The sequence below is a fragment of the Arthrobacter sp. KBS0703 genome, from assembly GCF_002008315.2.
In the GTDB taxonomy this organism is placed as follows: Bacteria; Actinomycetota; Actinomycetes; order Actinomycetales; family Micrococcaceae; genus Arthrobacter.
This window is the reverse complement of sequence record NZ_MVDG02000001.1, coordinates 4,040,455-4,097,090: the sequence shown is the minus strand read 5'-3', so window position 1 is coordinate 4,097,090 and position 56,636 is coordinate 4,040,455. Positions and strand designations below refer to the sequence as shown.

Annotated in this window: 49 protein-coding genes and 5 pseudogenes (2 of these 54 only partly in view); 22 read left to right on the top strand and 32 right to left on the bottom strand. The window is 68.2% G+C overall.

The features are described 5' to 3' along the window. Positions 1–517 carry the 5' portion of a TetR/AcrR family transcriptional regulator gene (locus B1A87_RS19035; RefSeq protein ID WP_260680966.1) on the bottom strand. It extends 95 nt beyond the left edge of the window, so 517 of the gene's 612 nt are visible here — the first part of the coding sequence; the start codon lies at positions 515–517; the stop codon falls past the left edge of the window. Positions 518–639: 122 nt separating this feature from the next. Here B1A87_RS19035 and B1A87_RS19030 point away from each other — a divergent pair, with 122 nt between their 5' ends. The 3 genes from B1A87_RS19030 to B1A87_RS24250 all read left to right on the top strand — a co-directional run bounded on the left by B1A87_RS19030 (position 640) and on the right by B1A87_RS24250 (position 2,277). Further along, positions 640–1,206, top strand: coding sequence for an NAD(P)H-dependent oxidoreductase (locus B1A87_RS19030; protein WP_078028318.1), 567 nt, complete (start codon positions 640–642; stop codon positions 1,204–1,206). A 190-nt stretch (positions 1,207–1,396) separates the two neighbouring features. Next, positions 1,397–1,531 (top strand): hypothetical protein, encoded by a 135-nt coding sequence (locus B1A87_RS24255; RefSeq protein WP_260680965.1) that lies wholly within the window; start codon positions 1,397–1,399, stop codon positions 1,529–1,531. Then, a complete protein-coding gene (locus B1A87_RS24250; protein ID WP_260680964.1) occupies positions 1,522–2,277 on the top strand; it encodes a GerMN domain-containing protein in 756 nt (251 codons plus the stop codon). Before B1A87_RS24255 ends, B1A87_RS24250 begins: the two co-directional genes overlap by 10 nt. Positions 2,278–2,372: 95 nt before the next feature. Here B1A87_RS24250 and B1A87_RS19020 read toward each other — a convergent pair whose 3' ends face one another. Beyond that, positions 2,373–3,236, bottom strand: a complete 864-nt coding sequence (locus tag B1A87_RS19020) for an isocitrate lyase/phosphoenolpyruvate mutase family protein (protein ID WP_078028319.1) — start codon at positions 3,234–3,236, stop codon at positions 2,373–2,375. A 112-nt stretch (positions 3,237–3,348) separates the two neighbouring features. On the opposite strand from B1A87_RS19020, the gene B1A87_RS19015 reads away from it, so the two are divergent. The 3 genes from B1A87_RS19015 (at position 3,349) to B1A87_RS19005 (ending at position 5,789) form a co-directional block, all read left to right on the top strand. After that, the gene (locus B1A87_RS19015) at positions 3,349–4,644 is read left to right on the top strand and encodes a PLP-dependent aminotransferase family protein (protein WP_078028320.1); all 1,296 of its coding nucleotides are present in this window, start codon (positions 3,349–3,351) and stop codon (positions 4,642–4,644) included. Between the two features lie 133 nt (positions 4,645–4,777). Further along, the gene (locus tag B1A87_RS19010; RefSeq protein WP_078028321.1) at positions 4,778–5,209 is read left to right on the top strand and encodes a universal stress protein; all 432 of its coding nucleotides are present in this window, start codon (positions 4,778–4,780) and stop codon (positions 5,207–5,209) included. Between the two features lie 241 nt (positions 5,210–5,450). Further along, positions 5,451–5,789 (top strand): hypothetical protein, encoded by a 339-nt coding sequence (locus B1A87_RS19005; RefSeq protein ID WP_078028322.1) that lies wholly within the window; start codon positions 5,451–5,453, stop codon positions 5,787–5,789. A gap of 46 nt (positions 5,790–5,835) precedes the next feature. Here the strand turns inward: B1A87_RS19005 and B1A87_RS19000 are convergent, their stop codons facing one another. The 5 genes from B1A87_RS19000 to hisC form a co-directional block, all read right to left on the bottom strand. Further along, the gene (locus tag B1A87_RS19000; RefSeq protein ID WP_078028323.1) at positions 5,836–6,444 is read right to left on the bottom strand and encodes a phosphatase PAP2 family protein; all 609 of its coding nucleotides are present in this window, start codon (positions 6,442–6,444) and stop codon (positions 5,836–5,838) included. Positions 6,445–6,534: 90 nt separating this feature from the next. Next, positions 6,535–8,043 (bottom strand): dihydrolipoamide acetyltransferase family protein, encoded by a 1,509-nt coding sequence (locus tag B1A87_RS18995; RefSeq protein WP_078028324.1) that lies wholly within the window; start codon positions 8,041–8,043, stop codon positions 6,535–6,537. 83 nt (positions 8,044–8,126) lie between these two features. Then, complete coding sequence (locus B1A87_RS18990) at positions 8,127–9,107, bottom strand: alpha-ketoacid dehydrogenase subunit beta (RefSeq protein ID WP_078028325.1); 981 nt, start codon at positions 9,105–9,107, stop codon at positions 8,127–8,129. Continuing rightward, positions 9,107–10,339 carry a pyruvate dehydrogenase (acetyl-transferring) E1 component subunit alpha gene (gene pdhA, locus B1A87_RS18985; RefSeq protein WP_078028326.1) on the bottom strand — a complete coding sequence of 411 codons (1,233 nt, stop codon included), beginning with the start codon at positions 10,337–10,339 and terminating at the stop codon, positions 9,107–9,109. Before pdhA ends, B1A87_RS18990 begins: the two co-directional genes overlap by 1 nt. A 148-nt stretch (positions 10,340–10,487) precedes the next feature. After that, the gene (hisC, locus tag B1A87_RS18980) at positions 10,488–11,606 is read right to left on the bottom strand and encodes a histidinol-phosphate transaminase (protein WP_185982365.1); all 1,119 of its coding nucleotides are present in this window, start codon (positions 11,604–11,606) and stop codon (positions 10,488–10,490) included. 61 nt (positions 11,607–11,667) lie between these two features. Between hisC and B1A87_RS18975 the strand changes: the two genes are divergently transcribed. Continuing rightward, entirely contained in the window at positions 11,668–12,096 is a 429-nt protein-coding gene (locus B1A87_RS18975; protein WP_078028328.1) for a phage holin family protein, read from the top strand. Here B1A87_RS18975 and B1A87_RS18970 read toward each other — a convergent pair. Beyond that, entirely contained in the window at positions 11,979–13,616 is a 1,638-nt protein-coding gene (locus B1A87_RS18970) for a hypothetical protein (RefSeq protein ID WP_144275884.1), read from the bottom strand. The genes B1A87_RS18975 and B1A87_RS18970 overlap by 118 nt on opposite strands. Next, positions 13,616–13,921: a hypothetical protein gene (locus B1A87_RS18965; protein ID WP_078028330.1), complete on the bottom strand. Its 306-nt coding sequence runs from the start codon at positions 13,919–13,921 to the stop codon at positions 13,616–13,618. Before B1A87_RS18965 ends, B1A87_RS18970 begins: the two co-directional genes overlap by 1 nt. Before the next feature lie 198 nt (positions 13,922–14,119). Between B1A87_RS18965 and purB the strand changes: the two genes are divergently transcribed. The 5 genes from purB (at position 14,120) to B1A87_RS18940 (ending at position 22,466) form a co-directional block, all read left to right on the top strand. Next, the gene (purB, locus tag B1A87_RS18960; RefSeq protein WP_078028331.1) at positions 14,120–15,562 is read left to right on the top strand and encodes an adenylosuccinate lyase; all 1,443 of its coding nucleotides are present in this window, start codon (positions 14,120–14,122) and stop codon (positions 15,560–15,562) included. Positions 15,563–15,665: 103 nt separating this feature from the next. After that, positions 15,666–16,331: a histidine phosphatase family protein gene (locus B1A87_RS18955; RefSeq protein ID WP_078028332.1), complete on the top strand. Its 666-nt coding sequence runs from the start codon at positions 15,666–15,668 to the stop codon at positions 16,329–16,331. Between the two features lie 112 nt (positions 16,332–16,443). Then, positions 16,444–21,309, top strand: a complete 4,866-nt coding sequence (locus B1A87_RS18950; protein ID WP_078028333.1) for an NAD-glutamate dehydrogenase — start codon at positions 16,444–16,446, stop codon at positions 21,307–21,309. 120 nt (positions 21,310–21,429) lie between these two features. After that, positions 21,430–21,933: a GNAT family N-acetyltransferase gene (locus tag B1A87_RS18945; protein WP_078028334.1), complete on the top strand. Its 504-nt coding sequence runs from the start codon at positions 21,430–21,432 to the stop codon at positions 21,931–21,933. A 98-nt stretch (positions 21,934–22,031) separates the two neighbouring features. Next, positions 22,032–22,466, top strand: a complete 435-nt coding sequence (locus B1A87_RS18940) for an acyl-CoA thioesterase (protein ID WP_078028335.1) — start codon at positions 22,032–22,034, stop codon at positions 22,464–22,466. Here B1A87_RS18940 and B1A87_RS18935 read toward each other — a convergent pair. Both B1A87_RS18935 and B1A87_RS24755 read right to left on the bottom strand, forming a co-directional pair. Continuing rightward, positions 22,441–22,620 carry a hypothetical protein gene (locus B1A87_RS18935; protein ID WP_144275883.1) on the bottom strand — a complete coding sequence of 60 codons (180 nt, stop codon included), beginning with the start codon at positions 22,618–22,620 and terminating at the stop codon, positions 22,441–22,443. The genes B1A87_RS18940 and B1A87_RS18935 overlap by 26 nt on opposite strands. Positions 22,621–22,673: 53 nt before the next feature. Next, on the bottom strand, positions 22,674–23,012 hold the full coding sequence (locus tag B1A87_RS24755; protein WP_313902497.1) for an FAD-dependent monooxygenase: 339 nt from the start codon (positions 23,010–23,012) through the stop codon (positions 22,674–22,676). Between the two features lie 281 nt (positions 23,013–23,293). Here B1A87_RS24755 and B1A87_RS24750 point away from each other — a divergent pair, with 281 nt between their 5' ends. Next, positions 23,294–23,695, top strand: coding sequence for a hypothetical protein (locus tag B1A87_RS24750; RefSeq protein ID WP_313902496.1), 402 nt, complete (start codon positions 23,294–23,296; stop codon positions 23,693–23,695). 235 nt (positions 23,696–23,930) lie between these two features. Here the strand turns inward: B1A87_RS24750 and B1A87_RS18925 are convergent, their stop codons facing one another. Further along, complete coding sequence (locus B1A87_RS18925; protein WP_144275882.1) at positions 23,931–25,130, bottom strand: 4-hydroxybenzoate 3-monooxygenase; 1,200 nt, start codon at positions 25,128–25,130, stop codon at positions 23,931–23,933. Positions 25,131–25,240: 110 nt separating this feature from the next. After that, entirely contained in the window at positions 25,241–26,017 is a 777-nt protein-coding gene (locus B1A87_RS18920) for an IclR family transcriptional regulator (RefSeq protein ID WP_078028338.1), read from the bottom strand. 196 nt (positions 26,018–26,213) lie between these two features. Here B1A87_RS18920 and B1A87_RS18915 point away from each other — a divergent pair. The 3 genes and pseudogenes from B1A87_RS18915 (at position 26,214) to B1A87_RS18905 (ending at position 30,620) form a co-directional block, all read left to right on the top strand. After that, positions 26,214–27,596 (top strand): annotated as a pseudogene (locus B1A87_RS18915) (MFS transporter). A 134-nt stretch (positions 27,597–27,730) separates the two neighbouring features. Next, positions 27,731–30,162: pseudogene (locus B1A87_RS18910) on the top strand (molybdopterin oxidoreductase family protein). Then, entirely contained in the window at positions 30,159–30,620 is a 462-nt protein-coding gene (locus tag B1A87_RS18905) for a hypothetical protein (RefSeq protein ID WP_078028341.1), read from the top strand. Before B1A87_RS18910 ends, B1A87_RS18905 begins: the two are co-directional and overlap by 4 nt. A gap of 40 nt (positions 30,621–30,660) precedes the next feature. On the opposite strand, the gene B1A87_RS18900 is transcribed toward B1A87_RS18905, so the two are convergent. Together B1A87_RS18900 and B1A87_RS18895 are read right to left on the bottom strand one after the other, a co-directional pair. Beyond that, positions 30,661–31,719, bottom strand: coding sequence for an FUSC family protein (locus B1A87_RS18900; protein WP_078028342.1), 1,059 nt, complete (start codon positions 31,717–31,719; stop codon positions 30,661–30,663). 121 nt (positions 31,720–31,840) lie between these two features. After that, on the bottom strand, positions 31,841–32,794 hold the full coding sequence (locus B1A87_RS18895) for an SMP-30/gluconolactonase/LRE family protein (protein WP_078028343.1): 954 nt from the start codon (positions 32,792–32,794) through the stop codon (positions 31,841–31,843). A 199-nt stretch (positions 32,795–32,993) separates the two neighbouring features. Between B1A87_RS18895 and B1A87_RS18890 the strand changes: the two are divergent. The 6 genes and pseudogenes from B1A87_RS18890 (at position 32,994) to B1A87_RS18865 (ending at position 39,523) form a co-directional block, all read left to right on the top strand. Then, a pseudogene (locus B1A87_RS18890) lies at positions 32,994–33,915 on the top strand (amino acid-binding protein). A 401-nt stretch (positions 33,916–34,316) separates the two neighbouring features. Next, the gene (locus B1A87_RS18885) at positions 34,317–35,678 is read left to right on the top strand and encodes an MFS transporter (RefSeq protein WP_078028345.1); all 1,362 of its coding nucleotides are present in this window, start codon (positions 34,317–34,319) and stop codon (positions 35,676–35,678) included. A 109-nt stretch (positions 35,679–35,787) separates the two neighbouring features. Then, complete coding sequence (locus tag B1A87_RS18880) at positions 35,788–36,471, top strand: GntR family transcriptional regulator (protein ID WP_144275881.1); 684 nt, start codon at positions 35,788–35,790, stop codon at positions 36,469–36,471. Then, positions 36,468–37,241, top strand: a complete 774-nt coding sequence (locus B1A87_RS18875) for an aspartate/glutamate racemase family protein (RefSeq protein WP_144275880.1) — start codon at positions 36,468–36,470, stop codon at positions 37,239–37,241. The genes B1A87_RS18880 and B1A87_RS18875 overlap by 4 nt, the downstream gene beginning before the upstream one ends. Positions 37,242–37,337: 96 nt before the next feature. Then, positions 37,338–38,786 carry an amidohydrolase family protein gene (locus tag B1A87_RS18870; RefSeq protein WP_078028347.1) on the top strand — a complete coding sequence of 483 codons (1,449 nt, stop codon included), beginning with the start codon at positions 37,338–37,340 and terminating at the stop codon, positions 38,784–38,786. 8 nt (positions 38,787–38,794) lie between these two features. Then, on the top strand, positions 38,795–39,523 hold the full coding sequence (locus B1A87_RS18865; RefSeq protein WP_078028348.1) for an aspartate/glutamate racemase family protein: 729 nt from the start codon (positions 38,795–38,797) through the stop codon (positions 39,521–39,523). Positions 39,524–39,653: 130 nt separating this feature from the next. On the opposite strand, the gene B1A87_RS18860 is transcribed toward B1A87_RS18865, so the two are convergent. The 17 genes and pseudogenes from B1A87_RS18860 to B1A87_RS18780 form a co-directional block, all read right to left on the bottom strand. Next, entirely contained in the window at positions 39,654–40,571 is a 918-nt protein-coding gene (locus tag B1A87_RS18860) for a diacylglycerol kinase family protein (RefSeq protein WP_144275879.1), read from the bottom strand. Between the two features lie 114 nt (positions 40,572–40,685). Further along, positions 40,686–42,087 (bottom strand): annotated as a pseudogene (locus tag B1A87_RS18855) (NAD(P)(+) transhydrogenase (Re/Si-specific) subunit beta). After that, entirely contained in the window at positions 42,084–42,476 is a 393-nt protein-coding gene (locus tag B1A87_RS18850) for an NAD(P) transhydrogenase subunit alpha (protein WP_078028350.1), read from the bottom strand. Before B1A87_RS18850 ends, B1A87_RS18855 begins: the two are co-directional and overlap by 4 nt. Further along, positions 42,476–43,708 carry a Re/Si-specific NAD(P)(+) transhydrogenase subunit alpha gene (locus B1A87_RS18845; RefSeq protein WP_144275878.1) on the bottom strand — a complete coding sequence of 411 codons (1,233 nt, stop codon included), beginning with the start codon at positions 43,706–43,708 and terminating at the stop codon, positions 42,476–42,478. Before B1A87_RS18845 ends, B1A87_RS18850 begins: the two co-directional genes overlap by 1 nt. A gap of 106 nt (positions 43,709–43,814) precedes the next feature. Then, positions 43,815–45,593 (bottom strand): diguanylate cyclase, encoded by a 1,779-nt coding sequence (locus B1A87_RS18840; RefSeq protein ID WP_144275877.1) that lies wholly within the window; start codon positions 45,591–45,593, stop codon positions 43,815–43,817. A 78-nt stretch (positions 45,594–45,671) separates the two neighbouring features. Further along, positions 45,672–46,508, bottom strand: a complete 837-nt coding sequence (locus B1A87_RS18835; protein ID WP_078028353.1) for an IclR family transcriptional regulator C-terminal domain-containing protein — start codon at positions 46,506–46,508, stop codon at positions 45,672–45,674. Positions 46,509–46,633: 125 nt separating this feature from the next. Next, entirely contained in the window at positions 46,634–47,317 is a 684-nt protein-coding gene (locus B1A87_RS18830; RefSeq protein ID WP_078028354.1) for a 3-oxoacid CoA-transferase subunit B, read from the bottom strand. Position 47,318: 1 nt separating this feature from the next. After that, entirely contained in the window at positions 47,319–48,008 is a 690-nt protein-coding gene (locus tag B1A87_RS18825) for a 3-oxoacid CoA-transferase subunit A (protein ID WP_078028355.1), read from the bottom strand. A 2-nt stretch (positions 48,009–48,010) separates the two neighbouring features. Beyond that, positions 48,011–49,210 carry a thiolase family protein gene (locus tag B1A87_RS18820; protein ID WP_078028356.1) on the bottom strand — a complete coding sequence of 400 codons (1,200 nt, stop codon included), beginning with the start codon at positions 49,208–49,210 and terminating at the stop codon, positions 48,011–48,013. An 85-nt stretch (positions 49,211–49,295) separates the two neighbouring features. Further along, the gene (pcaC, locus tag B1A87_RS18815) at positions 49,296–49,745 is read right to left on the bottom strand and encodes a 4-carboxymuconolactone decarboxylase (RefSeq protein WP_185982364.1); all 450 of its coding nucleotides are present in this window, start codon (positions 49,743–49,745) and stop codon (positions 49,296–49,298) included. Further along, positions 49,742–50,560 (bottom strand): alpha/beta fold hydrolase, encoded by an 819-nt coding sequence (locus B1A87_RS18810; protein WP_078028357.1) that lies wholly within the window; start codon positions 50,558–50,560, stop codon positions 49,742–49,744. Before B1A87_RS18810 ends, pcaC begins: the two co-directional genes overlap by 4 nt. Then, a pseudogene (locus tag B1A87_RS18805) lies at positions 50,553–52,027 on the bottom strand (lyase family protein). The gene B1A87_RS18810 and the pseudogene B1A87_RS18805 overlap by 8 nt, the downstream one beginning before the upstream one ends. Continuing rightward, entirely contained in the window at positions 52,024–52,605 is a 582-nt protein-coding gene (pcaG, locus tag B1A87_RS18800; RefSeq protein WP_078028359.1) for a protocatechuate 3,4-dioxygenase subunit alpha, read from the bottom strand. Before pcaG ends, B1A87_RS18805 begins: the two are co-directional and overlap by 4 nt. Further along, positions 52,598–53,503 (bottom strand): protocatechuate 3,4-dioxygenase subunit beta, encoded by a 906-nt coding sequence (pcaH, locus tag B1A87_RS18795; RefSeq protein WP_139362821.1) that lies wholly within the window; start codon positions 53,501–53,503, stop codon positions 52,598–52,600. The genes pcaG and pcaH overlap by 8 nt, the downstream gene beginning before the upstream one ends. A 40-nt stretch (positions 53,504–53,543) precedes the next feature. Further along, positions 53,544–55,487: a bifunctional sugar phosphate isomerase/epimerase/4-hydroxyphenylpyruvate dioxygenase family protein gene (locus tag B1A87_RS18790; RefSeq protein ID WP_078028360.1), complete on the bottom strand. Its 1,944-nt coding sequence runs from the start codon at positions 55,485–55,487 to the stop codon at positions 53,544–53,546. Beyond that, positions 55,487–56,368 (bottom strand): shikimate dehydrogenase, encoded by an 882-nt coding sequence (locus B1A87_RS18785; RefSeq protein ID WP_078028361.1) that lies wholly within the window; start codon positions 56,366–56,368, stop codon positions 55,487–55,489. Before B1A87_RS18785 ends, B1A87_RS18790 begins: the two co-directional genes overlap by 1 nt. A 151-nt stretch (positions 56,369–56,519) precedes the next feature. Then, on the bottom strand, positions 56,520–56,636 hold the 3' end of the coding sequence (locus B1A87_RS18780) for an IclR family transcriptional regulator (RefSeq protein ID WP_078028362.1). Its footprint extends 747 nt past the window's final position; only the last 117 of its 864 coding nucleotides appear in the window; the start codon falls outside the window, past its right edge; its stop codon occupies positions 56,520–56,522.

Genomic DNA, 56,636 nt, shown 5'->3' with positions numbered 1-56,636 from the left:
GCCGCTCCGGATCCAGGGTTGCGCTGAGCGACATCGCCATGAGCCAGGGGTCCGCGTCCAGCCGGGCTTCGCGCAGCAGGTGCTCGATGTGCCGGTGCCACAGCACGGCGGCTGGCACCTCGAAGCGGTTTAGGACCGAATGGTCGGCGGCGCGGGCGAGGTCCCCGTATTCCAGGACGTAGCCGATGCGCCCGGCACCGAAGGCGATGAGCCGCTCCAGCGGCGGGGCCCCGGGGCCCAGCGGCGGCGGCCCGAACATGAAACGCCCCTGGAACTCGGCCTCGGAGTCGCTGAGCAGCGTCATCATGAGCCCGGCGCGGCTGCCGAAGCGGCGGAAGACGGTCCCCTTGCCCACGCCTGCGCGCTCGGCCAGCTTGTCCATGGTGAGGGCGTCGGCGCCGCACTCCTCGATCAGCTCCCGGGCCGCGCACAGCAGCAGCTGCCGGTTCCGCGCGGCATCGCTGCGTTCCGGGCCGGAACCGGACGGTGTCCCGGAGCGGATTGGGATGAGGCTCACAAGAAACATTCTAGACCGGGGAATATTATCCGGACCGTAGTCCGTTTGTATGGTGAAGGCATTAAGCGCCTCGACAACCAGCCAGCCGGCGGACCCTCCGCGGCCTGATACAAGGAGTTCAAATGTCCAAGAACACCGTCCTCACCCTGGTCGGCAGCCTCCGCGCCGATTCCACCAACCGCAAGCTCGCCGAGGCCATCCAGCTGAATGCGCCGGAAGACCTTGAAATCGTGATCCACGGGAGCCTGGGGAACATTCCCTTCTACAACGAGGACATCGACGTCGAGGGCCAGGTCCCCGAAGCCGCCGCCGCCCTCCGCGCCGCAGCCAACGCGGCGGATGCCCTGCTCCTGGTCACCCCTGAGCACAACGGCACCATGCCCGCCTCGCTGAAGAACGCCATCGACTGGCTGTCCCGCCCGTTCGGCGCCGGCGCCCTGGCCGGCAAGCCCACCGCGGTCGTCGGCACGGCCTTCGGCCAGTTCGGCGGCGTCTGGGCCCAGGACGAGGCCCGCAAGGCTGCCGGAATCGCCGGCGCCCGCATCCTCGAAGACGTCAAGCTGGCAGTCCCCGGCTCCATGGTCCGGTTCGCCGAGACCCACCCGAAGGACGACGCCGAGGTTGTGGAACAGATCAAGGGCATCTTCGACTCCCTGGCATCCGCCCAGCAGGCCACTGCAGCAGCCTGATCCAGCCTTTTCCACGCACGCCCCCGGCCGCACGACCGCTGCCGGGGGCGTTTGCCACTTAAGCGACAGGCTCCCCCCGGGGGCGCAATCATTCCGTGACTGAGCTGCGGCCGAACTGACACCCGCGGCGACTTCCTCCGCCTTAACGTTGATGTACGGGACGTACCGGGGCAGGGAGTGCGGTGCAGTCATGAGGAAGACCAGCCAGGACAGCAGGACACGGAGGGCGGCGGCTGCCGTCCTCTGCCTGCTGTTTCCGTTGTGGCTGGGCTCCTGCGCGCCCCTGCCTGTGTCCTGTCTCTTATACACATCTAGATGTGTATAAGAGACAGCCGCGGCTCCTGCCGCCGCCCCCGCTCCGCAGCCCCGCCCGGCCCCGCCGGTCAGTCCCCGGAGGAGGGCGCCCCACCTGCGGCCGCCACGGGTCCGGCCGAAGGGTCCGGCTCCGGGTCTGCTGCCGCGTCCGGCCAGGGCGCCGGCATCGGCCCGGGCGCCGCTGACGTCCCGGCTCCGGCCTCCGGGCCGCCGGCCACAGCCGCCGGCCCGGCCATCCAGGATCTGCCGTCTGCCGGCGCGCCGGATGCCCCTGCGTCCGCCGCGGCACCCAAGGCCACCGGGCCCAAGAACACGGCGCCCGGCGCCGGGGCAGATGTGTATAAGAGACAGGCTGCCGCCGGAACCGCGGTCTACTACGTCGCCCTCGACGACGGCGGCACGTCGGGCGTGCGCTTCGGCTGCAACGACAGCCTGGTTGCCGTGCACGACGCCGATCCCTCCATCCGGGAACCGTTGCACGCCGCCATGAGCCGGCTGTTGTCCGGCCCGGGGGCGCCGCCGGCGACCGGCCTCTACAACGCCCTGTCATCATCCACTCTTCAGTACGTTTCCGGGTACCTTGACGGCACCACCGTGGTGGTCAACCTGACCGGTTCGGTGCAGCCGGGCGGGGTCTGCGACATTCCGCGGATTGAAGCGCAGCTCACCCAGACCGCCGTCACCGCCGTGGGCGCAACCCGTGCGGAGATCTACGTCAACGGCGTCAGCCTGGCCGAGGTCCTCAGCCTGCGTTAGGCGCGGCTGCGTTGGATGCGGCGCCTTCGGGCGTGCCCCCTGCTCGCCTCATTCCCGGTGCTTCATTCCTCCGCGTCACGTTCCGCGGTGTCACGTTATGTGTCGCGCGGGGCAAACAGGGCATCCATCTCGGCGTGGCTGCGCGCTCCGGCCAGTTCGGACCAGTTGCCGTCGCCGAGCACGTCGGCAGCCACCCGGGACACCGTTGCATACGCCGCCTTCGCGGTGTTGCCGCCGATGCTGATGCGCCGCACGCCGGCGTCGTGCAGTTCCCCCACGGAGGCGGCCCCGATGCCGGCGAGGGCGTTCAGGGGCGCAGCGACTGTCCGCGCGAGTTCGTGCAAAACGTGGAGGTCCGTCACGCCGGGAACGAAGATGCCGTCGGCCCCCGCTGCCACGTAGGCGGCGGCACGCTGCAGGGTTTCCTCGAAGGCCGATTCCGGAAAGCGGCCTGACAGGTAGGTGTCAGTCCGGGCGTTGATGAAAAGTGCCACGCCGAAGTCTTCGGCCGCGTCCCGGACGACGCCGATCCGGCGCGCCTGTTCGGCCACGGCGGTGAGCGGATCCCCGCCGGAGTCCTCGAGGTTCACGCCCACGGCGCCGGCCTCCAGCACCGCCGTGATGGTCTGCCGGAGCAGGCCGTCATCAAAGGCCCGGTCGGAGCCCGCGTACCCGGTCTCGATGTCCGCCGTCACAGGGAGGGCCGTGGCCGACGCGATCCGCCTGACCGCTTCCACGGCAAGGTCCACAGGCAGGTGGTTGCCGTCCGGAAACCCGAGGCTCCAGGAAACGGCGGAGCTCGAGGTGGCGAGCGCCGTCGCCCCGGCCTCCTCCACGAGCTTCGCCGACGCCGCATCCCACACGTTCACGAGCACCAGCGGCGCCGCCGCGGCCGAGTGAAGCTGGCGGAAGGCGGCTGCCTTGGCTGACTGGGCGCTGGCGGAACGGTGCGGTGTCATGGCTCCATTCCATGCCCTGGGCGGACGGAGGTAAAGACTGCCCCGGGATTCGGGAGTTTCCTTGTCAACAACTGTTGCTTTCCCGGCAACAGCTGACTGTATCCTTGGAAGTGTGACCCACGAAACACTTGATGCCGCGGCAGCAGTGCTGCCGGCCGAAGCCATTGACGCAATCGAACGCGCGGCCACGTCCGCCCACCGCCATGAGGAACTCTTCTCGGAGCGTGCAGCAAACATCAAGCAGTCGGCTGTCCGCGACGTCTTTGACATCTCCATGCGCCCGGGCCTCGTGTCCCTCGCCGGAGGCAGCCCCTACCTGCAGTCCCTGCCCCTGGAAAAACTCGCCCAGACGGCCGCGAGGATCATCGCCGAAGACGGCCTGACGGCACTCCAGTACGGCGGAGGCCAGGGCACGGAGGAACTCCGCACCCAGATCTGCGAGGTGATGGCCGCCGAGGGCATCCTCGATGCCAAGCCGGAAAACGTCGTGATCACCGCGGGTTCGCAGTCGGCCCAGGACGTGGCCACCAAGGTGTTCTGCAACCCCGGCGACGTCGTCCTCGTGGAGGAGCCGACCTATGTGGGCGCCCTGAACACCTTCGAGGCGTACCAGGTGCAGGTTGAGGCGGTGGTGATGGACGACGACGGGCTGGTGCCCGAGCTTCTGGAGGCCAGGATCGCCGCGCTGCAGACCGCCGGAAAGAACATCAAGTTCCTCTACACCATCCCCAACTTCAACAACCCGTCCGGCATCACCCTGGCGAAGGAACGCCGGCAGCAGATCGTGGACATCTGCCGCAACGCCAACATCATTGTCCTGGAGGACAACCCGTACGGCCTGCTGAGGTTTGACGGGCAGCCCCTGGAACCGCTGCGGGCGGCCAACCCGGATGATGTCATCTACATGGGATCCTTCTCCAAGATCTTCGCGCCCGGCCTGCGCATCGGCTGGGCGCTGGTCCCGGCCCACTTGCAGCGCCGCTACTACCTCGCATCCGAAGCCGTCACCCTGTGCCCGCCGACCCTGAACCAGATGCTGGTCTCGGCCTACCTCCGGGACTACGACTGGAAGGGCCAGATCCGCACGTACCGCGGCCTGTACGCCGAACGCTGCCACGCCATGCTGGCCGCACTGGAGGAGCACATGCCGGAGGGGCTTACCTGGACCCGGCCCGAGGGCGGATTCTTCGTGTGGGTGACCCTGCCCGCGGGCGTTGACACTTATCCGCTGCTGCACAAAGCGATCGATGCGGGCGTCGTCTTCATCCCGGGTGCCGCCTTCACCCACTCGGACGAACCGTCCAACAAGCTCCGCCTGGCATTCAGCGCGGTCCCGCCGGAGGCCATTGCCGAAGGTGTGCGACGCCTGGCGCCGGTGCTGCGGGAGGCCATCGACGCACTGGCGTGAGCCGCGCGGTGTCCAATGGCTGGGCCGCACTCCGCAGGGGCGGTAGCCTGAGAACGGCGGCCGGACAGGTGCTGACGCAGAAGGCAATGAGGCACTGCGCACGCAGGGCCGGCGAACGAAGAGGAGCAGGGGCATGGGCGGAATCATTGTTGTAGGCGTGGACAAAAGCGGTACTGCCCGCAAGGCCGCGGAAGCAGCCAGGGACCTTGCCTTGGCGCTCGGCGCGAGGCTGCACGTGGTGTCGGCGTTCGACACCGACCGGACCGAGGTCTACGGCAGCGGCAGTGACAGGTGGATCGTCTCGGATGCGGGCGAAGCCGAAAAGGTGGCCCAGAACGTCGCCACGGATCTGTCGGGCGCTGACCTCACCATCACCTATTCCTCGGCGCGCGGCAAGCCCGCCGAGGCCCTCGTCAGAGAGGCCGAACGGCTCGAGGCCCGAATGATCGTGGTTGGAAACCGCCGCATGCACGGCTTGGGGCGCGTGCTGGGCAGCGTGGCAAACAGCGTTGCGCACAGCGCCTCCTGCGACGTCTACATCGCCAACACGTACGGCGCCGACTAGGAGTTCTGCAGTGCCGCTCCCCTGAGCCGGGGGGCCTGAACACAGCCTGTAAGCAGAGCCTCGCGGCGCCCCCTGCGGTCCGCCGCGTCCGGGGGGAGCCGTCCTGGCTTGACGCGTGTCACCCCTCGTGGTGGGCAGTCTCACCCCGTTTTCCGGCGGGCGGCGACGAACCCGACGGTAAAATTTGAAGTGGCCCCGATGAAGCGGACATCCGAGAATCTACCACTTCAGGGGAAACATTTTGCTTACACTCCAGCGGCGTCAGCTCGTGGGTCACGACATCCTTCTTGCCCGCCACGGCAACCACATCAGCGCCATGCGCGTCGACCGTGCGGCCGGCCGTGTCATCGCCCTGCTGGATGACGGCTCCGTGGACAGCGCGCCCAACCTCATCTCCCCGGACCTGCGGCTGCCCGATACCGTGCAGAGTGTCCTGCGCGATGACTGGAAGTTCCTGGCAGCCGTATCGGGCGCCGTCGCCGCCGTATCCGGCGCGATGATTGCCGCCGCCTTTGGCCTGGCTGGCATGAGTTCCGATCCGGCCCTGGCCCAGATGCTGACCTCTTACGCCGCCTACTGAGGCCCGGCGCTTCCGCGGCTAATCCGGGCGGGGCCGGCCGCGTGCGTCACGCTGGGCGGACCATCAGCTCCAGCAGCAGCCACCACAGCAGCGTGGTGACGCCGCCGCCGACCACCGCGCCGGCCACAACCTGGGCCACCGTGTGCGCGCGGAGCACCACGCGGGACCAGCAGACAGCGGGAACCAGCAGCAGCACCGGACTCCACGGGGCGCCCAGCAGCAGCACGGCGACAGCCGTTGCGAAGGCGATGGACCCCGCATGCCCGCTGATTTTCCAGAAGAGGCTGATGACGGCAAGCACCACCACTCCGCCCACGATCGCGAGCACCATGGCAATCACGCTGCCCGGAGCGTTGATGGCGAGGAGCAGGCATAATCCGGCCAGCAGCGACACCACTGCCATGGCCAGCACGGGGGCGCGCTGCCTGCGGTCGCTGACGTGGTGGTCCGTCACCTTCCCCAGCCGGACCAGCAGCTCGACGGCGGCCAGCGGCAGCAGGCACACAAACAGCACTGCCAGGGCGCCGAACCAGGCCGTGCCCGGGAACCCCGGTTCGACGGCAGGGCTGAACAGCAGCACCAGGGCCATGGTGACGGTTGGCTGAAAGACCTCGGTGATGGCCCTGGCCGCGAGGTTCCTGGCACGAATGCTCATGAAGGGTGCCGTCCTGCCCACAGTCCCGCCTTCCGCTCCCGTGACGCTTGCCTGGGCTCCGGCCCTTGCACTGGCGTCGCACTGACTGAATCAGTCAAGCAGCAGCGCCGGCTCCTCAAGGATGGAGGCGACGTCGGCCATGAAACGGGCGGAGAGGTCGCCGTCCACGACACGGTGGTCGAAGGAGCCTCCCAGCGTGGTGATCCAGCGAGGGATGACCTCCCCGTCCAGGACCCACGGCTTCTGCTTGATGGTGCCGAAGGCCACGATGGCCACCTCGCCGGGATTGATGATGGGCGTGCCGGTATCGATGCCGAGGGCCCCGATGTTGGTGACGGTCAGGGTGCCGCCCTGCATCTGGGACGGCTGGGTCTTGCCGGCACGGGCCGTGGTGGCGAGGTCGTTCAGCGCCAGCGCCAGCTCCTTGAGCGAAAGGTCCTGGGCGTTCTTGATGTTCGGGACCATCAGGCCCCGCGGCGTCGCCGCGGCAATGCCCAGGTTCATGAAGTGCTTGACGTGGATCTCGGCGCCGTCGCTGCCGTCCGGGTTGTCCACCCACGTGGCGTTCACGCTGGGGTTGCGCGCCGCGGCCCAGATGACGGCCTTGGCGAGGATCAGCAGCGGGGAAACCTTGATGCCCTCAAAGTCGCGGGAGGCCTTGAGTCGCTTGACGAACTCCATGGTGCGGCTGGCGTCCACGTCCACGAAGATGCTGACGTGCGGCGCGGAAAACGCCGATTCCACCATGGCCTTCGCGGTGGCCTTGCGGACGCCCTTGACCGGGATCCGTTCGATCCGCTGGTCCTGCGGGCGGCCCGACTTGCCCCAGAATGTATCCGCCTTGTCCAGCTCCGCGTCCCGCTGCGCCTGATAGCTGACCAGGTCCTCCCGGGTCACCTCGCCCCGGGCGCCGGTGGGGACGACGTCTGCCAGGTCAATTCCCAGGTCCCTGGCGATCTTGCGCACCGGGGGTTTGGCCAGGACCTTGTTCACGAGTCCGGTGATGGTGCCGCCGAGCGTGGGCTTTTCAGCGCTGCCGGCCGAATCCGCCGGAACCGCGCCGGTGGTTGAGCCTGTCGGAACCGGGGCCTCGAGAACGTCCCGCGAAGACCGGGGCTGCACAGGCTCGATTTCCGGAGCACCGTGGATTGGGTCCGCCGGAATCTCAGTCCGCGTCTTGCGCGGGCGGCGCTTGACGGCGTCGGCCTTGGGGCCGGAACCCACCAGCGGACCGCCGGCCAGGCCGCCGTCGGCTGCTCCGCCGTCGGACGCCGGCTGGTCATCTGCCGCAAGGTTCCCGTACATCAGTGCCGCCGGCGCCGGCGCCGGCACATCGGCAGGCGTGGGGTCGCCCGAGACGGCGTCGGACACGCTGATGATGGCAGTCCCTACGTCGACCGTCACACCTTCGGGGACCAGCAGCTCCGTGACGGTGCCGGCGAACGGCGACGGCAGCTCCACGAGGGACTTCGCGGTCTCGATTTCGCAGAGGACATCGTTGATGGCCACGGTGTCGCCCGGCTTGACCTTCCAGGAGACGATCTCGGCCTCGGTCAGGCCCTCGCCAACGTCGGGGAGGTTGAACTTGTTAAGCGTCATGGGGTCCTCGGGTTCGAAAGCTCAGGCGATCCGGTCAGTGCACGGCGTCGTCGGTAGGCGAAGGCGACAGTAAGGCTGAGGCGTCAGTACGCGAAGGTACGGTCCAGCGCCTCAAGGATGCGGTCGATGTCCGGCAGGTAGTCCTCTTCGACCTTGGCCACGGGGTACGGCATGTGGAAACCGCCCACGCGGATGACCGGGGCCTCCAGCGAATGGAAGGCCCGTTCGCTGATCCGGGCCGCGATTTCGCCGCCGATGCCGCCGAAGGTGGGCGCCTCGTGGGCCACGATCAGGCGGCCGGTCTTCTTGACCGAAGCTTCGATCGTGTCGAAGTCGATCGGCGAGATGGAACGGAGATCGATGACTTCGACGCTGCGGCCGTCTTCCGCGGCTGCGTTGGCGGCGGCGAGCGCCACGGGTACCAACGGGCCGTAGACCACCACGGTTGCGTCGGTTCCCTCGCGCACGACGTGGGCCTTGAAAGGATTCTCGGCCAGGCCGGCAGCCTCGGTGTCCACCTCTCCCTTGAGCCAGTAACGGCGCTTGGGTTCGAACACGATGACCGGGTCCTGGCAGTCGACAGCCTGCTGGATCATCCAGTAGGCGTCGTGGGGGTTGGACGGGGTGATGATGCGGAGCCCGGCGGTGTGGGCGAAGAGGGCCTCCGGCGATTCGGAGTGGTGCTCGATCGAGCCGATGCCTCCGCCGTACGGGATGCGGATGACCACGGGAACGGTCAGGTTGCCGCTGCTGCGGGAATGCATCTTGGCCAGCTGCGTGGTGATCTGGTTGAAACCCGGGAAGACAAAACCGTCGAACTGGATTTCACAGATGGGCAGGTAGCCGCGCAGGGCCAGGCCGATGGCTGTGCCGACGATCCCGGATTCGGCGAGCGGGGTGTCCACCACGCGGTCCGCGCCGAATTCGGCGATCAGGCCGTCGGTGACACGGTAGACACCGCCGAGCGGCCCGATGTCCTCGCCCATCAGCAGGGACTTCGGGTTGTTGCTGAGGGTGGCGCGCAGGCCCTCGTTGATGGCCTTGGCGATGGTCATGGTGGTCATCAGTTGCCTGCCCCTTCTGCGGTGTCCTCGCCGACGAATCCCGCGCTGTATTCCTCGAACCAGGCCAGCTCCTCGGCCACGAGCGGATGAGCCTCCACGTAGGTGTTGGCGAACGCCGTCCGGATGTCCGGGGTGTCCGATTCATAAGTGGATTTGCGGATGTACGCGGCGAGTTCGTTGCCGTCCGCGGCCACCTGTTCGAAGAAGGCGTCGTCGGCCATGCCCTCGGAGCGGAGGTACTTCTCCAGCCGGTCCAGCGGATCCTTGGCCCGCCAGAGCGCCTCTTCCGAGGACTCGCGGTACTTCGTGGGATCGTCCGCCGTGGTGTGCGCTCCGACCCGGTAGGTGAAGGCCTCGATCAGCACCGGGCCGTTGCCCTGCCGCGCGTGCTCGAGAGCCCACTCGGTGACGGCATGCACGGCGATGACGTCGTTGCCGTCCACCCTGATGCCGGGGAAGCCGTAGCCCTTGGCACGGTTGGACAGCGGAATGCGGGTCTGCACGGCAGTCGGTACGGAAATGGCCCAGTGGTTGTTCTGGCAGAAGAAGACCACGGGCGCGTTGTAGGAGGACGCGAACACCATGGACTCGTGGACGTCGCCCTCGGAGCTGGCGCCGTCGCCGAAGTAGACCATGACGGCGGCCTTCGGTTCCGCCGTTCCGGACTCCGCCAGGCCGTTGGCTTCGGCGAGCCGCTGGTCGCGCTGGATCCCCATGGCGTAACCGACGGCATGGGGCGTCTGGGCAGCCAGTACCAGCGTGTACAGGTGGAAGTTGGTGTCCTTGGGGTTCCAGCCGCCGTTGGAGATGCCGCGGAACTGCCGCAGGAGTTCGGCCAGGTCCACGTTCCGGGTCAGGGCCACGCCGTGCTCGCGGTACGTCGGGAAGATATAATCCTGCGGCTGGCTGGCCCGGCCGGAGCCGATCTGCGCGGCTTCCTGACCGGTCAGCGGAACCCAGAGCGCCAGCTGGCCCTGGCGCTGGAGCGCCGTGGCCTCCTGGTCAAAGCGCCGGATCGCAGCCATGTCGGCATAGAAGCCGCGAAGCTTCTCCGCATCCAGCCGCTCGGCGTACTTGGAAAACACGGAGTCCGTGCCGAGCGTGCCGTCGGGTCCCAGTAACTGGACCATCTCGGCCGCCGGCTCGCCAAGGGCAGCCTCGGCCTCCGCCTCGAGCTGGTCGTCCAGCCCCGTTCCGTCGAACTCGGTGGAGGGCAGATGTGTGGCGCCCATACCGTCTCCTTGCTTGCCGCATCCGGATGCGTTGCAATGTCGCTGGGATATATGCTTCATACGGAATGCATTCCGCATGGGGCATATATTTCTGGCTTACTGTTCCTTACTTTATCCGGCGTAACCACCGGGGCGCGTTTGTTAACCGCTAGGAACGCCGCGGGGGTTTTGTATAGATCGCACAGAGCTCGAGGAAGCGGGTGTTGGCCTCCGGTTCGCCAATGCTGACCCGGACGCCCTCATTGCCGAAGGCACGCACGGACAGGGCGCGTTCGCCTGCCAGCTGGGCGAACTCGGCGCTGTTCTCGCCCAGATTCAGCCACACGAAGTTCCCTTCCGCCTCCGGAACGAACCAGCCCAGTTCCCGGAGACCGGCCGTCACGCGGTCCCGCTCATCCACCAGGCTTTGTACCCTTTCTACAACCTGGTCATAATTCTCCAGGGACACCACGGCGGCCTGCTCGGCGATCTGCGACACCGCGAAGGGTGTGGCCGCCACGCGCAGGTGCTGCGTGAGTTCCGGCTGGGAAATGCTGTAGCCCACGCGAAGGCCGGCCAGGCCGTGTGCCTTGGAGAAGGTCCGGAGCACCACCACGTTCGGGTATTTCCGGTACATCCGGACGCCGTCCACGGCGTCTTCCGCGCGAACGAACTCCTGGTAGGCCTCGTCGATGACCACCACCACATCCGACGGCACCGCGTTGATGAACCGCTCCGTTTCCTCGGCAGTGAGGATCGGGCCGGTGGGGTTGTTCGGTGTGCACAGCAGGATCACCTTGGTGCGCACGGTCACGGCGGCTGCCATGGCGTCGAGATCGTGGCGTCCGTCCGGCGTCAGGGGGATCCGGACGCTCTCGGCTCCGGCCAGCCCGACACAGATGGGATAGGCCTCGAAGGACCGCCAGGCGTAGATCACTTCGTCGGCCTTGCCGTCGTCGTTCTGGCCGGCAAAGGTGGCCAGCAGCTGGTTCAGGGCGCCCAGGCTGCCTGCGCCGGTGACGATGTCCTCGGCGGGCACGTCCAGGAATTTCGCGATCGCCGTCCGCAGCTTGGTGCTCAGCGGATCCGGGTAACGGTTGAAGTCAGTCTGGGCCGCGATGGCCTCGACGACGGCGGGAATCGGCGGCAGCGGGTTTTCGTTGGACGACAGTTTGTAGCTTGCCAGGCCGTCGACGGCGACGGGCGGCTTCCCTGCGGCGTAGCGGGGCAGCCGGTCCACAACCGGTCTCGGCCTGATGCTTCCCGCCGTGGTCTCTGATGAAGTCATGCCAACAAGCCTACTTCGCGGCATCCGGCCATGCCGCCCCGCGATATGACAGCATGGGCGCATGCGGTCTTTCATCGTGCGCGTCATCATCAACGGCCTGGCGCTGTGGGTTGCCAGCTGGATTCTGCCCGGGCTGGACATCTCGACGTCGGCCACCACCGAGGCAGTGGCGAAGTCGGGTGTCAGCCAGGGAACCGATGCCGTCGGCGTCGTCCTGGCCTACCTGTTCATCGGCCTTATTTTCGGCGTGGTGAACGCCTTCGTGCGGCCTGTGGTCAGTTTCCTGTCCCTCCCTATCACCATCCTCACCCTGGGCCTGTTCACCATCGTGATCAACGCGGCCATGCTCTACCTGACCTCCTGGATCAGCAGCTACACGCCGGTGCATTTCACCATCGACTCCTTCTTCTGGACGGCCGTGCTGGCTGCCATCATCATCACCATCATTTCCCTCGTGGCGGACAGGATTCCGGGCGCCCGCCGCCGGTAAGAGCCGCCGCCAAGACAGGTAAGGGGAAGACCGGCATGGCGCCGTTCATCGGCCGCCGGCCGGCCTGATGTCCGCTGGCCTGGCCGGTCGCTGGTCCTCGGACCGCCGCCCGGGTTCCTGCGCCTTCGGTGCGCGAACCAGCTGAAAACGCGTGGCCGTGGCCGCTCCCCGGCGCCCACCACGCCGGCAAGCGCGGCCGTGGACGCGACGAGGGACGGGTCGCCGCTCGCCGAGACGGCCCGGGCCCCGGCTTCATAGTTGGCCAGCCTGTGGCCGGGTCCCAGACCTGGGTCCTGCCCCACTGGCGTCAGCACACGGTTTTGGAGTGTGACTGTGACGCGGTCGCGGGTGTCCGGGCTGGGGACCCCGTCCGCTCCCGGAACCCAGTCCTGACGATGCTCCAGATGCAGGCTGCTGATCCCGGCCCCGGGATTGATGCCGCCCACCGGTGATCCTGCCGTCAGCACATACTTGAGGTCGTATTCCGTGAGGAAAGCCTTGTCCCGGCTCAGGTTCATGGCGTGGATTCCGCCCTGGCTGTAGCCAACCGCCACCACCTGGGCTCCGGCCTCCGCACCGGCCTGCCGCAGCGCCTCCCGGATCGCCGCACCCGTGGATGCGGAGCCGTATCCCAGGCCTTCGGCGATGCCGTATTCATCGAAGGGGTTCGGGCCGCCTGCGTCACCAGGCTGCGTGCCCGGAACGATGACGATGAAAGCCTCCCGGCCGCCGTGTTCCGTCCTGATGACCTCGATCTTGCCGCGGCCGTCGTCGGCCACGGCCTCAGCCCTGGCCAAAAGGCCGGCCGGGGAGGCATCGAGGGTGATCTCCGCACTGGGCGATGCCGTTGCGGTGACTGGGCGGGGCGTGAGTTGCGGCATCACACCGCCGGCAAGCATCCGGATGACATCGGGGACGCCTGAGCCCCTCATCCCGGTGGCCGCCGCCATGGTGACGGCCCCCATGACGGCGGGGGCATTCAGCCCCAGCAGGCCAAGGATGAGCGGGTAGTTGCCCGTCACCTCCTCCATGCTGTCCCGGTTCAGCAGCCTGCTGAAGTCCGCGCGGAGAGGGTCGCCAAGTCCGCCGAGATGCAGATCCATGAGCTGGGCCGGCAGGAGCCTGAGGCCGTCGGTGCCGGAGCGGAGCCCGGCCAGGCTTCGCTGTTCGGCAGCTTCATAGTCCCGCTGGCATGCCTGAACGTGGCTTGCGATGTCCTGCAGTTCCTCACGCACGGCCGCGACCGCACGCCGCCCTTCCCAGACGGACGTGACTGCTTCCGTCCCGCTGGACGGCGGATCGTTCTGGTACGGGCCCAGTTCCGTCCAGACCCTGTGGGCATCAAGCTCGACTGAAGCCAGGTCCCGGACGAGGCCGTCCAGCCCGATGGCTCCCGCCGCGAGCTCCTCCAGCTGGAACGCGATTCCGCCGACACCGCCGCGCACCGAAAGGAATGCGTCCGCGGCCGGCTCGACCGGCCGCAGCGGGCCCCCGCTGCCGGAGGGCGTTAGTTCGGTCATCAGAAACCGCCAGCCGCGGTCCATGGCGGGGACAGAGGCACATTGTTGGCGTGCCGTCGCACGGACCCGGCGGCCGAGTCCATCTGCTCCCCGGCCCGGCGCAGGGCTGCGGCCTGCAGCCCCGCGCTGACCCGGAATGCCCTGCCCGCCGGCGACTGCCAGTCCGCGAGCTGCAACCGCGAGAGCCGTGAAAGCACATCCTCAATCCGTGCCGCGCACGCCTCCACCCGCTCCGCCAACAAATGGACTTCAAACCTGCGTGACGAACACGCCGCGGCGTCAGCCGCGGTGACGCTGGCATTCATCCCGTTACTCCTCTTCTTTCTGCCGCATCCGGCATCCCCCGCTTTTCCCTCCCGCCCACGACGCTACGGATCCCGGCCGCGCTCCGGAACGGCCGCCGTCGGCTATGTGGACAGGTGCTTCCGGCACAGGCTGTTGGGGAGAAGTCACAACCCACCGCGCGCTTCAGCGGTCGCAGGAGTTCATGAAAGAATCAGGGCATGCCTGAAACTGCCGCCACAGCTGATACCCGTACGCCCTCCGGACGCCTGGCCCTCGCCGCGTCGCCGGAAAAGATTGCGCTCGGCCCGCTGGACGGCCGCTACCAGCCAGCCGTCGCGCCCCTCGTGGACTACCTGTCCGAGGCCGCCCTCAACCGGGACCGCGTCGCCGTCGAAGTGGAGTGGCTCATCCACCTGACCAGCAACAACGTTCTCCCCGGCGCCGGCCCGCTCACCCCGGAGCAGCAGGATCAGCTCCGCACGATCGTCACCGAATTCGACGCCGCATCCGTCTCGGAGCTCGCCGAAATCGAGGCCGTGACAGTCCACGACGTGAAGGCCGTGGAGTATTACATCGGCCGCCGGCTGCCGGCGATCGGCATTGAACGCCTGACCGCCATGGTGCACTTTGGCTGCACCTCGGAAGACATCAACAACCTTTCCTACGCCCTGGGTGTCAAGGGTGCTGTGGAGGACGTGTGGCTGCCCGCGGCCAGGGCGCTCGTGGCCCAGATCGGCAAAATGGCCGAGGACAACCGCTCCGTGCCCATGCTCTCCCGCACGCACGGCCAGCCCGCCACGCCCACCACACTGGGCAAGGAACTCGCCGTCATCGCCCACCGCCTCACACGGCAGCTGGACCGCATTGCCAAGACCGAATACCTCGGCAAAATCAACGGCGCCACCGGCACCTACGCCGCCCATGTGGCCTCCGTCCCGGGCGCCGACTGGCAGCAGGTCTCGAAGTCGTTCGTCGAGGGCCTGGGCCTGACCTGGAACCCACTGACCACGCAGATCGAAAGCCACGACTGGCAGGCCGAGCTGTACGCCGACGTGGCCCGCTTCAACCGCATCCTGCACAACGTCTGCACGGACATCTGGAGCTACATCTCGATCGGCTACTTCGCGCAGATCCCCGTGGCCGGCGCCACCGGTTCCTCCACGATGCCGCACAAGGTCAACCCGATCCGCTTCGAAAACGCCGAGGCCAACCTGGAAATCTCCTCCGGGCTCCTGGACGTGCTGGGCTCCACGCTGGTCACCTCCCGGTGGCAGCGCGACCTCACGGACTCCTCCAGCCAGCGCAACATCGGCGTGGCGTTCGGCCACTCGCTGCTCGCGATCTCCAACGTGGCCAAGGGCCTGGACCGCCTTGACGTCGCCGAGGACGTCCTCGCCGGCGACCTCGACACCAACTGGGAAGTCCTGGGCGAAGCGATCCAGATGGTCATGCGCGCCGAGGCGATTGCCGGCGTCGAAGGCATGGAGAACCCCTACGAGCGGCTCAAGGACCTCACGCGCGGCCGGCGCGTGGACGGCGCCCGCATGCAGGAGTTCGTCCAGGGGCTGGGGCTCTCGCCGGAGGCGGAAGCCCGGCTGCTGGCCCTGACGCCCGGGAAGTACACGGGCATCGCCGACCAGCTGGTGGACCACCTGAAATAAGCACGACGGCGGTGCCGGGCTTCGCTGCCCGGCACCGCTTCCGTTTCCGGGCACTTTCCGCGAAGTCCCGCTCACCTTCCGACGACGAAAAGGACTGCGAACCATGAGGCTCCTACTCATCCGCCACGGAGAGACTCCCGGAAACGTGCTGGGTCAGCTGGACACGGCCCACCCCGGCCCCGGCCTGACCGAGCTGGGCGAACGCCAGGCCGAGGCCCTGCCGAGGGCGCTCGTGAACGAGCCGATCAGCGCACTGTATGCCTCCACCCTGCTCCGGACCCAGGTCACCGCCAGGCCCCTGGGCCGTGCACTCGGGCTGGACGTCACGGTGCTGGACGGGATCCACGAAATCGAGGCAGGTGCCCTCGAAAAGCTCACCGACCACGAGTCGCACCGCCGGTACATGACGACAGTCTTTGCCTGGGCCGACGGGGACCTCGACCGGCGGATGCCCGCCGGCCCCGACGGAAACGAGTTCTTTGAGCGCTACGACGCCGCCATCGCCAAGGTGGCAGCCGGGTCCCCGGACGCGGGCGCAGTCGCCGTCGTCAGCCACGGCGCCGCCATCCGCGTCTGGGCAGCCCGCCGGGCAGGGAACATCGACATGGAGTTTGCCGCCGAGCACATTTTGGCCAACACCGGCATCGTGGCGCTGGAGGGCGATCCCGACGCCGGCTGGCAGCTGATCCACTGGGACGCCAGCCCGGTGGGCGGCCTGGCCCTGGCCGACCCCACGGCGGAGGATCCGATGGGCCGGTCCGCCGGCTAGCTGCACGGCACTGGACGTCCCCCGAGGGGGCGGCCATGATGAAAGCAGGCGTGGGGACCGGACCGGCAACCGCGACCCGCGGTGGCATCCCCCGCACTGGAGGCGTACAGGCATGTCACGCGAAACCGTGCCGCGGGGTCAAGCCGCTGCCGCCGGATCCTTCACGCCCGGAGACACGTTCCTGGCGGACTATTACGAGCACGTAGCGCCCGAGGACCTTCAGAGCTACAGTCCCGAGGACCTGGAGCAGAGGGCCATGTTCCATGCGGAACTGGCGAACACCCGTCCGGCAGGTACAGCGGGCGTCGACGTCTTGAACGAAAGCGATGCCAGCGTCCTGCTGGTGGTTGCAGACGCCATGCCGCACCTGCTCCATTCCCTCACGGCCGAGCTGACCCGCGAAAACGAGTCCATCCGGTTGCTGGTCCATCCCACTTTCCTGGTGCGGCGGGATCCGAGGACGCACGTGTTGCTGGAGGCCCGGCGTGCGTCGTCGCAGTCCGGACCTACGGCGGGAATGGCGGGTACGGCAGGCAACACTGCGTCCGCCGAGGACCCACCGGGGTGGCTGTCCGAAACCTGGGTGGCAGCAGAGATCGGCCGGCTGCCGGGGACACGCGCCATCAAGGAACTCATGGATAATGTGCGGCGGGTCCTGGCTGACGTTCAGGTGGTCGCCGATGACGCTCCCGCCATCCACGCCCGGCTCGGGCATGCGATCGGCTCGCTGGACCGGTTGCCTGCCGGTTCGGCTCCGACTCCGGAGCAGCTCGGTGAGCTCCTGGGCTGGCTGGACCGCGGAAACTTCATGTTTTTGGGCTACACCGAATATGAATACCCGACGGCGGGCGGTCCGGACAGCGTAAAGCTGCGGCCCGGCACGGGGCTTGGACTGCTCAGGGACGACCGGCCCGAAGCCAGCCAGCCGGTCACCGGGCTTCCGCATTCGCAGGTTCTCACGCTCGCCACGTCGGACGTGAGATCGTCCGTCCCCCGCCCGGCGTACCTGGATGAAATCCTCGTTCGGACCTTCGACAGCGAAGGGCAGCCCACGGGTGAGATTCGCTTCGTGGGACTGTTCGCCCCGGGGGCCACCGGCCGGTCCGTGCGGCGCATCCCTGTCATCCGGGACAAGGTGCGTGCAGTTCAGGAACGCTTCGGCTTCACCGAGGTCTCCCATCCCGGCAGGCAGCTGCTGGCCGTCCTCGAGTCCTTCCCCTTGGACGAGCTGTTCCACCTGAGCCTGGACGAACTGGCCCGGCTCTCCCGTGAGATCCTGCTCCTGCAGGCCCACCACCAGACGCGCGTGTTCCTGCGCTCTGACAGCTACGGCCGCTTCGTGTCCGCCTTGGTGTTCCTGCCCCGGCACAGGTACAGCACCGTCGTCCGGCTCCGCATCGAACAGGAGCTCAAGCAGGCCTTCAGGTCCTCCTCGCTCGAATTCGAAGTCCGGCTGCGTGAATCCCCCATGGCCCGCGTTTTCTTCCGGATCCTGCTGCCCGCCGGCGGGATGCCCGACGTCGATCCCGCTTCGCTCGAGCGGAGCATCGTCAGCGCAACGCGTACCTGGGCCGAAGGCCTGGACGAAGCGCTTCGTGACAGGCTGCCCCCCGCCGAGGCCAGCCGGCTGTCGGCGCTGTGGTCCGCCGCGTTCCCCGCCAGCTACCGGGCCGACTTCGAAGTCGAGGACGCGGTGGAAGACATCAGGCGGTTTGAGCAGTTCGACCTGGACGGCACGGGCGGACGGCCGCTGAACGATCCGCAGCTGGCTGTTTACGTCCGGACCGACACGTCCCCAACTTTGGCCGAAGACGCCCGGATCCGGCTCTACCTCACAAGCGCCCAGAGCCTGACGCAGATCCTGCCGTTCTTCCACAACCTCGGCCTGGAGGTGCTGAACCAACGGCCCTTCGACGTGATCCGCGGGAACGGCCGGCAGTTGTTCCTGTACGACCTCGGCGTCAGGTATCCCGCCGGGGTTGACCCGGCCGGGACCAGTGCGCTGCTGGGGGAAGCCTTCAGCGCCGCCGTCCGGGGGGACGAAGAGTCTGACCGCTTCGACGCCCTGGTCCTCCAGGAGGAGCTCACGTGGCGGAAGGTGGTCATCCTGCGCAGCTACGCCAAGTACTTGAGGCAACTGGGAACCATCTACACCTACGGCTTCATCGCCGACACCCTGCTGGCCAACGTGCCCGCCACCCACGCACTACTCAGCCTGTTCCATGCCCGGTTCGATCCCGAACTCGGTCACTCCCGGCGGCTCCAGGATACGGCTGCCGCCCGCTCCGCAGTGGCCGACGCGATCGACGCCGTCCCGTCCTTGGATGCGGACCGATTGTTGCGGACCTTCCTGAACCTGATAGAGGCGACAACCCGCACCAACTTCTTCCGCTACCGGCCCTACCTGAGCTTCAAGCTCCGGCCGTCCGACATTCCCGGAGCACCCTACCCCCGGCCAAAATTTGAGATCTGGGTCTATTCACCCCGCGTGGAAGGCGTGCAGCTGCGGTTCGGACCCGTGGCGCGGGGCGGGCTGAGATGGTCGGACAGGCGTGAGGATTTCCGCACCGAGATCCTTGGCCTCGTCAAAGCCCAGACGGTCAAAAACTCGGTGATTGTCCCCACCGGCGCCAAGGGCGGTTTCTATCCCAAAAGGCTGCCCAGTCCAGTCTCTGACCGTACCGCATGGCTCACTGAAGGGGAGGAAAGCTACAAGGACTTTGTCCGCGGGCTGCTGGACATCACGGATAACCTGGACACGTCCGACGTCGGAACGGTGCCATCACGCGGGACCCCCGGGCGGGTCATTTCACCGGAGAATGTGGTGAAGCACGACGACGACGATTACTACCTCGTGGTGGCCGCTGACAAAGGAACCGCCGCGTTCTCCGATACGGCCAACGCCGTGGCATTCGAGTACGGCTTCTGGCTCGGCGATGCCTTCGCCTCAGGCGGTTCCGCAGGCTACGACCATAAGCAGATGGGCATCACGGCCCGCGGCGCCTGGGAGTCCGTCAAGCACCACTTCAGCGAACTCGGCATCGACTCGCAGCAGGAAGATTTCACGGTTGCCGGCATCGGCGACATGAGCGGCGACGTGTTCGGCAACGGAATGCTCCTGTCAGACCACATCCGGCTCGTGGCAGCCTTCGACCACCGGCACATCTTCCTGGACCCGACTCCGGACGCGGCCGCCTCGCTGGCGGAACGCCGCCGCCTGTTCATGCTTCCACGATCGTCCTGGGCGGACTACGACGCCTCGCTGGTCAGCCCGGGCGGCGGCGTGTATTCACGCCACGCAAAGTCCATCCCCATCACCGCCCCGGTAATTTCGGCGCTCGGGCTCCAGGACACGACGTCGATGATGACTCCGCCCGAGCTGCTGCAGGCCATCCTGCGCGCGCCCGTGGACCTTATCTACAACGGCGGCATCGGAACCTACATCAAGGCGTCCTCCGAAACGCACGGCGATGTGGGCGACAAGGCAAACGACCCCATCAGGATTAACGGCAACGAGGTCCGGGCCAAGATCATTGCCGAGGGCGGCAATCTCGGCGTCACCCAGCTCGGCCGGATTGAAGCCGCCTTGGGCGGCGTCCTGCTCAACACCGATGCGATCGACAATTCGGCCGGCGTGGACTGCTCGGACCATGAGGTTAACATCAAGATCTTCATCGACCGCATGATCGCCACAGGCAGGATGGGAGCGTCCGAACGAACCGCGTTCCTGCACTCGCTCACGGACGAAGTGGCACGGCTTGTGCTGAAAAACAACCACGACCAGAACACCCTGCTGCTCAACGACCGGGCCCTGGTCCTGAATTGGAGCCCCGGTTTCGAGCGAACCATGGACTGGCTGGAGAACGCTTCCGACCTCGACCGGCGCCTGGAAGGACTGCCCGGCACAGAACAGCTCCATGCGCGGCTACTGACCGGCAAAGGCCTCACCACACCCGAACTGTCGGTGCTGGCGGCCTACGCGAAGATCGAACTAGCCAAGGAACTGAACGAAAGCAACGTAACCGAGGACCCCTGGTTCGAACGGGTGCTCCGCAGCTACTTCCCGCATCAGCTCGCGGACCGCTTCGGCCCGGAACTCAATGCCCACCCGCTGCGCCGGCAGATCATATGCACCGTCCTGGCCAACGACATGATCAACCTCGGCGGAATCACCTTCGCCTTCCGGACCATCGAGGAAACCACCGCCACCGCCGCGGCTGTTGCCCGGGCATTCGTTGCAACCCGTGAAGCCTACGACCTGCAGTGGTTCGTGGACCGGGTGGCCGAGCTGCCCCCGGTGTTACCCAGCGAACACGCCGCAGAGCTGACCCTGCACATGCGCCGGATCCTCGACCGGTCCATCCGCTGGTACGTCACCCACGACCATCGCGACCAGCCCGTTGCCGAGGCCCTCGCCCGGATTATGCCCACGCTGGAGCTGCTGCGGAACAGGACCCGGGACTTCCTGCGCGGTGACAGCATCGACCTCGTCGAGGAACGGCAGGCACATTGGGACGGCATCGGGCTGCCCCCTGACCTGGTACGCCGCGCCGGCGCCCTCCTCGAAAGCTTCGGGCTGCTGGACATTTCCCTGATATCGGAACACATCGATGAACCCATCGAACGGATCATGGACCTGTACTGGACAGTGTTTGCGCGGATCGGCGCACTCAAGTTGCTGCTGCGCATCACGGCTCTTCCCCGGGAGAACCGGTGGGAGGCACTCGCCCGGGCAGCACTGCGGGACGACGTCTATTCAGCCGTTGCCGACATGACGATTTCGGTGATGGAGATGACGAAAGGCGCTGACTCCGAAAGTGCTGATTCCATCGAGCGGATCGTTGCCTGGGAGCGCGGACACCAGGAGCAGCTGGCGCGGATCAAGGACACGTTCGCGGAGGCCACCAGGCCCGGGCAGACTGACATCCACTCGATCTCCGTGGCCCTGAAGCTGCTGCGGACCCTCGTGCGGCGGTAGGTCCGGGGCGCACGCCGTGTAACGTGCACTGTTCTCCAGTCCCTTACCCGCAGGAAACACCGCGGTAACGGCGCGATTCTAGGCTTGACCTGCATAACCCTTCGGCGAATCGAGGCAGCGATGCAGACCAACCCCAGGCTCAACATCAGGAAAGTCAGCTGGTCCAACCCCGTGGGTGCGGATCTGCGGGCGGCGCAGCAGGCGGAACTCGATGCCCGATTCGGCCGGGCCGACCACGAGCCCGGTCCAAAGCCGTCAGAAGTGGACACCGCAGTGTTCCTGGTGGCGTACGACAAGGGGTCCGGGCAGCCGGTGGGCTGCGGCGGGCTGCGGCTGCTCGATTCGCAGACTGCCGAGATCAAACGCCTGTACGTTCTGCCCTACACCCGCGGCTCGGGCGTCGCCAGCTCGATCCTGGCGGCCCTCGAGGCGGAGGCGTTCGCGCAGGGCATCACCCGCGTCACGGCCGAGGCCGGTTCCGCCCAGCCTGACGGCCGCAACTTCTACCAGAACTCCGGCTTCGAGCAGGTGCCCAACTTCGGCCCGTACATCGGCGTTGAGCACTCGTACTGCTACGCCAAGAGCATCGATTCCCATAGCGCGGCGCACACGGCCATGGCCTGAGTCAGGGCCGGTGGTGCGGGGCAGGGCCGGTGGGTGCGGGAATGGCGCAGCGCCGTCACACTCAGAGCCGGGCCGCCGCCGTCGGCTAATCTCGCGGTATGGAAACTGCAGACATCACCTTCCGCACCCGCAAGTGGGTCCGCCCTGAGGATCTCAACGCCAACGGCACGCTGTTCGGCGGAAGCCTGCTGAAGTGGATCGACGAGGAAGCCGCGATCTACGCCATCCTCCAACTCGGCAACGGCCGTGCCGTCACCAAGTACATCTCCGAAATCAACTTCGTCAGCTCCGCCGTCCAGGGCGACCTGATCGAGATGGGCCTGACCGCCACCCGGTTCGGCCGCACCTCGCTGACCATGCGCGCCGAGGTGCGCAACATGATCACCCGCCAGAGCATCCTCACCATCGAGGAGATCGTCTTCGTAAACCTCAGCCCCCATGGCAAGCCGGAGCCGCACGGCTACACGGAGATCACCTACGACCGCGACCGCATCCCCACGCACCACCTCACCGAGACGCTCGAGCAGGACTGACGGGCCGGCATCGTCCGTCTCCGGTCCCGCCCTGTCTCTTATACACATCTAGATGTGTATAAGAGACAGCCCCGCCCCGCCTGACCGGCCCCGCCCCGCCTGACCGGCCCCGCCCCGCCTGACCGGCCCGCCCCGCTTGACCGGCTCCGGCCAAGGCCGGTTGAGCGGCGGAGGGCCGCTCGTGCGTTCGACGGCGGCTGCCGGACTCTAGCGGGCGGCGAGCGTGAGGAGGCGGTCGCGGAGCGGCTGGGCGCGTTCGGCGAGCGCCAGGCCAGCCATGGCCGAAGAAGCAACCCGCAGCAGCTGCGTCCGGAGAATCCTCTGCCGGTTGTAGGCCCTGAGTGCCTCGGCCACCGGCTGCGCGTTCAGCAGTTCGGCCAGCGCCGCGGCGTCCACGAGTGCCTCGCAGGCCCCGCGTCCAAGGTTGGGAGTCATGCCGTGCGCGGCGTCGCCGATCAGCACAGCGCCGGGCCGGACAAAGCTGGCGAGGGTGGGAACGGTCCAGATCCGCTGGGCGAGGGTTGTTTCCGGCGTGGCTGCTTCCAAAACCCGTCTGACGGCGGGGGCGCTTCCGGCGAATCGCTCCCGGGTCCGCCGCAGCGCCTCGGCGGCGTCAACTCCGGCGGGCCCCAGACCCGAACGGAACGACGCGTACCAGTAGGTCCCCCCCCGCCCGACGCCGGCGTGATGCCGAACAGCTGCCCGCGGCCCCAGTATTCGCCGCCAGTCTCCGGGGCGACGGGCTCGGCGAGGACACCCCTCAAAGCGAGGTACGGCGTCAGCTTCGCCGCGGCCCGCCTGCCCCAGAACGCGCTGCGGACCACGCTGTGGACACCGTCGGCGCCCACCAGCAGCCCTGCCGCCAGCGGGCCCGACGCCGGAACGTCGTCCACCCGGCCCGCCGCCCGGCGCACGGCGCGGGGCACGGCCGCCTCGAGGATCCTGAGCAGATCGGCCCGGGACACCCCGAGCACGCCGCGCACCGCCGGCGCAGCCCACGAATGTCCGGCGCTGTCCCGCAGGGCCACGCCGCCGAGCCCGGTGCCGCCGAGCGGATCTCCGGCAGGACGCCGAGTACCGCCAGGGCAGCCTGCGCTTCAGGCCACATGGCCAGTGAGGTCTCCACCGGCGGCACGCCCGGTCGCTGTTCGTGGAGCGTGACGTCGAAGCGCATCGGGTCAAGGCCGGCGGCGAGCGCCAGGCGGCGATGCCGCCGCCGACGATGGTGATGGCGTTCATGGACCGATGTTAAACCCGACGGCGGCCGGCCGCTTGGGCGGCTTGGGCGGCTTCGTGCGGTTTCATTCGGTTTCCCCAGGACCGGCCCTCCCCCGCTTAACCGGCCCGGACCAAGGCCGGTCGTGCGGGGCGGGGCCGGTCGTGCGGGGCGGGGCCGGTCGTGCGGGGCGGGGCCGGTCGTGCGGGGCGGGGCCGGTCCTGCGGGGCGGGCGGGGGCGCTGTCTCTTATACACATCTAGATGTGTATAAGAGACAGGTGTAGGCCTCGGCCAGGTAGACCTTCCCGTGCCGGGAGGAGACCACCGAGTTGAGCTCGCCGAGCTGGCGTGCCCGGGAGAAATCATCGGCGTCCGCCGGGGTATGCAGCATGGAGGTCATCCAGTAGGAGAACTGCTGCGCCTTCCACACCCGCTCGAGCGCGCGGTCGCTGTACGAATCGAGGAGCGCCGACGAACCGGTCTTGTAGAAGCTGTCCAGGCCCTCGAACAGCACCTTGACGTCGTGGATGGCGAGGTTCAGGCCTTTGGCGCCGGTAGGCGGGACGGTGTGGGCGGCGTCCCCGGCCAGGAACAGTTTGCCGTGGCGCATGGGCGTGTGCACGAAGCTGCGGAATTTCAGCACCATCTTGTCGATGACCGGCCCCTCCTTCAGCTCGAAACCGTTGCCATTGACCCGGCTGCGGAACGCGTCCCAGATCCGCTCCTCGCTCCAGTTGTTCACGTCCTCGTTCGGGTCGCACTGGAAGTACATCCGCTGCACGGTTTCGGTGCGCTGACTGATCAGGGCGAAGCCGTTTGCCGAGTTGGCGTAGATGAGCTCGTCCGAGCTGCGGGGCGCCTCGGCCAGGATGCCGAACCAGGCGAAGGGGTACTCGTGGAAGTACCACTTGCGGTGCGCTTCGGGGATCTGGAAGCGGCAGTGGCTGCGGGAGCCGTCGGCGCCGGCGACGAAGTCGGCTTGCAGTTCGTACTCCGTGCCGTCGGCGTCCGTGAACCAGATTTTGGGCTTGCCCTCGATGTCGTGGACGGTGGTGTCCGTGACGCTGTAGCGGACGTCGCCGCCGTCGGCTTCCCGGCGTGCGGCAAGGTCCATGAAGACGTCAGTCTGCGGATACAGCCAAACCGACTCACCCACGAGGTCCTTGAAGTCGATGCGGTGGCTTTCGCCGTTGAAGCGCAGTTCGATGCCGTCGTGCCGGTCGCCTTCGCGCAACACACGGTCGGAGACGCCGCTGTCCACCAGCATGTTGACGGTTCCGTGTTCCAGGATGCCCGCCCGGACGGTTTCGGAGATCTCCTGGCGGCTTCGGATTTCGATCACCGTGGACTCGACGCCGGCCTGAGCCAGCAGGTGGGACAGCATGAGTCCCGCCGGGCCGGCGCCCACGATGGCGACCTGGGTGGTGATGATCTTGCGTGCTGCCATGATGTTCCTCGCTTCGTCGCGGGGCCCCTCGGCTTGGTGGCCGGGGCCGGAAGGTTGTTCTGGCTAACAGTGTGCGCCGGGGCATGTGTCCGGCGTTACAAAGATTCCATTCATCGGAAATCCGGATCGTCGGCCGACTCGCCGGCCGACTCCCTGAGCCTTCGTCCGATGCCCCGGGCCGCGGTCTGCAATGCCGGCACCAGCGCCTGCATGCGCATTTCCCGCAGGGGAACGACGACGCCGAGGGCAGCAACCGCCTGTTTCTGGCCGTCCAGCACGGGTACGGCAATCCCCCAGGTATCCTGATCGATCACGCCTGCCAGCTGCGCGTAGCCCTGGCGGGCCGCCTCTCCCAGCAGGGCGCGCAGGTCCTCCGGGGTCACCTTTCCGGCGGGATCGGCAAACTGGTTCAGGTATTTGGCCTGGACGGACCGCGGCTGGTGGGACATCAAGGCCAGCCCGGCCGACGACACGTGCACGGCCATGCGGCCGGCGATCTGCGCCCGGTTGGCCACCGAGCCGCGGCGGGAGAGCCGCTCCACGAAGAGCGCCTCCCAGCCGTCCAGCACCGCCAGGTTCACATTCTGGTTGAGCACGTGCTGGATGTCCTCCATGAACGGCATCGCCGCCTGGCGCAGCGCGAGGGTCGGCGAATTGCGGTTGACGAGCTCCCACAGACGCAGCCCCAGCCGCACGGAACCTCCGGCTCCGGCTTCGAGGAGGCCGTGGTGAGCCAGCTGCCGGACCAGCCGGTGGGCTGTGGTCAGGGGGAGGCCTGCCCGGTCTGCCAGCTCCGAAAGCTGCAGGACAGTGACGCCCTCCGGAAAGGCCGCAATAAGGCGCACCACCCTGTCCACTACGGAGTCGCCGGACGCTGAATTGGCCACGAAGTCCTGCTTCCGTTCAATGGTTTTGGCTGTCCCAGATTACACCCGCGAGTGATACAACTCTCATGTCGCACAGTCCCGGCGGTCCGCTTGGCTACCGGCTGCTGGCTGGTTCCGCTTCCGGAGCGACTCCGGCCGTCCGGCCGCAGCGGCCTCCAATCATAAACAGTTCTCAATCCCGAACAATGAGGTTCCCATGTCAACGCTTTCAGTAGCCCGCCGTTCTCAGTGGCCCGTATGGCTTTGCTGGCTGGCTATGGTGCTGGACGGATTCGATTTGGTGGTGCTGGGCACCGTCATTCCCACCCTGATCAAGACCCAGGAGCTCGGCTTCGACGCTGTGGGCGCGACGTATGCCGCCACCATCTCCCTGGTGGGCGTGGGCATCGGGGCGCTCTTCATCGCACCGCTCTCGGACCGCTTCGGACGCCGCCGGCTGCTTGTTGCCTGCGTGGCCTGGTTCTCCCTGTTCACCATCGCCGTGGTGTTTGCGCCTAACGTTGCCATGTTCGGCATCTTCCGGCTCCTCGCGGGTGTGGGACTCGGCGCCTGCCTGCCCGCAGCCCTTGCCTACATGAACGATTACGCCCCTACGGGCACGGCGGGAAGGTCCACCACCCGGACCATGACCGGCTATCACGTGGGCGCCGTCGCCACCGCCTTCCTCGCCATCCTGGTGGTGCCGGACTGGCGCATCATGTTCGTGGTGGGAGGAATCGCCGGCCTGGTGCTGGTGCCGCTCCTGTGGTTCCGGCTGCCGGAGACCCTCCCGCCTGTCCATGCCGAGCACGGTGCCGACACCGACGGCGCCGACGTCAGCCGCGCCGAAGTCGAACCAGCAGAGATCCGCCGCGCCGGGGCGGCCCGGGCACACCGCCCCTTCGCGGTCCCGGCAGCGGAGCCCGAGGCCGCGCCGGCGTCGCTGCTGGCCACCGACCAGTCCGGCGGGCGCGCCGGCTTCCGCGACCTCACACGCAAGCCGTATCCGCTCGTCGCCCTGGGAATTGCGGTGGCATCATTCATGGGGCTCCTGCTGTCTCTTATACACATCTAGATGTGTATAAGAGACAGGCTCATGTCCTCCGCCGGGTACACCGTCAGCACGGGCCTGGTGCTGCTGCTGGTGCTCAACGTGGGCGCCGTGGTGGGTCTGATCGTGGCCGGCATCCTGGCTGACCGGCACGGCACCAAGAAAATCGTGCTCCTCTGGTTCGGCCTGTCCGCGCTCTTCCTGGCGGTCCTCAGCGTCAAGATCCAGAGCGAATTCCTGCTCAATGCCGCCGTATTCGTGACCGGCGTCTTCGTCTTCAGCTCGCAGGTGCTCGTCTACGCCTGGGTCAGCCAGCTCTTCCCGGCCCGGCTCCGCGGTACAGCACTCGGCTTCGCGGCCGGAGTGGGGCGTCTGGGCGCCATCATGGGTCCGGCCGTTACCGGCACGCTCGTGGCGGCCGGCATCGCCTACCCGTGGGGCTTCTACGTTTTCGCCGCCGCAGCCGTTCTGGCCGTGCTGGCTTTGGTGACCGTCCCCCACGCGATCGCGCCGGCACCCGGCCAGGCATCCGACGTCGGGCGTTCCTAGGCCGCGCCGGCCGGTCAGGCGGGCCTCGGGCGGCACGGCCGGCCGGAACCGATCCGCTCCCGGGCCGCCAATCCGCCAAGGACGGCGAGTACGCTGTGAACACTAAGCGCACTTACCTTTTGGAGGGTGATCCGATGACGGACCGCATTGCTGACATCTGGGGCGAACGAACACCGTACGGAGCCGGCCAGGCGTGGCCGGAGCGCGTGGACCAGGCCCTTGCCGAGGGGCTGGCCGCGGACGACGTGGACCGGTGGGTGCAGTCGGCCTGCGTCCTGTGCAGCAATGGCTGCGGCTGCGACATCGCGGTCAAGGACGGCCGCATGGTAGGCATCCGCGGCCGGAAAGAAGACCGGGTGAACCGCGGCAGGCTGGGGCCGAAGGGGCTGTACGGCAGCTGGCAGGGCGAGACGCACAAGGACCGCCTGACCCGGCCGCTGATACGGGTGGACGGCCAGCTCGTGGAAACGGATTGGGACACGGCAATGGCCCGCATCGTGGACCGGAGCAGGGACCTGCTCGCCGCCAAGGGACCGCTCAGCCACGGCTTCTACACCAGCGGCCAGCTGTTTCTGGAGGAGTACTACGCCCTGGGAATCCTGGGCAAGGCCGGGATCGGCACGCCGCACATGGACGGCAACACGCGGCTGTGCACGGCCACGGCGGCGGCAGCCCTGAAGGAATCCTTCGGCGCCGACGGCCAGCCTGGCAGCTACACCGACGTCGACGAGTGCAGCGCCATCTTCCTGTACGGCCACAACATGGCCGAGACACAGACGGTTCTCTGGTCCCGCGTGCTGGACCGCCTGGACGGCCCCAACCCTCCGCGGCTCGTCTGCGTCGATCCGCGCGACACGGAGGTGGCCCGCCGGGCCGAGGTGCACCTGCCCGTCCATCCGGGCACCAACCTGGCCCTCATGAACGGGCTGGTTCGCGAGCTGTTCACACACGGCTGGATCGATGAGGACTACATCGCAGGGCACACCGCCAACGTGGAGCAGCTCCGCAGCGTGGTGGATCCGTGGACCCCGGAGAAGGTGGCGGAAACCTGCGGCGTGAAGGCCGCGGACGTCCGCCGCGCCGCCGAGATCTTCGGCACCGAAGACAGGATCCTCTCCACCGTCCTGCAGGGCTTCTATCAGTCGGCCCACGCCACGGCGTCCGCGTGCCAGGTGAACAACCTGCACCTGCTCCGCGGGATGCTGGGCTCGCCCGGCCGCGGAATCCTGCAGATGAACGGCCAGCCGACGGCCCAGAACAACCGGGAATGCGGGGCCGACGGCGATCTGCCGGCCTTCCGCAATTGGGAGAACCCCGAGCACGTCCAGGATCTGGCCCGCATCTGGAACGTGGATCCCGCCATCATCCCGCACTGGGCTCCGCCCACCCACGCGCTGCAGATCTTCCGCTACGCCGAGCAGGGCTCGATCGGGCTGCTCTGGATCTCGGCCACGAATCCGGCGGTGTCGATGCCCCAGTTGAGCCGGATCAGGGACATCCTGCGCCAGGACAGCCTGTTCCTGGTGGTGCAGGACATCTACCTGTCCGAAACTGCGCAGTACGCCGACGTCGTGCTTCCCTGCGCGGCCTGGGGCGAAAAGACCGGGACCTTCACGAACGTGGACCGCACCGTCCATCTGTCCGAGAAGGCCGTGGATCCCCCCGGCGAGGCGAGGAGCGATCTTGACGTCTTCCTCGACTACGCGCGCCGGATGGACTTCAGGGACAAGGACGGCCGCCCGCTGCTGGACTGGAAGGGCCCGGAGGACGGCTTTGAGGCCTGGAAGGAGTGCTCGCGAGGCAGGCCGTGCGACTACACCGGCCTGAGCTACGCAAAGCTGCGCGGCGGCAGCGGCATCCAGTGGCCATGCACCGATGAGCGCCCTGACGGGACCGAGCGCCTGTACACCGACGGCGAATTTCCCACCGCCCCGCAGTACTGCGAGTCCTACGGGCACGATCTTCTCACCGGCGCCACGACCGGCGAGACCGTCTACAAGGCAACCGTCCAGCCGGGAAGGGCCTGGCTCAAGGCCCTCGACTACAGTCCCCCGCACGAGGAGCCCGATGCCGACTACCCGCTGCGGTACACCACCGGCCGGACGGTCTACCACTTCCACACTCGCACCAAGACCGGGCGCAGCCGCCGGCTGAATGACGCCGCGCCCGAGCCGTGGGTTGAAATGTCCGTCGAGGACGCGGCGCGCGCGGGCTGCCGGGAGGGGACATCGTCCGGGTGACCTCGCGCCGCGGCCGGCTCGAAGTGCCGGTCCGCGTCGGCGACATCCGCCCCGGCACCGTTTTCGCGCCGTTCCATTACGGGTACTGGGACGCTCCCGACGGCGGCGCACCGGGCGGCGATTCAGCCTCCCCTGGTGCGGCTGCTTCGCCCGCCGGGCCCACCCGGGCAGCGAACGAACTCACCATCACCGAATGGGATCCGGTGTCCAAGCAGCCGGTTTTCAAGAATGCGGCCGTCCGGGTGGAAAGGCTGCGGGCCGGCGACGGACCGTCGAAGGCGCCGGACACCGCGGCATCACGCCCCGCCACAGGAGGACAGCCATGAAATTGCCGGTCTACATTGGCCTGCTGGACGAGGCGGAGGCGACACTCGCCGCGTCGTTCCGGGTGGTCGCGGACGGCCATGGGGACGAGCCCGACGTCCATTTCATCCTGCAGACGCTTGCCCAGCAGTGCGACGCCCACCGGGAGGCCCTGCAGCCGGTCATCGACCGCTACGGCGAGGAGGTGGAGGGTGAAGAGGAGCACCGCCTCACGGCCAACGGTGTGACGGGGGTCCGCTCGGGACCGTTGGCCCTGATGCTGGACCTGCAGGACCTCTACGTGCTGGTTCACCACATCGACGTCACCTGGATGATGGTGGGCCAGGCTGCCCAGGGGGACAGGGACAAGGAACTGCAGGCCGTGGTGAAACAGTGCGAGGGGGACTCGGAACTGCAGATCAGATGGCTCAAGACGAGGATGAAGCAGGCCGCGCCGCAGGCCCTCCTGGTGGCGGAGTGAGCACCGCAGGCCGGGCCCGGACCGGGCCCGCCGGGGTCCGCTAGGGCTGCAGCCGCCGGAGCCGCGCCCAGGCTGACGGCGCGAGCACCACCGCAATGCCCACCGCCGCGCCGATCACGGTTTCCACGATCCGGTCCCGCAGCAGGATGCCTGGGGCGGCGGGTGCGACCAGCAGCGTGGAAACGAGTGCCAGCGGCGTCACGAAGACCTGGGCAACGACGTAGTTGCGGGCGATGAAGAGCTCGGCCCCCAACTGGCAGATGGCCACCACCAGCACCATCTGCCACGGCGCCGGGTTGAGCGCGATGATCCCCGCCAGCAGTACCAGGCCCAGCACCGTGCCGATGATTCTCTGGACGCCGCGGCTGATCCGGTGCCGGGTGGTGCGGCCCACGAGCGGCACCACCGCGGCCACCATCGCCCAGTAGTTGTGCCCGAAGCCGAGCCACTGGCCGGCAAGGGTTGCCAGCGTCCCGGCAAGGCCCGCCGCAGCGAGGTAGCCCACGGCTTCGAGCCGGGCAGCCTGTTTCTCCTTCGCGGTGAGCCTGGCAGGCTCCGGCATCTCCCACGGCGTCCGGCGGCTCCGGAGCACACGCGAGGACAGCCCCACCAGGAGGCAGAAGACGGTGGTCACGACGGCCGCCAGCATGCACTGCCACAGCGGCGGCTGGTGGGGGATCGAAGCAATCGCGGCAAAGGCGAAGATGTGGAACAGCGAGCCGGCCGGCCGCTGGCGCCAGCGCGCAATGACCAGCGAGCAGGCACCGGCGACGATCGTGGTGGCCAGCACCAGGAGCCACGTGCTGGCCGCGCCGGAGAGCCCACCGGCCTGGACCGCACGGGCCACAAGGCTAGCCAGCAGGATCACCACGAGCATGAGCGAACCGGCCCGGACCTGGATGAAAAGCCGCTTCCGGTGCATCTCGCCGCGGCCGTAGATTCCCGTGAACGCGCCGAAGGAAGCGAAGATTGCGAGATCGAGGCGGCCCAGCAGCACCAGGGTGATCAGCGGGACGAAGACTCCGATTGCGCAACGGGCAGCAACGTGATGATCCTTGTTTGCCGGGGCAATGGTGAACATCTCGGCCAGCATCTTCACGGTCGATTCGCGCCTTTCGTTTGCAGTCTGGAACTGACGACGGCGGCGCTGGCGTGCGCTTTACAGCTTACGTTGGCGGGCACTCCCCTCTGAATGAAAGGGCTGTTACCTGTGTCTCCGGCTAGTGGTGCGGGTGCGCGTCCACCACAACCGCTTCGAACGTGGTGGCATTGGCGACGCCGAATTTCGCGTTCACCACGGCCAGGGAGTCATGGAAGAGGGCGGCCGTGGTCGGGACGTTGAAGTCCGGGCTGGTGATGACCTCCCGCACCGTCCCGGTGGACTCATGGAAGTTGACGCGGATGCGGCTCACCTGGTTGCTCTGGTTCTGCACCACCCACACGACGCTGTCCTTCACCACAACACCGTCGGCGTTGGGCACGGTGATGCCGTCGATCTTCGTGCTTTCCCCCGTCCGCGGGCTGACCGTGTACAGGGCCGCGTTGGCGGAGTGGGCCACGACCAGCCTGCGTGCGTCACGGGAATAGGCGATGCCGTTGAGGTTGAAGGCGCCGGAGAGGTCGGCCGCGGGGCCCTTGAGCGCGAGCGTCCGGACGTCGCCGAGGTCGCCGTCGTCGTCCACCGGTACGAAGTACAGCTCGGCCCGGCGGGAGTTGGTGAACCAGGCGCCGTCGTCGGTCAGTGCGACGTCGTTGATGAACGCCGCTTTGTCCGTCAGCTGGTAGGTCTTGACCGTCTTCTTGGTGTGCGTGTCATAGACGTAGGCCTGGCCCGTGGGTCCGCCGGCAACGAACAGCAGGTCGTTGCGCGTATCGGCCTTGAGGCCAACGGCAACGCGGCCGTCGGGTGCATCGATGAACTTCTTCGCCGTGTCCTTGTGGATGTCGCCACGGTAAATGTCCCCCGTGGCGAGGTCGCCCGCGTAGAACGTGCTGCCCTCGCCGGCCGCGATGCCTTCGGCGCCCTTGGCTCCGTCCAGCAGGATGACTGAGGATTCGTCCCCGGACTGTACCTGCCCGGCGGACGCCATGGGGGCCGGGACCAGGAGTGCGGCGAGGGCGGCTAACCCTGCGGCCGCACGGCGTGTTTTTCCTGAAACTATGCTGAGGGGCATGATGCTCTCCGGAATCGACTTTTCCGTGCGAGCTGGCCGTTGTACGGAGCTCCGCACGCTGGTCTTTTCAGTGTAGGTACGGGGGTAAGCGGCTGGCCATAGCGCCGCGGACCGGGCCTCAGGCGCCGGTCCGGAAATCTTCCCGAGATCGGAACGCGGGGGCAATGCGCCCGTAACAGCTGCCCGGCAGGCTGGCATCATGAAGCCTCACGCACCCATCCCTGCCACGGCTGAACTAAGCTGCGAGGTCTGCGGCCAGATGCCCGAACCTCCCAAAACCCGCCTCACGGTGGCGAACGTCGCCGTCATGCTCCCTATCGAACTGCTGGTGCACGCCCTCGTGGTCCAGACCCACCTGCCGTATCTGGCCAAGGTCCTGGTGCTCACGCTCACCGCCACCGTCCTGGTGATCTGGGTGGCTGAACCTGTCTCTTATACACATCTAGATGTGTATAAGAGACACTGCGGCGCTGGCTCCACGCGCCCGCACTGAGGCACCGCCGGCGGCTCGGTGCGGCCCCCTGTCTCTTATACACATCTAGATGTGTATAAGAGACAGGGCCCGGACCGTGCTGCGCGACCAGCCCGGTTCCCTGAAGAAAATCACCCGGTCGCTCGCGCTGCTGGACACCAACATCCTCAGCATCCACGTCCATCCGGTCCGGGGCGGCGTCATGGACGAATTCGTGCTGTCCGCACCCGGCGAGCTGACCGAACGCCAGCTCCTTGAGGCATTGAAGGACGGCGGCGGCAGGCACGCCCACGTCTGGCCCACCACGGCGCTGGCCATGGCCGACGGGCAGACGAAGGCGCTGAGCCTGGCGGCACGGATCGCCGCGAGCCCCCAGGAACTTCCGCTCGCCGTCGCGGAACTGCTGTCCGCCCGGATCCTAACGGAGGACGGGGAAACCGCCCGCCAGACGGCCGAAACGAACGACGCCGGCACCCTCCTGAAAATTCCCACCGCTTGGCACGGACCCATCACCTTCTACCGCCCCGGCGAACCGTTCACGCCCGCCGAATCAGCCAGGGCCCACCGGCTCGCGGAGCTCGCTGAGATCCTCGCGCACGTGCCCGACGGACCCGGGGGCACCAGGGAATCGGCCGCGGCGGGCAGCTAACCGCCCGAAAGCCGAAACCCGCCGAAAGCCCGCCTCCTCGCGATATTCCGGCCCGACGCCTCCCACGGACCGCCCGCCCCGCCTCCGGCACCGCCGGATGACGGGGCGGGCGGCCGTCTGTCCGCAGCACAACAGTCACAATCGGTGGTTTCGGCGGCAAAGGGCGTCTTTCCGGAAATTCCTTGACAGTGGCGCCCGTCACTCTTACCTTTGATTTTGGGATCCCAAAACGGGATCCCAAAAGTCCAAGCTTAGACGGACCCGTACAGAGCGGCCTGGCGCTTCCGGAACGCCGCCGCAGGCCATCGCTCACAGATTCCCGCCGCCCAACCCGCGGCCGCACACTCCGCACCACCCAAGATCGTTTCCCCGTCCGCAAACTTCCCCGTGAAGGAGAAGCTGTGTCTCTCCCCAATACTGAAACCGTGACAACCGAAGCCCAGACCACAGATGCCGCCGCCGGCGGCAAAACCGGCAAGAACGGCGTGCAACGGCGCACCAACGTCCGCTGGAAGCTCTTCCTGCTGCTGCTGGTACTCGTTGCCGTCAACTACATCGACCGCGGCTCCATCTCCGTGGCACTGCCCATCATCCAAAAGGAATTCAATATGGCCCCGGAGCTCGTGGGCCTCCTGCTCTCCGCGTTCTTCTGGACCTACGCCCTGATGCAGATCCCGGTGGGCCTGCTCATCGACAAGTTCGGCCCGCGCAAGGTCATGACAGCCTCCTGCGTCGGCTGGGGTGTGGCAACGGCGGCCTCGGGCATGGCCGGCGGCTTCCTGAGCATGTTCATCGCCCGGCTCGGGATCGGTGTCACCGAAGCCGGTGTCATGCCGGCCGGCGGCAAGCTGAACGCCATCTGGATGCACAAGTCGGAGCGCGGCCGCGGTGCCACCATCCTGGACGCCGGGGCTCCCCTCGGCGCCGGACTCGGCGGCATCCTCATCGCCGGCCTCATCGCAGCCACCGGCAGCTGGCGCAGTTCGTTTGTCATCGCCGGTGCCGCCACCGTGCTCATGGGACTCGCAGTCTGGTGGTACGTCCGCGACAATCCGCGCCAGCACCGCGCAGTCAACGCCGCCGAGGCCGACTACATCGAGGCTTCCCACGCCGCCGAAGACGCCGAAGCCGAACTCGACGGCAGCAAGGGCAAGCGCGCCCTGCTCCCCTACCTGAAGTTCCGTTCCTTCTGGGCCATGTGCTTCGGCTGGCTGGGCTTCAACGGCGTGTTCTACGGCCTGCTCACCTGGGGCCCGCTCTACCTCGCCCAGGCCAAGGGCTTCGACCTGAAGACCATCGGCTGGTCCACCTTCGTGATCTTCGGCGCCGGCTTCGTCGGGGAAATCCTGGGCGGCACCCTCGCGGACAAATGGCGGGCCGCCGGCGCCTCGGCCAACCGCGTCATGCGCACCCTCCTGGGAATCTCCTCGGTCGTGGTGATCGGTGGCCTGGTGGGCGTCACCGTGGTGGCGGACCCCACCACGGCTGTTGTCCTGCTCTCCGTGGTCATGTTCTTCCTCCGCTGGGTGGGCCTGTTCTGGAGCATCCCCTCCATCCTCGGCGGCCGGACCAACGCCGGCGTCCTGGGCGGCGCCATGAACTTCAGCGGCAACATCTCCGGCTTCGTCACGCCGATCGCCGTCGGCCTGATCGTCGGGGCCACCGGCTCCTACACGTGGGCGCTGCTGTACTTCGTGGGATCCGCCATCATCATGGGCGTGTCCGTCCTGACCCTGGACTACAACAAGCGGCTTCCCGTCTAGGCCAGCCGTTCAGGCCAGCCACCCAGGCCGGCCGCCCTAAGCTAGGCCTCAAGCACCATCTCCCGCCCGCCGGGAGCGCAATGTCACCGAAGAATCCGAATGGAGCACCATGCTTACCGCCGAAGAGACCCAGGACAAGGAACGCCCCCTCCGCGAGGCCGTCCGGGACACCCTCCGCACCCGGATATTTGAAGGACACTACGCTCCCGGCACCCGGCTGGTGGAACGCGACCTCGCCGCAGAATTCAACGTGTCGCGCCTCCCCGTCAGGGAAGCGCTGCGAATGCTCCGCATGGAAGGCCTCATCAGCGACCGCGGCGCACGCGGCGCCGAGGTCAGCACCCTCAGCCCCAAGGACGTGGAGGACCTCTTCGACGTCCGGCAGTCACTCGAGGTGCTGGCCTGCCGGCTCGCCGCCATCCGCGCCACCACGGATGACCTAACCCGCCTGGAAGGCCTGCTCGACGAGGCGGACCGCTGCCTCGCCAAGGGCGCCGTCATGGAGGCCCACCGTGCCAACAGCGAATTCCACGACGCCATCACCGCCATCGCCGACAACAACTTTCTCAAATCCGCGCTGGAACCCCTCCAGGGCCGCATGCACTGGCTGTTCCGCCACGTCAGCGACCTGCCGGAACTGATCCAGGAACACCGCGAGCTGTACGCCGCCATCGCCAGCGGCGATCCCGACCGCGCCGCCGCCCAGTCGGCGTCGCACATCGGCAAGTACCGCGAGCAGTTCCCGGACGACTTCCGGAAAACGGAACCAGCCCTGCACCGGAAGAAATCATGAAACTGCTCGTCATCAACCCCAACATCAGCGACGACGTCACGGCCCTCATCGAGTCGGAGGCCCTGCGCTCAGCCTCCCCGGGCACGGAACTGGTGGTCCGCACGGCCGGCCACGGCGTGGAATACATCGAAACCCGGTTCGAATCACTTATCGCGGCCGGCGCCGTCGCCGAGATCATGGCCGAATACACCGCGGAAGCCGCCGGCAGCCCCGCGGCCTCCGCAAAGATCGACGGCGTCGTGGTGGCGGCTTTCGGGGACCCCGGCATGCCGGCCCTGAAAGAGCTGGCCGACGTTCCCGTCATCGGCATCACCGAGGCGGCATTGTGCGCCGCGGCCCTGCAGGGGCACCGGTTCTCCATCATCGCCATCTCGGACCGGATCCGGCCGTGGTACCTCGACTGCGTCGAACGGTTCGGCCTCGGCGGCCGGCTGGCCTCAATCCGCTCCATCAATGAAAGCCTCAACGCCATCGGCTCCGTGCAGCAGGACTTCAAGGAAACGCTCCTGGCGCTCAGCCGGCAGGCCGTCACCGAGGACGGGGCCGACGTCGTGATCCTTGCCGGCGCCCCGCTGGCGGGACTGGCGCGCGAACTGCGCGGCCAGATTCCGGTCCCCGTGGTGGACGGCATCTCCGCCGGCATCCGCATGGCGGAGGCCGTGGTGGGCCTCCAGTCCGGGCCGCACCGTGCCGGCGCGTTCGCACCCCCGCCGGTCAAGGCCCGCAGGGGCCTCTCGGAAGCCCTCGACGCCGCCCTCGCCGCCGCCTAGGGCACGCAGACGGCCGCCGCGGCCCAGTCGCGCTAACCCCGCCCCCCTAGCCACTTCGCACCAGTCCCACCGGCTTTATCCCTTAGGAGGACACCGATGTCCAACACCCCAGACCTTGTCATTGCCAACGCCACGGTGGTCAACAGCTTCGGCCGCCAGAACTCCCACATCGTGGTCCGCGACGGCCGCATCGAACAGCTCATCGACGCCGCTGAACCGGTCCCCGCGGCCGCGCGCACCGTGGACGCAACGGGCCGGCTGGTGATTCCCGGCGGCGTGGACGGCCACTGCCACGTCGCGCAGGTGACCGGACGCTTCCGCACCCTGGACGACTACCGCACCACCTCCACGGCAGCGCTGTGGGGCGGCACCACCACCATCATCGACTTCGGCATTCCGCGGGACGCCCAGGAGACACCGCTTGCGGCCGTCCTGCACAAGAAGGAGCTGGCGCAGGAGTCCCGCTGCGACGTCGCCCTGCACGGCGCCGTGGTCAGCTGGGACGAGACCGTGCCCTGGCAGCTGGAGCAGCTGGCCGCGGAGGGCGTGCGGTCGGTCAAGATGTACACCACCAACCGGGGCACCACCATGGCGGACGGGGACACCATCCTCAAGGTCATGCGCGAGATGGTCCGCCTGGACGGCCTCACCTACATCCACGCCGAACACGATCCCATCATCAGCGACTGCACGCAGCAGCACGCCGACGACGGCAGGATCGGCATCGAGCACCTGCACCGGACGCGCCCGGAGCTTGCCGAGGAAGTCTCGGTCAAGGAAACCCTGGCCATGGCCGAGTACACCAAGGCACCCGTGTACTTCGTCCACCAGTCCACTCCGGGGGCGGTTGACCTGGTCGCTGAGGCCCGGGCCCGCGGCCAGGAGGCCTACTCCGAGACCTGCCCGCACTACCTCACCCTGGACGACACAGTGTACGGCTCGGCATTTCCCGAGTGGTACGCCTGCTGCCCGCCCATGCGCAGCCCCGAGACCGTGGCCGCCCTCCAGGAGCGGCTGGCGGACGGCGCAATCCACACCGTCTCATCGGACCACTCCTGCTACGACCTGTCGCAGAAACGTGAGCGCTCGGATGACATCCGCGCCATGCCGCACGGCCTGCCGGGCGTGGAAACGCGGATGCCCGTCACGTTCACGGCCATGGCGTCCGCGGGCGGGTCCGTGGAGGACTTCGTGGAGGTGTTCTCCGCCGGCCCGGCCCGCATCAACGCCCTTCCCGGCAAGGGGACCATCGCCGCCGGCTTCGACGCCGACCTCGTGGTTTTCGATCCCGCCGAACAGCGCACGGTCGACGGCGGTGCACTGCACATGGGCACCGATTTCTCGCCGTTCGACGGCCGGACGCTGGCCGGCTGGCCCGCCGTCGTCGTCTCCGCCGGGCGGGTGGTGCTGGACGCTGACGGCTTCCACGACCCCGGCCCCGCGGGCCGCTTCGTGGCCCGGAACGGATTCCGGGAGCACCTCGCGGCCGCCCCGCTGCCGTCCAGCGCCACCGCCATCACTCCCGTAACCTTCGCAGCAAAGTAGGAGCAGCCATGCCATCCGCAACACCCAGGACCCGCATCGGCATGATCGTGCCGTCGTCCAACACCTGCCTGGAACCGCAGAGCTACCGCATCCTCGGCGACCGGGAGGATGTCACCATCCATTTCACTCGGATTCCGGTGACCCGGATCGCCCTGGACGACTCGTCGGACAGGCAGTTCGACCCCGCCGTCATGCGGGCGGCGGCCCAGCTGCTCGCGACGGCGGACGTGGACGTCATCGCCTGGAACGGCACCTCGGGATCATGGCTCGGGGCGGACCACGACCGCGAACTCGTCCGGGATATCCGGGACGCCACCGGCATCCCGGCCACCACGTCCACGCTCGCGTACATGGAGGCGTTCAAGGCGTTCGGCACCGAGCGGATCGGGCTGTTCACCCCGTACACGGAGGACGTCAACCAGGCCATCATGGCGTCCTACGAGCGGGACGGCATCAAGACGGTCGCCCACACCTGCCTGGGCCTGAGCGACAACGAGTCCTTCGGCCGGGTCACCGACGACGAGATGCGCCCGGGCTCGCTCGAACTGGCGGCGGCCGCACCGGATGCCCTGATCTACCTCTGCACCAACCTGTACGGCGCCAATATAGCCGCGGAGATCGAGGGAGGCACCGGCGTTCCGGTGCTGGACTCGGTGGCCGTGACCCTGTGGCATTGCCTGAAACTTGCCGGGTCCCCCTTGCTCGCACCGAGGTGGGGCAGGCTGCTCGCGGACTGATCCAGTCCGCCGGCCTTGCCACCCCCAGGCGAGGCCGCAGCCCGGGCAAGCAGACGGCGGCGGCCCGCCCACTGGGAGCCGGCCGCCGCCGTCGAACGTTCCCGTCGGGCTCTTTTCGGGCCCGCGGGGCCTACATCAGGAGCTTGAGCGCCCCGGGATCCACCCTGACGCTCATGTGCCTTCCGGACCCCACGTGGTCGCCGTCGAGCTGGAACTCCTGGTCGTGGTGAAGGGTCACCTCGGCCGACTTGCCCTGGAAGTACTCGGCGGATTCGGTCCTGTTCTTGCGGCGGCCGAAGATGCCCTTCACCACCCCGAGCCAGCCGAGCCGGCCGCGGGGCGCGAGGATGAGGACGTCCAGGACGCCGTCGTCCACCTTCGCCTCGGGAAATATTTCGATGCCGCCCATGATCTGCCCGCAGTTGCCGATCATCACGCTGCGGATCCTGCGCTTCACCGGGTCCCGGCCGTCAACCGTGATGGTGGCCCTCACCGGCTTGCCCGGCAGCTTGCGGATTCCTGCCTCCACGTACGCGAGCCAGCCCATGCGGTCCTTGAGGATGTCCACGGTGTCGGCCATGATCGCGGCGTCATAGCCCACGCCGGCCATGACCAGGAAGACGTTCTCGTCCTCGGACTCGTCAAACCTGCTCCTGACCACGTCCACGGTGCGTTCCGTTCCGTTCAGGACGTCGTACGCGGCGGAGACGGGGTCTGTGATCTCCACGCCCATGTTGCGGGCCAGCAGGTTGCCGGTCCCCAGCGGCACCAGGCCCAGCGGCGTGTCCGTTCCGGCGAGGACCTCCGCGACGCACCGCACGGTTCCGTCGCCGCCGGCGGCAATAACGACGTCGACCCCCGCCTCAAGCGCCTCGCGCGCCTGGCCGCTGCCTGGGTCCTCTTCCGTCGTTTCCAGCCACAGCGGCTCGGCCCAGCCCTGGGTATCACACAGCCTGACCAGCGACGCGCGGAGGCCGGAACCCGCGGCCTTGACAGGGTTGATGACCACAGCGGCCCGTTTCGGCGAGGAGGCGTTATTGGCTGGCATGGTGTCCTTCGACTGCAGAGGGGGCGGATAACCGGGGAATTCACATCGTAGCGGGGTTCGCCGGCTACCCGTAGGGGTCCGGCACCGGCCCGGCGGGGCCGGGCAGTTGCGGCCTCAAAGTGCCTTTACGGCCCCGAGCACCTTGGTCAAGGACTCCTTCGCGTCGCCGAACAGCAGCGTGGTCTGCGGCTCGTACATGAGTTCGTTCTCGATCCCGGCGAATCCGGGCCGGAGGGAGCGCTTGAGGAACACGACCTGCCGTGCGTCCGCCACCTCGAGGATGGGCATGCCGAAGATCGGCGAGCCGGCGGACGTCTTGGCCGCCGGGTTGACCACATCGTTGGCGCCCACCACGAGGGCGACGTCGGCGGTGCGGAATTCAGAGTTGATCTCGCTCATCTCCTTGAGCGATTCGTAGGGCACGTTGGCCTCGGCCAGCAGCACGTTCATGTGCCCCGGCATTCGACCCGCCACGGGATGGATGGCGAAGTCGACCCGGATACCGCGGGCCTCGAGCGCCAGCGCCAGTTCGGCCGCGGTGTGCTGGCCCTGCGCTACGGCGAGGCCGTAGCCGGGCACGATGATCACCCGCTGCGCGTAGCCCAGGAGCACCGCCACGTCCTCCGCGCTGGACGAGCGCACGGGCCGGTCGCTCACGGCTGTGGATCCCGCCGTCGAATTTCCCCGGAACGCCCCGAACAGGATGCCCGCAACACTGCGGCCCATGGCCGCCGCCATGGCGCGGGTGAGGATGGTGCCCGAGGCTCCCACCAGCGTGCCCGCCACCACCAGGAGGACGTTGCCCAGCACCAGGCCGGAAGCCGCGACCGCCAGGCCGGTGAACGCGTTCAGCAGGGAGATGACGATCGGCACGTCCGCGCCGCCGACGGGCAGCACCAGCAGCACGCCAGCCAGAATTCCCAGCACCAGGAGCACCAGGGCCAGGGCGAGCGAACCGCCAAGAACGACGGCGGCGCCGGAGCCCACCGCCGCGAGCAGCACGGCGCCCATGAGCACGGGCCTGTCTCTTATACACATCTAGATGTGTATAAGAGACAGCTCCTGCAGCTTGGCGAAGGTGATGGCGGAGCCGGCGAAGGACACCGCGCCCACCAGGAGCGTGAAGACGACGGCGAGACGCAGCCAGCCGTCGTCGGCATGCGGCAGCTCGAGCAGCGCCACGAGCGCCGCGGCGCCGCCTGTCTCTTATACACATCTAGATGTGTATAAGAGACAGGAAGAGGGCCACGAGCTGCGGCATCTGGGTCATCCTCACCCGCCGGGCCACGGGCGCGGCCACGCCGGACCCCACCGCCATGGCCCCGAGGATCCACGGGACGTTGTCCAGCCTGGCCGAGAAGAACACGGTCACCACGGCCAGGAGCGCGCCGAAGGCCCCGATCAGGTTGCCGCGGCGGGCCGTGCGGGGTGAGTTGAGGCCCTTGAGGGCCAGGATGAAGAAAACGGCGGCGGCGAGGTACAGCAGCGAGGTCAGAGTGGGATCGAGGAGGGTCACCGGACGCTCCCCTCTCCCTCAGGCGACTTGCTGCCTGACGCTTTGCCGTCAGGCCCTTTGCTGTCTGCCGGTCCGCCCCTGGACGATTTCCGCGGCGGTTTTTCCGCCGCGCCCCGGCGGCCCCGGAACATCTCCAGCATGCGGTCCGTCACCACGAAGCCGCCCACCAGGTTGGCGGTGGCGAGGACCACGGCGAGGAGCGCCACGGCGAGGACCCACGGGTGCGCGGCCTGGCCGGCCACGATGATGGCACCCACCAGGATGATGCCGTGGATGGCATTTGCGCCCGACATCAGCGGGGTGTGCAGCGTGCTGGAGACCTTGGAGACCACTTCGAAGCCGACGAAGACCGCCAGCACGGTGATGGTCAGGAGGCTGATGCCGTCCATCACGCCACCCCCTCGTTCTCGGACGCCTTCTCCCCGGAAAGCTCGCCCTCCGGAGGCTCCGACTCCCCGGTGAGCGCCGCGAGGGCCTCCGCGGTCGGCGCGTGCCGCACCACGCCGTCGTGCGTCAGGCACGCACCCGCCACGACGTCGTCGTCGAAGTCGGGAGCGACGGTGCCGTCGCGGGTCATCAGCGCGAGCAGGTTGGCCACGTTCTTGGCGTACAGGCGCGAGGCGTCGGCAGGCATGGCGGACGGGGCATCCTTCAGCCCCACCAGCGTGACCGTGCCGTGGCCGTCGGCGGTGGGGATGTGGATGTCACGGCCCGGCATGGAGCCCTCCACGTTGCCGCCGGATTCCGCGGCGAGGTCGACGACGACCGATCCGGGGCGCATGCCCTGCACCTGTCTCTTATACACATCTAGATGTGTATAAGAGACAGGGGCGCGCCTGCCCGGGACGGCCGCCGTCGTGATCAGCACGTCAGCGTCGGCGACGTGCGGCGCCATGTGTATAAGAGACAGCTGCAGGGCGCCGCGGTCCGCGCTGAGTTCACGGGCGTAGCCGCCGGAGGCCTCCGCCGTCTCAAGATCCAGTTTGATGAACGTACCGCCCATCGAGGTGACCTCTTCGGCCGAGGAAGGCCGGATGTCGTTGGCCGAGACCCGGGCGCCGAGCCTTTTGGCGGTGCCGATGGCCTGCAGCCCGGCCACGCCGACGCCGAGCACCAGCACCCGCGCGGGCGGGACGGTTCCGGCGGCCGTCATGTAGAGGGGAAAGAAGCGCGGCAGCCGGATGGCGGCCTCGAGCACGCAGCGGTAACCGGCCACCAGCGCCTGCGAGGACAGCGCATCCATGGACTGTGCGCGGGAGATGCGCGGCACCAGCTCAAGGGCGAAGGACGTCACGCCGCCCTCGACGAACGCCTGGACGGCGGCCAGCTCGGTGGACGGCGAGGCCAGTCCGACCGTGACGGCGCCCCGTTTGAGGGAGCGGGCGGTTGCGGGCTCGATCGGGCGGACGTGGGCCAGGACGTCCAGTTCCGCCGGGTCAAGGTCCGGGACGATCCGGGCGCCGGCCTGCCGGTAGTCCTCGTCGCCGTGCCCGGCGGCGGACCCTGCCCTCGACTCGACCAGCACCTCCAAGCCCAGCCCGGCCAGCTGCTTCACGGTTTCCGGCGTCGCGGCCACCCGCCGCTCACCTTCCCGGCGCTCCCTCGGTATTCCTAGCCTCACCCGCCACTCCCCTTCCGGACGAATGCAGCTTCGCTGCTGCACATGGTTGGCTTGAGTCTATGACCCAGCGCGGCTGCGCGGCAGTAGGGCGGCTGCAACCGGCCGGCTACGATCCGCTGCGGTACCTCACGGTGCTGTTGCGGCCGTACCGTTTGGCCCGGTAGAGGGCCTGGTCGGCACGGTCCATCAGGTGCGCCTTTCCGGCGTCGGCCAGCTCGCAGACTCCGGCGGAGATGGTGACCGCGCCCACGACCGCGAACGGCGCGGCGGCGATCGACCGCCGGGCCCGCTCCTGTCTCTTATACACATCTAGATGTGTATAAGAGACAGATCCTGCCGTCGGTCCCGGGAGCATCCAGACGAATTCCTCACCGCCGAGGCGGGCGAGTACCTCACCCTTCCTGGATGTCTCCCGCAGCCTTGCGGCCACTTCGATGAGTACTTCGTCGCCCGCCGGATGGCCGAACGAATCGTTGACGTTCTTGAAACGGTCGATATCCAGGAGAACCAGGCTCAGCGGGGCCCCGCTGGTGTCGGCGGCCTCAAGCTCCCGCGCCAGGCGGGACTCGAAGGCGCGCCGGTTGAAGAGCCCGGTCAGGGCATCGGTGCTGGCCCTGTGTTCCAGCAGTTCCCACGCCTCGGTGTTTCCGATGGCGATTTCCACGAGTTCCGCGAACTCCGCCAGCCTGTCCAGCATCGAGCCGGACACGCCGTCCTTGGTGCGGGAGGTCAGCACGATGGCGCCCCACAGCTCCCCGTGCACCCGGATGGGGGCGGCTGCGCCGGTCCGGAAACCGCCGGCGAAAAGCTGCTCCCCGACCTGGCCTCCCTCGGGTGAGTACGCCACAATCGCGGGTTTGCCGGTGAACGCGACGGCGGCCGCGGCCGACCTGTCGCCCGGCTCAAATGTCTGGTTTCTGTCCACTTCCGCCGGCAGGCGCGGTGCCATGGCGATGATTCTGGCTGACCTGGAACCGGTGAAACGGACTACAGCCGCTGAGTCCACGGCGAACAGGCGCTGCAGGATCGCGGCAACCCTCGCGGAAATGTCCAGCGGGGCGGCGCTCCGTGCGACGGCGGTCGCGATCTCGTGCAGGGCTGCCCAGGTCTGTTCGCGCTGCAGCCGGTCGGTGATGTCCACCGCCACAACCATCCCGGCCGAGATCCCGTCTTCCGAGTCCACCGGCCTGGCGGTGAGGCGGAACGTCCGCTGCCCGATCTTCCGCTTCCACTGCACTTCCTCCCCCGCCAGCGCGGCGCGGTAGCGCGGCTCAAGCTCGGCGGCGAGTTCCGGGCTGAGCACCTCGTGGATGGTCCGGCCCTCCAGGTCGGCGGGCGTGTGGCCGAAGGCAGCGAGCTCCTGGCCCTCGGCAATGATGTACCGGAGATCTGCGTCGAAAAGCAGGACGAAGACGCTGGGAACGCCGCTTGCGAGTGCCCGGTAGCGTGAAACGTCGCGATGCTCCCGGCGTTCAGCGAGCACCCTGTCAGTGATGTCGGTGACCAGGACGAAGAAGCCCTGGACGCTGCCATCCTTCACGTCCGGCATGTAGGAAATCTGGGCCTGGCGGGTTTGGCCGGACGCGTTGACAATCGTCTTGCCGAACAGCTGCGGCCTGCCCTCCAGGACGCCGGCGAGGTACGGCAGGTTCGCCCGGTAGGCGTCCTCGCCCACGACGTCGCGCATGTGGAGTCCGCGGACCTGCTCCGGCGTCCGCCCGACCCAGCCCACATAGGCGTCGTTGGCAAGCCTGTTCCGCAGCTCCCGGTCCCAGTAGCCCACCATGGCAGGAAGCCCGTTGAGGACCGCCGAAATATGCCGGTCCGTCGCGGCAACCGGGGCGGGCGGCTCGCCGTCGGTACGTTCTGATTGCCGGTTTTCCATTTGACCAATAGTCACAGCCGGGGCGCCGCCCTACAATCCCCCACACCGGAGGACGGCAGCCCGATCTGCTGCTCCCGCCTAGCGTCCCGTGGAAAAGTCCGAAGAAATCCGCTCCGCGGCGGCCACGATTTCCTTGCGCACCGAGTCCAGGTAGGCCCCGGGGTCCGGCCGGGCCGCCACGCTCTGCGCCTGCAGGGAGACGTTGACGGCGGCCACCACCTTCGGGCCGTGGTAAACCGGCGCCGCGACGGACATGAGCCCCAGTTCCAGCTCCTGGTCCAGGAGGCACCAGCCCTGGGCGCGGACGGTGTCCAGGACGGCCAGGAGCTCCTGGACCGTGCCGACCGCCCGCGGCGTGAGCGGCCTGATCTCCGCCGCGGCCAGATATTCCTTGAGCTGTGCGGGCGGAAGGGCGGCGAGCAGCACCCTGCCCATCGACGTCGCGTAGGCCGGGAACCGGGTGCCCACCGTGATGCCGACGTTCATGATCCGGCGCGTGGTCACGCGGGCAATGTAGGCGATGTCCGTGCCGTCCAGCACCGCGGCCGACGTCGATTCGCCGAGCTTGAGCGACAGCTCCTCAAGGTGCGGCTGGGCAAGCTGGGGCAGGGACAGGCCGGACAGGTAGGCGTACCCGAGCTGCAGCACCTGGGCGGTGAGCGCGAAGGTCTTGCCGTCCGTCCGCACGTAGCCGAGTTCGACGAGCGTGTGCAGGAAGCGGCGGGCCGTGGCGCGGGTCAGGTCGGTGCGCCCGGCCACCTCGGTCAGGGTCATGACGGCGTGGTCGGTGTCGAAGGCGCGGATTACGGCCAGCCCCCGCGCCAGCGACTGCACATACTGGTCACTCGCCGCGGGCGCGTCGGTTTTCGGCGGGCGGCCGGCCCTCGATGCGGTCCCTGCTGCTGCGTCGGTCATGGTTACCAATCCTATTCGCGCGAACGGACGCTTAAGCCCCCGCCCCGAAGCGCGAACTGGCAGCTAATGACCTCAGATCGGGGATTTGAGGGCATAGGCTGCCAGTTCGCGCCGGAGGGTGGTGGTTAGCGTTCGACCGCGGGGGCTGCTGTGAGGGGGACCGGCACCAGGGCCTGGAGCTCCTCGAGGGTGCAGCCGAACGTCTCGCGCACCTGGACGCCGTCCGGGCCGGTGAGGAACACTGCCTTGTCCGTGTACACGCGGGTTACGCAGCCCACCCCGGTGAGCGGGTAGGTGCAGGCGTCCACGATCTTGGAGGCGCCGTCCCGGGTCAGGAGCGTCATCATCACGAACACGTCCTTGGCGCCTGTGGCCAGGTCCATCGCCCCGCCCACGGCAGGAATGGCGTCCGGTGCTCCGGTGTGCCAGTTCGCGAGGTCACCGGTCGCGGAGACCTGGAAAGCGCCCAGAACGCAGATGTCCAGGTGCCCGCCGCGCATGATCGCGAACGAGTCGGCGTGGTGGAAGTAGGACGCGCCCGGGAGCTCGGTGACGGGGATCTTGCCGGCGTTGATGAGGTCGCCGTCGATCTGGTCCCCCTCGGCGACGGGGCCCATGCCCAGCATCCCGTTCTCGGTGTGGAGCGTGATGTCCTGCTCCGGCTCGAGGTAGTTGGACACCAGGGTGGGCTGGCCGATCCCGAGGTTCACGAACGAGCCGGGCTTGATGTCCCGTGCCACCAGCCGGGCGAGGTCGTCGCGGCCCAGGGGCGTCTCGCTGGTCTGAAGGGATGCTGTCTGGATGCTCATTTCAGGCCACCTGTTCTGTCTTGCCGGCGGCGGTGTTCACGCGGACAACGCTGTTGACGTAAATGCCGGGGGTCACGACGTTCTCCGGATCCAGGCCGCCGGTGGGGACGATCTCGGAGACCTGGACAATCGTGTGCCTGGCGGCGGCGGCCATGATCGGACCGAAGTTCCGGGCCGTCTTGCGGTACACCAGGTTGCCCTTGCCGTCGGCCTTGAGTGCCTTGATGAGGGCGACGTCGGCGTGGATGGGGGTCTCGAAGACCTGTCCGCGGCCGTCGATGATCCGGGTTTCCTTGCCCTCGGCCAGCATGGTGCCGTAGCCGGTGGGGGTGAAGAAGCCGCCGATTCCGGCGCCTGCGGCCCTGATGCGCTCGGCCAGGTTGCCCTGCGGCACGAGCTCCAGCTCGATTTCGCCGGCCTTGTACTTGGCGTCGAAGTGCCATGAATCGGACTGCCGCGGGAAGGAGCAGATCATCTTGCGGACGCGCCCTTCCTTGATCAGCAGCGCCAGGCCCTGGTCGCCCTGGCCGGCATTGTTGTTCACCACGGTCAGATCCGTGGCGCCGCCGTCGAGCAGCGCGTCGATCAGTTCGAACGGCTGCCCGGCGTTGCCGAACCCGCCGATCATCACGGTGGAACCGTCCTTGATGCCCGCGACGGCCTCGCCCACGGTGTCAATGAAAGTCAGCATGGTCAGCCCTTAACTCCCGAAGTTACGTTTTCCAGCACCACGGCCAGGCCCTGGCCCACGCCGATGCAGATCGCCGCGACGCCCCAGCGCTCACCGGAGGCCTGCAGGCTGCGGGCGAGCGTGCCGAGGATGCGGGTTCCGGAGGCGCCCAGCGGGTGGCCCATGGCGATCGCGCCGCCGTGCCGGTTCACGATGGAGTGGTCGATGCCCCAGGCGTTGATGCACGCCAGGGACTGCGCGGCGAACGCCTCGTTAAGTTCGACGGCGCCCACCTGGTCCCAGCCGATGCCCGCCTTCGCGAGGGCCTTGTTCGCGGCTTCCACCGGGGCGTACCCGAAGTACTGCGGGTCGTTGGCGTGCGCGCCGCGGCCCGCGATCCGGGCCAGCGGTTCCAGCCCGAGCAGCCCGGCGGCACTCTCGGCACCGATCCAGGCCGCGGAGGCGCCGTCGGACAGCGGGGACGCATTGCCCGCGGTGACGGTGCCGTTCTCGGTGCGGAACACGGTCTTGAGCCCGGCGAGCTTCTCGGCCGAGGACCCGGCGCGGATGCCTTCGTCCCGGACCAGGTCCGTGCCGGGTACCGGGGCCACGAGGTTGTCGTAGAAGCCCTCGTCCCACGCCGCCGCGGACAGGTTGTGGGAATTGGCCGCGAACTCGTCCTGCGCCTGCCGGGTCACGCCGTACTTTTCGCGCAGACGTTCCGTGGCCTCACCCAGGGAGATGGTCCACTCCTTGGGCATGGCCTTGTTCACCAGGCGCCAGCCCAGCGTGGTGGACGCCAGGGTCATGTCGCCGGCCGGGTAGGGCTTCTCCGTCTTGGGCAGCACCCACGGGGCACGGCTCATGGATTCGGCGCCGCCCACCAGCATCAGCTCGGCGTCGCCGGCGTTGATCTGGCGGGAGGCGATGATCGCGGCATCCAGGGAGGAGCCGCAGAGCCGGTTGACCGTGGTGCCGGGGATCGAAACCGGCAAACCCGCCAGCAGCGTGCCCATCCGGGCGATGTTGCGGTTCTCCTCGCCGGCGCCGTTCGCGTTGCCGAACACCACCTCGTCGATCCGCTCGACGTCGAGCTTCGGAGCGCGCTTCACGGCCTCGCCGATCACGTGCGCGGCAAGGTCATCCGGGCGGACCCCGGCGAGGCCGGAGCCGAACTTACCGAACGGCGTGCGAACGGCGTCGTACACAAAAGCCTGGTTCATTACTGTTCCTCTAATTCCGTCTGTGGGTCCCAACTAGGTCGCAGGTCGCGTCGTTATGACGGCTCACAACGACACCTGCTGCTACCTAGTTGGGCGGGGTGGCTGCGTCAAGCGCTGTGTTGTCCATTTCATGGAAGACCTGCTGGGCGGTCTTGAAGGCGGTGTTGGCGGAGGGTACTCCGCAGTAAATGGCGGTCTGCAGCAGGATTTCTTTGATTTCGTCCCTGCTGAGGCCGTTGGTGATGGCGGCGCGGATGTGCATGGCCAGTTCTTCCCAGTGCCCGTGCGCCACCATGGCGGTGATGGTGACGGCGGAGCGCATCTTCCGCGGAAGGCCGGGCCGGGTCCAGATGCCGCCCCACGCGATGCGGGTGATCATGTCCTGGAAGTCCTCGGTGAAGGCGTCCTTCTTGGCGTTGGCCCGGTCCACGTGCGCGTCGCCGAGCACTTCGCGCCGGACCACCATGCCGCCGTCGTAAATTTCCTGGCTGGTGGCGTCCGGCTGGACCACGCCGTGCCGCTCCGTGCCGGTCACTTGGCTGCTCCGCGGGATTCGCTCCAGCTGATGAGGGTCCGCATCAGTTCGGCGACGTGGGCGGGCGCCTCGGCGGGTGCCAGGTGCGCCACGCCTCCGAGCGTGACCGCCGACGCCGTGCCGCCGCCGGCGGTGATGCCGTCGGCGATTTCCTGGGCCGACGACGGCGGCGCAACAGAGTCCTCCGCGCCGGCCACCGCCTGGGTGGGGACAGTGATGCTGCCGAGCTCTTCCCGCACGTCGAAGCCGGCCAGGGCGCCGCAGCAGAAGGCGTAGCTGAACCGGTCTGTGTCGCGGAGCGAGTGCAGCAGGCGGCTGCTCAGCTCGGGTTCGCGGTCCATGAAGCCGGGTGCGAACCAGCGCCCCGCCGAGCCCTGGATCATCACCGGCGTGCCCTGGGTGCGGACGGTTTCCGCGCGTTCCTGCCAGGCTTCGGGCGTGCCCAGCTTGGCCCCGGAGCACTGCACGGAGAGGCTCTTCAACCGGTCGCCGTGCTTGATGCCGAGCTGCAGGCCCGTTGCCCCGCCCAGCGACACGCCGGCGTAGTGGAACCGCTCGCCGGGGGCGATCGAGTCGACAAGTTCGACGACGGCGTCCGCGAGTTCCGCGACGCTGAACGGTTCCGTGGCGGCCGGAGAGACGCCGTGGCCGGGCAGGTCCCAGGCGACAACGTCACAGTCGTTGGCCAGGAGGGAACCGGCCTGCGCCCAGAGCACCGAGGAGGTGCCGAGCGAGGGTCCCACGATGAGGAGGGGTTTGTCCCCCTGGGTGCGCTGGGGAGAAAGCAGCACTGCCTTCAGTGTTGGTCTAGCCACGGGAGTCTCCGTTTCCGTCTTTTTCGGTTGGGGTAGGCGCAAAGTCCGGGAAGGCGGCCAGGATCCGCCGCGAGATCCCGGCGGCCTGGCCGAGGTAGCTGGCCGGATCCAGCAGCTCGTCAAGGCTGCGGTCCGAGAGCAGGTCCGCCGGGACGGCCTCCCGGAGCAGCCGCCGGTAGGTTTCCGCCTGTTCGGCGGCGGGCGCCTGCAGGGTCCGGTCCACCACGGCCTGCAGCTGCTGCTTGCCGTCATCCCCGGCTCCGTTAATACCCAGCAGCGGCGCTACGGCCGCGGACACGCCCTCGCTGAGGAGCAGCGGCCCGGAGAGGTCCAGGTTGCGGCGCATCCCGGCCGGGAAAACCTGCAGCCCTTCGGCCAGTTCGCGGACGTGCCCGGCCGCGCCGAGGGCAAGGCCGAGCAGCTGGCGCAGGGCCGGCCCTGTCTCTTATACACATCTGGCGCCGTCCGGGCGCTCGTCGTTGAAGTTGGCGGCGGCAAGGTGCAGCTGCGCCGCCAGGGCCGGGGCCTGGAGTGCAGCGCTGCGGACCAGCACCGACAGGACCGGGTTCTGCTTCTGCGGCATGGCCGAGGAAACGCCGCGGCCCGGCGCCCGGGGTTCGGCCAGCTCGGCCACCTCGGGCCGGCTCAGGAACAGGACGTCCCCGGCGATCTTGCCGAGCGCGTCCACCACCGCGGCGAGGGCATCTCCCAGCGAGGTGACGGCGAGCCGGTTGGTGTGCCACGGGGCCGGTGTGGAAGCGAGTCCCAGCTGCGCGGCGAGGGCATCGGACAGCCCAAAGGGATCCGACGCGGACCCGGCGGTGAGGACCGTGCCGGCGGCCAGCGTTCCGGCCGCGCCGCCTGTCTGGACCGGAAGCTCCAGCGCCTCGAGCCGGCGCGCGGCGGCGGCCAGGCCGTGGAACCACTGCGCGGCCTTGAGCCCGAACGTGAACGGCAGCGAATGCTGCGTCAGGCTCCGGCCCACGCACAGCGTGGCCGCATGCTGCTCCGCCAGCCGGGCGAGCGCCGTCGTCGTGCCCCTGACATCGGCCAGCAGGGCAGAGACGGTGTTCCGGGCCAGCAGCATGAGGGCCGTGTCCAGCACGTCCTGGCTGGTCAGCGAGGTGTGCACGGCGCGGCCGGGCGCCGATTTTGCCGGTGTCCAGGGCCTTGACCTGGGCCCGGAGGTCGGCCAGCAGCGGGATGACCGGGTTGCCGCCGCCCTGCGCCCGCAGCGCGATGCCGGCAACGTCGTAGCGCGACGCGTCGGCCGCGTGGGCCACCACCGCCGCGGAACCGGCCGGCGCCAGGCGCCCGGTCCAGCACGGCAGCCCAGCCGGCCTCGACGGCGAGGATTGCCGCCAGCACCGCCCGATCCCCGGTCAGCGCCGCCACCAGGGGCGACGCCGAGACGGGACTGAGCAGCGCGACGTCGCCGTCGCGGCCCGCTGACTGGGAGTCGGTCACTGTGCGGCACCCTCGGTTCCGGTTCCCTCGAAATCGAGGAAGACGGTTTCGTCCTCGCCCTGCAGGCGGATGTCCCACGTGAGGCCGCCGTCGGCGTCGCGGCGGGCGATCAGCGTCTTGCGGCGCTCCGGGTCCAGCGAGGACAGCAGCGGATCCTTGGCCAGTGCGTCCGTGTTCTCGGGCAGGTAGACCCGTGTGAAGAGGCGGTTCATCAGGCCGCGGGCAAAGACGGCCACAGAGATGAACGCCGCGGCGCCGGGCTCGGTGGGTCCGGGGTTCACCGTGGTGAACGTGTACACGCCGGTGTTGCCTACGGCGCTGCGGCCGAAGCCGGTGAAGGTGTAGCCGTCGCGGACCAGCGAACCGGTCCGGCGGACGACGTTGCCTTCGGCGTCCGGCTGCCAGATTTCCAGGATGGCGTCGGGAATCGGGTGCCCGGCGCCGTCGTACACGGTGCCCTGGAGGCGGATGGAGCCGGGCGAGCCGGGGGCCAGGAGTTCCCGGTCCTTCTCGTAAGGCAGTGCGTAGCCGTAGAAGGGGCCCACGGTCTGGCCGGGTGTTGCGGTGAGTTTACTCATGGTCATCGCCTTCTGCGCCCAGCGCCTCGTTTTCGGTCCAGGTCCGCTTGGAGCCTGTCAGGACGATGTCCCAGTTGTAGCCCAGGGCCCATTCGGGCTCCGTGAGGTCGTGGTCGTAGGCGGCCACGAGGCGGTCGCGGGCGTCCTGGTCCACGATCGACTGGTAGATGGGGTCGAGCGGGAAGAGCTGGTCCCCCGGGAAGTACATCTGGGTGACGATCCGCTGGGTGAACTCCGTGCCGAACAGGGAGAAGTGGATGTGCGCCGGGCGCCAGGCGTTGAGGTGGTTCTTCCACGGGTACGCGCCGGGCTTGATGGTGGTGAAGCGGTAGGAGCCGTCCGGCCCGGTGATGCAGCGGCCCACGCCGGTGAAGTTGGGGTCCAGCGGGGCGGGGTGCTGGTCGCGCTTGTGGATGTAGCGGCCGGACGAGTTGGCCTGCCAGATTTCCACGAGCTGGCCCGCCACGGGGCGGCCGTCGCCGTCGAGCACGCGGCCGGCCACGATGATGCGTTCGCCCTGCGGTTCGCCGTTGTGCTGGATGGTGAGGTCCGACTCGAGGGCGTGGACGTCCTGGTGCCCGAAGGCCGGGGAGTGCAGCTCGATGGTTTCCGGGTCCGCGTGGTGCAGGCTCTTGGTGGGGTGGCGCAGGATGCTGCTGCGGTACGGGGCGAAGTCCAGGCGCGGCTGGGTCTCCTTCGGCGCGCCGTCCTTCAGGGCCCGGGCGTAGGCCTCTCCGAGCGCCTTGATCTCCGCGCTGAGATCCTGCTGCGTTTCCACGCGGGGCGCCTCTGCCGGGACGGCCTGCGGTGCGGTCCCGGATGCGGCAGGTACTGCGTCAGACAGGTCCTCGGTGAGCGCGTCGGCGTTGTACGTCGCTAGATTCACGTCATCAGGCACAGCAGCCTCCTTTCAATCGGTGGTGGTGTTGGTTCGTCGGTTACTTGGTGAGTTGATGCAGGTGGTCGTACTGGACGGCGTGCCGGACCGGGGCGTTGGGCGCCCCGTAGCCGTCGTAGCTGCCGCGGCGCTCCACCATTTCGAAGAAGACGCTGCCCACGGTGGCGGTGTAGAAGTGCAGGAACTCGCCGTCGGCGTCGCGGTCATAGAGCAGGTTGAGGTCCTGGAGCGTGGCCAGGAATTCCGGGTCGAGCCCGAACCGGGCATCCAGGTCCTCGTAGTAGTTCGCCGGGATCTGCAGGAAGGCCAGGCCCCTGTCCCGTGCGGCCCGGGCGGTGGCCACGAGGTCATCCACCGCGAACGCGATGTGCTCCTGGTAGGTCTTGTGCCGGGTTCCGTCCTGCTGGTGGAGCGGCGCCAGGTTCAGCACCAGGCGCACGGCCCGGTCCGAGGTCTGCATGACCTGGGAGCGGACCAGTCCGCTGGGGCTGGCCACCTCGGCGTAGGGCTGCGGCTCCAGGGCCAGGGCGCTCGTGTAGAAGAGGACGGCCTCGTCGAAGTGCTGCCACGGCTGGGCCAGGTTGACGTGGTCGATCACGGCGCCGCGGGCACCGGAGGGTGCTCCGGTGAACTCGCCGAACCCGCGGCCCTCCCCGAATTCGGTGATCCAGGCGGCGGTGCCGTCCGGGCTGCCCTGGCACAGGAAGATCTCGGTGGAGTCCGGGGCGGCGAAGCCCTGGAACACTTCCTCGTTGGCCTGGCTCTTGCGCGGAACAGCGGGTGCCTTGAGCTGCTGGGCGCGGGCCGAGGCAATCACGGGGGAATCGACGTCAAAGCCGATGGCAGCAATACCGGCGGCGGTGGCCGGAGAAAGCGAGCCGGCGGAGTCCCCGGCGGCGGGGGCCTGTTCGTTGATGATGACCCGGGCGTGACCCATGGTCCACAGCTGCACCTCCTTGGTCCGGTGCCGGCCGTTGAATTCGAAGCCGAGCTGCCCCAGGACGGTTTCGAGCGCGGCGGTGTCGGCGGCCCGGACCTCGGCGAAGTTGAATCCGGCCGGCTCGGCGACCTGCGGGAGCGTGGCCAGTTCCATGGGATAACGACGGCGGCCGGCGGCTTTGGCGCCTGCCCCGCCGGTCCCGGTGGTCCCGTTAGCGGCGTTCGCCTCGAGCCACTTGGCGCTCTGCTCCTCCAGCCAGATCAGCGAGCGCATGGCGTCAACGGCGGTGCGGTCGACGTCGGACTGGCGGAAGACGTCGTTGAAGACCTCCAGGGACACGGGTCCCGTGTAGCCGGCGCGAACCACGTGGCCCATGAACTTGGCCAGCTCGAACTGCCCCTCGCCGGGGAAGACGCGGTAGTGCCGGCTCCAGGAGAGCACGTCCATGGAGAGCTTGGGGGCGTCGGCCACCTGGACGAAGAAGATCTTGTCCGGGTTGAAGTCCTCGATGGGCGCGGTGTCCCAGTCGCGGGACAGGATGTGGAAGGAGTCCAGGCAGCTGCCGAGGTTGGGGTGGTCCACCATTTCCACGAGCCGGTGGGCGTGCTCGTAGTCGCTGACGTATTTGCCCCAGGCGAGCGCCTCGTAGGCCACCTTCACGCCGTGGTCCCCGGCCAGTTCTGCCAGCGCGGCAAGCTGCTTGGCCCGGAGGCCGTCGTCGTCGATCGTGGCGGTGGCGACGTTGGAGCAGACCAGGATGGTGTCCATGCCGAGGCGGGACATGAGCCGGAACTTGGCGTCGGCGCGGCGGAGGTTCGCGGCGAGCAGGTCCTCGGTGACGCCGTCGAAATCGCGGAACGGCTGGTAGAGGTCCAGGGTGAGGCCCAGGTCGGCGGCCATTTTCCGGAGGTCCTCCGGCCTCAGCGGGGAGGTGACCAGGTCCTGCTCGAAGATTTCGATGCCGTCGAAGCCCGCGATGGCGCAGGCCTGCATTTTTTCCGTCAGCGTGCCGGAGAGGCACACGGTGGCGATCCCGGTGCGCATCAGACGGTCACCTCTTCGGCGGCGATGAGCTCCAGGAAGTGGGCACGCATGCGGTCGGCGTCGGCCTCGAGGCCGGTGAAGATGCGGAAGGCGTCGGCGGCCTGTCCCACGGCCATGCGGCCGCCGTCGAGAACGGCGCAGCCCCTGGCCCGGGCCTCGCGGACGAGCTCGGTGTCGATGGGGCGGTAGACGATGTCCGCCACCCAGTGGCGCGGTTCCACCAGCGCGACGTCCAGCGGAAGGCCGGGGTGGGCCGCCATGCCCATGGGGGTGCAGTGCACCAGGCCGTCGGCCAAAGGCATGAGCTGCGGCAGCTCCGCCGTCGAACGTCCGGTGATGGTGCGGTCGGGGAAGAAGCTGGAGAGTTCGGCGGCGCGCTCGGCGCTCCGTGCCGGGTCCATGTCCACAAGGTCCAGCGTCTGCACGCCGGCGGTGAGCAGGGCGTAGGCGACGGCGGAACCGGCACCGCCCGCCCCCAGCTGCACCACGCGGCCCAGCTTCGCGTCCGGAAGGCCCGAGGCGAGGGCGGCAGCAAAGCCGGAGAAGTCGGTGTTGTGTCCGATGAAGCGGCCGTCCCGGATGACCACGGTGTTCACGGCGCCCAGCCTGGCGGCGTCGGGGGTGATCTCGTCCAGGTGGTCCAGGACCAACTGCTTGCAGGGGTGGGTGACGTTCAGTCCGTTGAAGCCCATCCGGTAGGCGCTCTGCAGCAGGTCCCCGATGGTCGAGCCCGGGAGTCCCAGCTCGTGCAGGTCGATGGGGCGGTACAGGTAGCGGAGGCCCTGGACGTCGCCTTCGCGTTCATGCATGTGGGGAGTGAGTGACGGCATCACGCCATCGCCAACCAGTCCCACGAGGTAGGACTCAGTTCGATTGCTCATGCGTGCGGGCTCCTTTGACAACGGCACTCGGCTGGCTGGGCGCCCGTGGCGTCGGCCGCTGGCCGGGTGATAGGGATTACAGTACAGCAAAAGTTCATATGTTGCACTCTTGTTCTAGATACGAACAAATCTGGAAATGCGCACCGGGCGATCAGCGCTGGGGCAGCCTGGCGGCCAGCTCCGAAGCTGCCGCCTGGAGCAGCGGAACGAGGGCGAGCAGCGCGTCCATGCTGAGCCGGAACACGGGAACCGCCGTGGCCAGCGAAGC

What these genes read in the sequence shown, in the direction of transcription:
- B1A87_RS19030 (WP_078028318.1), top strand. Translation starts at nt 640, where the DNA reads ATGTCCAAGAACACCGTCCTCACCCTGGTCGGCAGCCTCCGCGCCGAT.
- B1A87_RS24255 (WP_260680965.1), top strand. Translation starts at nt 1,397, where the DNA reads ATGAGGAAGACCAGCCAGGACAGCAGGACACGGAGGGCGGCGGCTGCC.
- B1A87_RS24250 (WP_260680964.1), top strand. Translation starts at nt 1,522, where the DNA reads ATGTGTATAAGAGACAGCCGCGGCTCCTGCCGCCGCCCCCGCTCCGCA.
- B1A87_RS19020 (WP_078028319.1), bottom strand. Translation starts at nt 3,236, where the DNA reads ATGACACCGCACCGTTCCGCCAGCGCCCAGTCAGCCAAGGCAGCCGCC.
- B1A87_RS19010 (WP_078028321.1), top strand. Translation starts at nt 4,778, where the DNA reads ATGGGCGGAATCATTGTTGTAGGCGTGGACAAAAGCGGTACTGCCCGC.
- B1A87_RS19000 (WP_078028323.1), bottom strand. Translation starts at nt 6,444, where the DNA reads ATGAGCATTCGTGCCAGGAACCTCGCGGCCAGGGCCATCACCGAGGTC.
- B1A87_RS18995 (WP_078028324.1), bottom strand. Translation starts at nt 8,043, where the DNA reads ATGACGCTTAACAAGTTCAACCTCCCCGACGTTGGCGAGGGCCTGACC.
- B1A87_RS18990 (WP_078028325.1), bottom strand. Translation starts at nt 9,107, where the DNA reads ATGACCACCATGACCATCGCCAAGGCCATCAACGAGGGCCTGCGCGCC.
- pdhA (WP_078028326.1), bottom strand. Translation starts at nt 10,339, where the DNA reads ATGGGCGCCACACATCTGCCCTCCACCGAGTTCGACGGAACGGGGCTG.
- hisC (WP_185982365.1), bottom strand. Translation starts at nt 11,606, where the DNA reads ATGACTTCATCAGAGACCACGGCGGGAAGCATCAGGCCGAGACCGGTT.
- B1A87_RS18975 (WP_078028328.1), top strand. Translation starts at nt 11,668, where the DNA reads ATGCGGTCTTTCATCGTGCGCGTCATCATCAACGGCCTGGCGCTGTGG.
- B1A87_RS18970 (WP_144275884.1), bottom strand. Translation starts at nt 13,616, where the DNA reads ATGACCGAACTAACGCCCTCCGGCAGCGGGGGCCCGCTGCGGCCGGTC.
- B1A87_RS18965 (WP_078028330.1), bottom strand. Translation starts at nt 13,921, where the DNA reads ATGAATGCCAGCGTCACCGCGGCTGACGCCGCGGCGTGTTCGTCACGC.
- purB (WP_078028331.1), top strand. Translation starts at nt 14,120, where the DNA reads ATGCCTGAAACTGCCGCCACAGCTGATACCCGTACGCCCTCCGGACGC.
- B1A87_RS18955 (WP_078028332.1), top strand. Translation starts at nt 15,666, where the DNA reads ATGAGGCTCCTACTCATCCGCCACGGAGAGACTCCCGGAAACGTGCTG.
- B1A87_RS18950 (WP_078028333.1), top strand. Translation starts at nt 16,444, where the DNA reads ATGTCACGCGAAACCGTGCCGCGGGGTCAAGCCGCTGCCGCCGGATCC.
- B1A87_RS18945 (WP_078028334.1), top strand. Translation starts at nt 21,430, where the DNA reads ATGCAGACCAACCCCAGGCTCAACATCAGGAAAGTCAGCTGGTCCAAC.
- B1A87_RS18940 (WP_078028335.1), top strand. Translation starts at nt 22,032, where the DNA reads ATGGAAACTGCAGACATCACCTTCCGCACCCGCAAGTGGGTCCGCCCT.
- B1A87_RS18925 (WP_144275882.1), bottom strand. Translation starts at nt 25,130, where the DNA reads ATGGCAGCACGCAAGATCATCACCACCCAGGTCGCCATCGTGGGCGCC.
- B1A87_RS18905 (WP_078028341.1), top strand. Translation starts at nt 30,159, where the DNA reads ATGAAATTGCCGGTCTACATTGGCCTGCTGGACGAGGCGGAGGCGACA.
- B1A87_RS18895 (WP_078028343.1), bottom strand. Translation starts at nt 32,794, where the DNA reads ATGCCCCTCAGCATAGTTTCAGGAAAAACACGCCGTGCGGCCGCAGGG.
- B1A87_RS18880 (WP_144275881.1), top strand. Translation starts at nt 35,788, where the DNA reads ATGCTTACCGCCGAAGAGACCCAGGACAAGGAACGCCCCCTCCGCGAG.
- B1A87_RS18875 (WP_144275880.1), top strand. Translation starts at nt 36,468, where the DNA reads ATGAAACTGCTCGTCATCAACCCCAACATCAGCGACGACGTCACGGCC.
- B1A87_RS18870 (WP_078028347.1), top strand. Translation starts at nt 37,338, where the DNA reads ATGTCCAACACCCCAGACCTTGTCATTGCCAACGCCACGGTGGTCAAC.
- B1A87_RS18865 (WP_078028348.1), top strand. Translation starts at nt 38,795, where the DNA reads ATGCCATCCGCAACACCCAGGACCCGCATCGGCATGATCGTGCCGTCG.
- B1A87_RS18860 (WP_144275879.1), bottom strand. Translation starts at nt 40,571, where the DNA reads ATGCCAGCCAATAACGCCTCCTCGCCGAAACGGGCCGCTGTGGTCATC.
- B1A87_RS18850 (WP_078028350.1), bottom strand. Translation starts at nt 42,476, where the DNA reads ATGGACGGCATCAGCCTCCTGACCATCACCGTGCTGGCGGTCTTCGTC.
- B1A87_RS18840 (WP_144275877.1), bottom strand. Translation starts at nt 45,593, where the DNA reads ATGGAAAACCGGCAATCAGAACGTACCGACGGCGAGCCGCCCGCCCCG.
- B1A87_RS18835 (WP_078028353.1), bottom strand. Translation starts at nt 46,508, where the DNA reads ATGACCGACGCAGCAGCAGGGACCGCATCGAGGGCCGGCCGCCCGCCG.
- B1A87_RS18830 (WP_078028354.1), bottom strand. Translation starts at nt 47,317, where the DNA reads ATGAGCATCCAGACAGCATCCCTTCAGACCAGCGAGACGCCCCTGGGC.
- B1A87_RS18825 (WP_078028355.1), bottom strand. Translation starts at nt 48,008, where the DNA reads ATGCTGACTTTCATTGACACCGTGGGCGAGGCCGTCGCGGGCATCAAG.
- B1A87_RS18820 (WP_078028356.1), bottom strand. Translation starts at nt 49,210, where the DNA reads ATGAACCAGGCTTTTGTGTACGACGCCGTTCGCACGCCGTTCGGTAAG.
- pcaG (WP_078028359.1), bottom strand. Translation starts at nt 52,605, where the DNA reads ATGAGTAAACTCACCGCAACACCCGGCCAGACCGTGGGCCCCTTCTAC.
- B1A87_RS18790 (WP_078028360.1), bottom strand. Translation starts at nt 55,487, where the DNA reads ATGCGCACCGGGATCGCCACCGTGTGCCTCTCCGGCACGCTGACGGAA.
- B1A87_RS18785 (WP_078028361.1), bottom strand. Translation starts at nt 56,368, where the DNA reads ATGAGCAATCGAACTGAGTCCTACCTCGTGGGACTGGTTGGCGATGGC.